Consider the following 40,383-nt stretch of genomic DNA (forward strand, 5'->3'; position numbering starts at 1 on the left):
CGGCCCCGCGGCGGGGCCCCGGCCCTTTGGTACCAGCCGCCGCGGGGGGGGGGCCGGGGGGCCGGGGGCCCCCCCCCCCCCGCCGCCGGCCCCCCCCCCCCCCCCGGGGGCGGCGGCGGGACGTATCGCCATGGTGTGGACACTCTCACCTCGGGTAAGGCGAGTGTGATCTAGGCCGGTATGAGGGGACACGGATGGCGATCGACTCGTTGGGCATGTGGATCGCGGTCATCGGCCTGGTGGTGGTGCTGCTCGCGATCGACTTCGTGGTGGCGGCGCGCCGACCGCACGCCGTGGGCCTGCGCGAGGCCACCGCGTGGACGGTCTTCTACATCGGCGTGGCCATCGCCTTCGGCCTGGTCCTGTGGTGGCTGGCCGGGGCCACGCTCGCCACCGAGTACTTCGCCGGCTGGATGGTGGAGAAGAGCCTCTCCGTCGACAACCTCTTCGTCTTCGTGATCATCATGGCGCGGTTCTCCGTGCCGCCGGAGCACCAGCAGAAGGTGCTGCTGTTCGGCATCGCCACCGCCCTGGTGCTGCGCGCCATCCTCATCGCGGTCGGCGCCGCCGCCATCACCCTCTTCTCCCCCACGTTCCTGATCTTCGGCCTGCTGCTGATCTGGACGGCGATCCAGCTCGTCCGGCACCGCAACGAGGACCCCGACGTCGAGAACAACCCGCTGATCAACGGCGCGAACAAGGTGCTCCCGGTCACCGAGGGGCTGCACGGCGGCAAGCTCGTCACCCACGAGAACGGCAGGCGGATGGTCACGCCGCTGTTCGTGGTCTTCATCGCCATCGGCAGCACCGACCTGTTGTTCGCGCTCGACTCCATCCCGGCGGTCTTCGGCGTCACCAGCCACCCGCTCATCGTCTTCTCCGCGAACGCCTTCGCGCTGCTGGGGCTGCGCGCCCTGTACTTCCTGATCGAGGGCCTGCTGGAGCGGCTGGTCTACCTGTCGATCGGCCTGGCCGTCATCCTCGGCTTCATCGGGCTCAAGCTCATCCTGTCGTTCCTGCACGAGGACGTCTCGAAGTCCTTCCCCGAGGTCTCCACCCCGCTCTCGCTGGGGGTGATCTTCCTGGTGCTGCTGGTCACCGTCGTCGCCAGCATGCGCCGGGTGCGCGCCCACCCCGAGGAACGCGCGCACGCGGGCACCCTGCACCGGCTGCGCCGCAGGGACGGAAGCCGGGACGACGCCCCGGCACGGGAACGCGACCGGGACGACGACGAGGCCCCGGAGGGCAAGGAGGGGTCCGGCGGGGACGGCGGCGCCCGCCGGGATGACGGCAGGTGAACGGCGTACGTCCTCGTGCATGCCGATCGGCGGCTTGAACCGGCGCGCTCGGTGCCGCGAAGAGTACGGGATGCCAGGTCAGTGACTCGTGACGGGGTCGCGCGGGAAGGACGTGCGGGGCCAGGCAGCGGGGGCGGCGCTCTCAGTGGATCACAGGGGTGAGCCTTCGCCCAGCTGGAACCAGACGACGCGTCCGGTGAGGATCTCGTACCAGCCCCAGGCCGATGACAACTCCCGCACCAGCCAGAGCCCGCGTCCTCCGCCGCTGTCGGTGGTCACGTCCGCGCGGACCAGAGGGTGGTGCCCAGCGGTTGAACCGGCGTCGATCACGTCGATGTGGAGCGTTCCATCGTAATGGGCAACGGCGATGGTGATCCGTCCGCCGGGGCAGCGGCCGGAGTCGGAGTGGCGTACGGAGTTGGTGACGAGCTCGGTGAGCAGGAGCAGGGCGTCGTCGGTGTGCGGGTGATCGAGTCCTTTGAGCAGGTCGCGGACATAGCGGCGGGCGCGGGGGACGGCGGCGATCTGCGCGGGCACCTCGATCTGGCCCAGCAGCCCGAGGGCTTTCACCGCGTCACCTCGACCAGCCGCTCGGCCGCCTCCCGCATCCTGCCGCGCGCCCGCCGTTCCCCGCTCTTTTGGTTACGGTCGCGCAGGTCTCGTCGCCGCTCCCAGGCGAACACCGATGTGCGGCCCCATTGGGCCGTGGTAACCCTCGGCCGGTCCGGCGGTACGAAGATCTCCATGCTCGGCCGCCGGTCCGGGGGGAGCCTGACCACGGAGTCGAACCCGAGATCGTTCAACTCCCAGGCCAGCTCCAGCAACTCACCACCCCACCCTTGAAGATCATGAACCCTCATTCCTCGCCCGCCCTTCCTGTTGTGTCCTGTGGATCACGTGGCGCCATGTGTCGCGGGCTTCGCTGACACCTCGCCTTGCAACACAGTCAGATAGTCCAGCGTGCACTCTGAGTTATCAATCGGTTCTGCAAAGTTACCGATTTTTCGACTGCTCGATTCTGCTGTCACGGATCGCAGATGAGTGCACACTGTCGGTAGCTGATTTGGGAGGTTGCTATGGCAGCAGGGCGAGGCCCCACCGTTCGACGGCGCAGGCTGGCCGGTGAACTACGCAGATTGCGTGAACGCGCGGCGTTGACCATCGAAGAGGCCGCTCAGCGCGTTGGCTGGTCGACCGCGAAGCTCTCGCGGATCGAGACCGCCCGCGTCGGGATCACGTCTCCGGATCTCACTCGCCTGCTCGACCTGTACGAACTCGATGCGAGCAAGCGGTCCGCTCTGCATGCCCTGGCGAGAACGGCCCGCATGAAGGGGTGGTGGGACGCTTACACCGACTCTCTGCCCAGCGACTACGCGACATACATCCAGCTCGAAGCGGACGCCGCGTTCATCCGAAGCTTCGACTGCATCCTCGTTCACGGGCTGCTCCAGACCGAGAACTATGCCAGGGAGGTCATCCGCTCAGCCCTCATGGGGTTGTCTCCGCCCGCAGAGGTCGAGCGCCGCGTCGAAGTGCGCATGACTCGCCAAAATCTCTTGCTACGGGACGACGGTCCGGTGCGGTTCTGGACTGTGATCGACGAAGCTGCTCTCACCCGCCGTGTCGGTTCAACGGCGATCATGCGTGAGCAGTACGCCAGGCTTCTGGAGTTCGCCACCTGCGACAACATCACAATTCAGGTGCTTCCTTCTGTTACAGGCGCTCACCCTGCGACTGCCGGAACTTTCGCCATTTTAGAGTTCCGGGAACCACATGACCCTGATGTCACGTATGTCGAGAGCATGACGAGTATCTTGTATGTGGAGAGCGATGTTGAAATGTACAGGTACACGCTTGCGTTTGATCATCTACGAGCTGCAGCGCTCAGTCCTGACCAGTCGAGGGCGCTGATCTCACAGATGGCTGACCGACCTTCTTGAAGGGTTATGTTTCCGACCAGAAAGTGCAGGGATCTACGTTGGACACGTCCCGCGTTTCGTGGCGCAAGAGCAGCCGCAGTGGCGACGGGCCTAATTGTGTCGAAATCGGCGTCTGGCGCAAGAGCTCGTTAAGTGGTAATGGACAGAATTGTACTGAGATTGCCCTCGCCCATAACCCTCAAGTCGAGTTCAGCACGGCCGTTGACCTGCTCGTTCTGATGCGAGACTCCAAAGATCCTGATGGCCCCGTGCTGACCTTCACCTCCGCCGAGTGGGGTGCCTTCATCGACAGCATCAAGAGTGACGGCTTCGACATCCTGGATGAGCGTCACGAGACGTGACACGAGCCGGTTACGTCGGCTCCTGGGTTGATGCACCGGGCCTGACATTTCACTGCCGCGCGGCAGCAGGCGGAACCTTCGCGGGGGCCGGCAGAATTTCCACTTCCTCTGAACCGGTCCACCTCCGGGGATTCAATCTTGGTGGAGAGGTAAACCAGGTGCTGTCTCCGTGCGTGAGGAAGACGTGAAGCTGTCGACCGTCCTCCTGCTAGGTGGGCTCCTCGCCGCCTGCTCTCCACCTCAGGCTCCGCCGGCCGGAATCCATACGATCGTCAAGAACACCCCGATACCGTCCGGCACCGGACTGCGGATGAGATTGATCCGCGCCCACCAGAGTGGTTCCAAAGTGGTCGTCAGTGCCGACGTTCACGGCGGGAGAACCGGTGTTTGCGATGTGACGTTCACCCGCACCGCCTACCCGACCGTAAGCGCCTCCGGGCCCTTCGGCGAAGAAGAGCCCTTCGACAGTCCTTACACGCTGATCTCATGTCACGTGATGAAGGACACGGCTGATTTTTTCAACTCGGGGAAGTGGGACGTCGAGATCGTCGCCCGAGCCGGCGGGGTCACCTCGGAACCGATCAGGACGACCGTCGAGGTACAGCGCTAGGTCGGCGTCACGATCGCAGACGGGCGTCCCCAGGCCACCTGAAAGCGCTCGGAACACTCACGCGACTACCGGCGACCGAGGCGGCTTCCAGGTGAATGATCGCCTTGCCTTTGCTCGGAACGTCGAACTCGACCGGACGGGTGCGTTCACTGCGTCTCTTCGGGGCGAGCGGCCGATCCACCACCGGTACTGAGCGTGAGTCCACCACCGCTCGCGGGCCGGAACCCTGGCTCGTGGAGCTCGGGATCGTCGATCGCGGTGATCACGCACAGGGCACCGGCCTCGGCCGCCTCGCGGACCGCGAGGCGTACCAGCGCGTCGCGCACCCCCTTCGGGACACCGGGCCGGATGTGCACCAGGTCGAGACGGGCCGTGGTGTGCCGCTCGTCCTCCCAGGACGCGACCGCGTGGCCGACGAAAGGTCTCCCGCGGGCGTTGTCGACGTAGGCCTGAAGCCAGCAGACCAGCCGTGCCTCCACGATCAGACGTCGGGGAACGGTGACGTCCATCCCCGCCTTGGCCAACCAGGAGCCGGCCTTGGACGCGGGCAGGGGAGCCGATACCGGCGGCGATCCCGGACCGAAAGTGAAGTAGGCCCTTCTCCAGAAGCCCCTCGGCCGCACGGGGACGGGCATACTCTCGGCGAGCGGGACCGAACTGATGAAAAACCCGGCGGGGCAGACGTCCGGGGCACCACGGGGATCCAGCACGACGTACCCGCCCCGGCTCACCCGGCGGGCTCGACGAACCAGCCCGGTCGCGAGTTCCTCCGCGAGCCGGGATACGGCGTCCGCGGCCCACTCGTACGCCGAGGTCACCGGCAGGCCGGTCCATGAGCTCTCCGGCGCCGTCGGGAACGCCACCTCGACGGCGTACACGTTCGGATCACGCCTCCAGCGGAAGATCACCAACATGCCGTCGGGCTCCGCCACGACATCGACGAGGGAGAATCCGTCCGTCACGGGGTCCGCGCGTATCAGGCAAGCCCTGACCGCTTCGAGGATCTCCGGCCGGGACCAGTTGATCGCCACAGGCACAGACTCCCGCATCCCGCCGCCCCGAAGCTCACCCCCGCCAGGCCCGTTAGCCGGAGGGCGATGCACGGGTGACGAGCCGGGTGACGACCGCCCCGGAAGGTGCCGTGCGGCACTGGGGGGCGCTGGACGTTGGTGCACCCGGCCCGCGCCGGTTCAGGCCAGGCAGCGCAGGGCGTCCCTGAGCCTGGGGTCCATCGGGTGGTCGCCGGGCAGCCGGCCGACCGTCGCCTCCACGAACACCGGCAGGGGAAGCTCCTCGGTCGTCCCGTACGCGCGCACCACCACCCTTTCCCCGGCGAGTTCGGCGTGGACCTCGGAGTCCTCCTTCTCCGCCAGCGCGAAGAGCCCCACCCTGGCCCGCCAGTGAAAGCGCCGGTCGGCCTCGTCCGGTGTGACGGGCGCGCCCACGTCGTCGGCGTGGGTGGCGTACTCCGAGTCGTAGTGAAAGGTCTGCGACCCCACCGGGTACGGGCCCGCGAGGGTCCGCAGCGAGGCGTCGCGGCCGAGCGCGCGCATCCGCGCGCGGGTGTCGCCGTTCTCGCGCCGCCACTCCTGGAGCACCTCGTGCACCGGCAGGTCCCTGCGCCGCGCCACGCACCACTCGTTGAAACCGTCGAAACCCTCGCCCACGCCCTCGCGCCGGAGCGTCGCGGTGAACCCGTCGAGGTCGCCGTCCAGGCAGGCGTGGTTGTACAGCTCCTCCCCCGCCAGGTGCGCGAGCACGTCGCGGACGGACCAGCCCTCCGCCCGCGAGGGACGCCGCCAGCCCTCCTCGTCCAGTCCGGAGAAGTAACGGTCGAGGCGGGCCGCCTCGGCGTCGAAGATGTCGAACGGATCGAGATCCGCCAGGGAGTCCTCGGGTCGTGTCGTCATGTCCCGGCAGTACCCCGGGAACGCACGGTATCCCCCCGGCGCGGCCCCGGAACGCGCCATCCCCCGTACGCGGACCCGGGAGCACGGCGGTCCGCCCCTCCGCCCAATCCCGTCGAGGATGGATTATGGCCGACGGCGCCCCTGGCAGACTGTCGGACATGAGCGAGAGCGAGGAAGCAGGAGAGGCCCCCGCGCCCCGGACACGCCGCCGGGGACGGCCGCCCAGGGACGACGCGGCGCCGTCCACCCGCGACCGCGTCCTGGCCGAGGCCACCGCGCTCTTCGCCCGGCACGGCGCCGACGGCGTCTCCATGCGCGACATCGCCGCCCGGGTCGGGATCGACGTCTCCAGCGTGCACCACCACTTCCCCTCCAAGGCGTCGCTGTACGACGCCTGCTTCGCCCGCGTCTTCGAACGGGAGCAGGCGACGCTCACGCCGCCGGTGCGCGCCCTCCTGGCCGCGGTGCGCTCCGAGCCGCCGGGCGACGTGGTCGGGGCCGCGCACGATCTGGTGGACGCGTTCGTCGACTTCCTCGACGAGTACCCGCAGACCACGTTCCTGTGGCTGCGGCGCTGGCTGGACCCCACCCTGCATCTGTCCCTGGACGAGGCGTACTCGCTGCCGATCTACGGCGAGATCGAGCGGGCCCTGCTGGAGGCGGCCACCCGGGGCCTCGTCGTCGAGCCGACCCCGCACATCACCGTGCGCAGCCTGGTCTGGGCCGCCCACGGCCACGTGACCGCCCTGAGCGCCCGGGGGGGCGACGCGGTCACGGCGGACCGCGAGCGGCGGGAGTTCCGCGCCTACGCCCACCGTTTCGTCGACCGGCTCTACGCGTCCCCTGGCGCGGGCGCCTCCGGCGGCTAATATTCCATCAAGCGATGGAATATGGGAGGCAGCGGATGGGCTCGACGGAACAGGACGCGGGCATGACCGCCGAAGGCGCGCCGCCCGACCGGGAGACGACGCCCACGGGGGTGACGGCCGCGGAGGTGCCGACCGTGGGGGTGACAGGCAAGCGGGTGACCCCCGAGGAGACGGCGGCCGCAGGGGTGACGGCCGAACGGACGACGACCGCGGGGACGACGGCCGTGGTTGGGGGCGGGGCGGCGGGCATCGCCGCCGTCAAGGCCCTCGTCGAGGCGGGCGTGCCCGTCTTCGGCATCGAGCGCGCCGATTCCCTCGGCGGCCTGTGGCGGCTGGAGCCCGGCACCGCCTCCTACGAGAGCCTCCGCCTCAACACCAGCAGGCCGCGTACCGAGTTCTCCGACTTCCCCATGCCGCCGGACTGGCCCGACTACCCCGACCGCGCCCAGATGCTTGAGTACCTGCGCTCGTACGCCGACCACTTCGGCGTCGGCGAGCGGTTCCGGTTCGGCACCGTCCTGGAGTCGGCCAGGCGCGCGGGCGACGGCTGGGAACTGAAGCTGACCGGCCCCGGCGGGCCGTACCGCGAGACGGTGGAGCACCTGGTGGTGGCCAACGGGCACAACCACGAGCCCCGCCTGCCCGACCCCCCGTACCCGGGGACGTTCACCGGCACCGAGTCGCACGCGCACGACTACGTCGGCCCCGCCGGGCTGGCCGGCAGGCGGGTGCTCGTCGTGGGCACCGGCAACTCCGCGGTGGACATCGCCGCCGATCTGGCCGGGCACGCCTCCGCCGTGCTGCTGTCGGCCCGGCGGGGCGTCTGGGTGCTGCCGAAGCGGCTGCTCGGCCGTCCCTCCGACCAGCTCAACGGCGCCCTCGCCGCCCTGCTGCCCTGGCGGGTGCGGCAGGTGGTCTCCCAGGCGGTGCTCAGGGTGGCCGGTCCCCGGCATGCCGGGCCGCGCCTGCCCGCCCCCGTCCGGGGCGTGCTCCAGGACCACCCGACCCTGAGCGACGCGGTCCCCGCGCTGGTGGCGCGGGGTGAGATCCTCGCGCGTCCCGGCATCGCCCGCCTGGACGGCTCCCGGGTCCACTTCACCGACGGCCGGTCCGACGAGGTCGACCACATCGTCTGGTGCACCGGCTACCGGGCCGTGACGCCGTTCCTCGACCCGGCGCTGGTGCCCGACCCGTCGTCCCTCCTGCTGTACCGCCACGTCTTCCCCGTCGGCGACGCCTCGATCAGCTACGTCGGGCTGATGCAGTCGACCGGTTCGGCGCTGCCCGTCGTCGAGGTCCAGGGGCGTCTCGTGGCCGCCGTACGCGCCGGGACCCACCGCCTGCCAGATCCTCGGACCGCGCGGAGGATCGCCTCCGCCGAGCTCGCCGCCGCCCGCGCCCGCTGGGGGGAGCGCAGGCCCCACATGCGGATCGACGTCGACGGCTACCTCCGCGTCATGCGGCGCGAGCTGCGCCCCTCCCCGTCCCGCGCGCTCGCCGGCCGCCGGATCGTCGTCACCGGCGCCGCCGGGACCTTCGGAAGGACCATGAGCGCCCGGTTCACCGCCCGGGGAGCGCGCGTGGTCGGCCTGGACATCGCCGCCCCCGCCGTTCCCGTCACGCCTGCCGCCCCCGCCACGCCCGCCGGCTCCGGCGACCCGGCCGGCTCCGGTGTTCCCGCCGGCTCCGGCGGCTCCGGCGGTGACCCCGGCGTCCCGATCATCGCGTGCGACATCACCTCCGCCGCGTCCGTCGACGCGGCCGTGGCCGAGGCGGTGGCGCTGCTGGGCGGAATCGACCTGCTGGTGAACAACGCGGGCCGGGGCGGGCCCGCGCCCGCCGAGCTCGCCCCCGGCGAGGAGGCCGAGGCGCAGCTGCGGCTGAACCTGCTCGGCGCCTGGCGGGTGACGGCCGCCGCCATGCCCCATCTCGTACGCGCCCGCGGGCGGGTGGTCTTCATCGCCTCGCGGATGGCGGTCCTGCCGCTGCCGCTGGCGGCGGCGTACGGCGTCTCCAAGCGGGCACTGGCGGCCTACGCCGACGCGCTCCGCCTGGAGGTCGGCACGCACGTCGGCGTGACGACGGTCTACCCGAGCATGGTCCGCAGCCCGATCCACGACAGCACCAGGCGGGCCGGGCTGTCCCTGGACGCGGTCTCCAGGCCGGAGCCCGTCGAGGGCGTGGTCGACGCGATCGTCCGCGCCGTCACCGCCCGCCGCGCTCCCCGGGACGTGGCGACCACCACCCGTGGACGCGTCGAGATGATGGTCGGCAGGCACGTGCCGTCCCTGGCCGACCGGCTCGTGCGCCGCACCGTCGCGGCCCGGATCGCGGCCGGGGACTTCGCGGACGCGCCCCTGGCCGCGGGCATGGTCCGCAGGCACCGGTCGTAGAAGGGCCCGCGAAGCCGCAGGAGGCTTGACGACGCACCGCGACGCACCGCGACGCACCGCGACGCCCGGCGCGTGCCCCGGGTCACCCCGTCGCGGGTCCCTCCTCCAGCCGGTTCCCCGCACGCCGCCAGCGGGTGATCCCGCCCTCCAGCGGGCGCGCCCGCAGGCCGTGGTCGCGCAACAGCCGCACGGCCCGCGGGGAGACCACGCAGTAGGGCCCGCCGCAGTAGGCCACGATCTCGGCGTCCCGGGGCAGCTCGCCGAGCCGGTCCCGCAGCTCGGCCACCGGGACCGAGACCGCCCCCGGCACGTGACCGCGGGCATGGGCGGCGGCGGAGCGCACGTCGACGACCACGACGCCGGGGCCGGCCAGGCGCAGGGCCAGTTCCTCGGCGGTCACCGGCTCCAGCGTCGCGGGATCGCCGAGGTGCGTGGAGACGGCCTCCCGCAGGTCCGCGAGCCTGTCCCCGGCGAAGTCCTGCAGCTCGCCCAGGAACCGGGAGACCCGTTCGTCGGCCAGCCGGTAGTAGACGCGCGTACCGTCCCTGCGGCTCGTCACCAGGTGGGCGGCGCGGAGCTGCTGCAGCTGGGCCGAGGTGTTCTTCAGCGGGACGTCCGCCTCGTCGGAGAGCTGCTCGACGGTGCGCTCGCCCTGGTCGAGCACGTCGAGGAGCCTCAGCCGCACGGGACTGGCCAGCGTCCTGCCGATGCGCGCGAGCTGCCGGTAGATCGGTTCCTCGGGGAACTCCGCCACGACGTCAGACCATGTACTGGTCGTGGCGGAGGTAGAGCTCCGTCCACTCGTCGTCGGTCAGGGTCCGCCCGCCGGCGGAGATCTCGGCGAGCTCCTCGAAGTACGCCTCGCGGGGCGCCCCGGGGGTGAAGAGGATGAGCATGGAGGCCGGTTCGCCGGAGGTGTTGGCGAAGCTGTGGATGCCGCCCTGCGGGACGTGGAGGAAGTCCCCCGCCGTCGCGTCGACCGTGCGCTCCCCGTCGAACAGGCGGACCGTCCCGGACAGGACGAAGAAGGACTCGGAGATCGTCCTGTGGAAGTGGGGTGCCGGACCGGTCGGCTTCCCTCCCATGTCCCAGCGGTAGAGGCCGAACTGCCCGTCCGTCGACGCGCCGGTGCCCAGGTAGTGCACCCGCGTCCCGCTCCCGCCCATCGTCAGGTCGGGCTCGGTGCCCGCGGGCCGGAAGACCCCGCTGCTCTCGCCCGCCTCGCCCACGTAACGCGCCTCCGGGTATGACATCGCACCCTCGCTCTCTTCTCAGCCTTTATTCCAAAGAACTATAGAATAAACGAAGAGCAGGAAGAAGACCCGGAGAGGATGGATTCGCCGGGCCTGTTCCCCCCTTCTCCCGGGAGCGGTAACGTCGCATCCCAGAGAAGATCACCTCCCGGCCCGGGATCCGCCCGACGGGCCGTCGTACGACCACCCGATCGTCCCCGGCCGGCCGCGGAGAGCGTCCCGGCCGCGGAGAGCGTCACCGACCCACCGTGCGGGCGTTCCCGGCCTGCCGCGAAGAGCGTTCCCGGCCCACCGTGAAGAGGGAGAGCCACATGTCCGAGACGGTCACCCTGCCCGCCTTCCCCGCGCCACTGCGCTGGCTGAACCGGCCCGCCGGATGGAGTGTCGACGGCGACGGCGCCCTGACCGTCGAGGCGGGCCCCGGCACCGACCTGTTCACCGACCCCGGCGGCCCCGACCGCTTCGCCAACGCCCCCGCGCTGGTCGGGCGACTGGAGGGGGATTTCACCCTGAGCGCCCGCGTCGGGGTCGATCTGCTGTCCACCTACGACGCCGGGGTCCTCCTGCTGCACGCCGACGAGCACACCTGGGCGAAGTTCTGCCTGGAGATGTCCCCGCAGGGCAGGCCCACGATCGTCTCCGTGGTGACCCGGGGGGTGTCCGACGACTGCAACTCCCTGACCCTGGAGGGAGACGACATCAGGCTGCGGATCTCGCGGATCGGCTCCGCCTTCGCCTTCCACGTCTCCACGGGCACGGGCTTCTGGCACCTGATCAGGTACTTCACGCTCGACGGCGACCCCGAGGTCGGCTTCCTGGCGCAGTCGCCCACGGGCCAGGGCTGCGCCGTCCGCTTCGAGGACGTCCGCCATTCGCCGGAACGCCTCGCGGACCTGCGCAACGGCGTCTGACACGCTCACGGGCGGCGGGAGCTCCCGGGACCGCCCGCGGGCGGGACCGGCCGGGAGTTCGCGTCGCGCCCGCCCGGCCCGCGTCTCGCCGTCCAGGGGGACGCGTCACCCGTCGCGTCCGCGGCGGCGAACGGTGACCCCAAGATCGATCGTGAGCACCGCTTCCTCCCTCTCCCACCTGCACATATGCCGACCTATCAGATCAATTTAAGGAATTAGCCCAAACAAACAAAGAAGTGTTAATCGTTTACATTTATTGCGATTCTGCTTTACGGTGCCGAATCAGCCGGTGTCCGGACGGACCCGAATCCCGTCCCCGACCCCTCACCACCGGGTTCCAGGCCCTTCCGAGCCTCTGACCTGGGAACACCGGCCTCGATTCCCGATCTCGATTTCCGAGGAGGCTCCGTGCAGAACGCCCGGCCGCGCTCGCACCGCCGGTCAGCCGCCGTCCTGTCCGCCGCTCTCACCGTCCTGCTCCTCACGCCCGCCCAGACCGCGAACGCCCAGGCGGGTTCCCAGGCGGCGGGTTCCCAGGCGGAGGGTTCCCGGACGGAGGGTTCCCGGACGGCCGGTCCCCTGGCGGACGCCTTCGCCCGTGCCGCCGCCGCGTACGACGTGCCGCGCGACCTGCTCGTGGCGCTCGCGTACGCCGAGACGCACCTCGACGGTCACGACGGCGAGCCGAGCGCGAGCGGCGGGTACGGGGTCATGCACCTGGTCAGCAACCCCACGACGCGCGCTCTGGAGCGCGCGGCCGAGCTGACCGGACGGCCGGCGGCGACGCTGCGCCACGACGACGCGGCCAACATCCTCGGGGGCGCCGCCGTGCTGCGTTCCCATGCCGACACCCTCGGCCTCGACGCCACCGCCAGGAAGGACCCCGGGCGGTGGTACCGGGCCGTGGCCGGGTACGGCAACACCTCCGGCCCGGAGACGGCCAGGCTGTACGCCGACACCGTCTACGACCTCCTCGGCGAGGGCGTGCGCGCCACCGTCGCGGGCGGGGAGGTCCTCACCGTCCCCGCCACCGAGGTGCGGGCCGACCGCGGCGTCCAGGAGGGCCTGCGGGAGACGGCCCCCGGGCCCGCGAGCCCGGACCATCCGGGCGCGCACTGGGTGGCCGCCAACGCCGGCAACCGGACCGTCGCCGGCAGGCCCGGGAGCCACAGGATCGACCGGGTCGTCGTCCACGTCACGCAGGGGGCCTACGCCGGCGCGATCTCCTGGTTCCAGAATCCCGCCGCCCGGGTCTCCGCGCACTACGTCGTCCGCTCCTCCGACGGCGACATCACCCAGACGGTCCGCGAGAAGGACGTCGCCTGGCACGCGGGGAACTGGTCGTACAACACCAGGTCCATCGGCATCGAGCACGAGGGGTTCGTCAGCGACGCCTCCTGGTTCACCGACGCGATGTACCGCGCCTCGGCGGCCCTGACCCGCGCCGTCTGCGACAGGTACGGCATTCCCAAGGACCGGGCGCACATCATCGGGCACCACCAGGTCCCCGGCGCCACCCACACCGACCCGGGTTCCCACTGGGACTGGGCCAGGTACATGCGCTACGTCACCGGGAGCACGGCCCCCTGGTCGGCCACCGTCGACAACTCCACCTCCGGCGCGTTCAGCGCGAGCGCGAAGTGGGCCGTCTCGGCCTCCTCCACCGGGCGCCACGGCCCCGACCACCGCCAGGCGAAGCCGGTCAGGAGCAGCGACGTCGCCTGGTACCGCTTCGCCGTCCCCGCCGCGGGCACCTACCAGGTCAGGGTCTGGTACCCGGCGGCCCCCGGCCACAACGGCTCCGCCCCGTACGTCGTGACCACCTCCTCCGGGCGCAGGACGATCTACGTCGACCAGCGCGCGGGGGGCGGCGCCTGGCGGAGCATCGGCACGTTCGCCCTCAGGGCCGGGAGGTACGACGCCGTCGGCGTCAGCCGGTGGACCTCGGGCAAGGGACTCGTCATCGCCGACGCCGTGCGTCTCACCCGGCTCTGAGCGGCGGCCCGTCGCCGATCACCCGGATCCGGCGCGGTCCTCCCGGCACGAATGATGCATGGCATCCGATTTGTCGAAATTGGTCTGTCCCTATTAGGCTTCCCTTAATTAGGAAAGCCTTACCTCTTTCAGGCGAGCTCTCCGCCCCCGCCCCTCCAGAGCAGCCACGAGAGAGTCCCCATGTCCCCCGCACGGCGTGTCCTCTGGCTCTGGGTCTGCCTGGTGCTGCTGATGGTCGCGTGCGTGCTGAGCCTCGCCCTGGGCACCCGGAACATCGGCCCGCACGTCGTCTGGGACGCACTGTTCCACTTCACCGACACCGACGAGCAGGCGCTCGTCCGCAACCTGCGCGTCCCCCGTACCGTCCTCGGCCTCCTGGTGGGCGTGGCGCTCGGGGTGTGCGGCGCCCTCATCCAGGCCGTGACGCGCAACCCGCTGGCCGACACGCAGATCCTCGGCGCCAACGCCGGTGCCGCGCTGTTCGTGGTGATCGCGGTCGGACTGCTGGGGCTGACCGACATCTGGGCCTACGTCTGGTTCGCCTTCGCCGGGGTGGCCGTCGCGCTGGTGGCGGTCTACGCGCTGGGCTCGATGGGCAGGGGCGGCGCGACCCCCGTACGGCTGACGCTGGCCGGGGTCGCGCTGGGCGCGGTGCTGGAGGGCCTGTCGGCGGGGATCAGGCTGGTACGCCCCCGGGCCTTCGACTACCTCCGGTTCTGGGACGTCGGCACCCTCGGCGGGCGCGGCCTCGACGTCGCCTGGGCCGTCACCCCGTTCATCGCCGCCGGCCTGCTGCTGGCGCTGCTGACGGCCAGGTCGCTCAACGCGGTCGCGATGGGCGACGACCTGGCCCGTTCCCTGGGCGCGAGCGTCGCGACCACGAGGACCCTGGCCCTGGTGGCGGTGATGCTGCTGGCCGGCGCGTCCACGGCCGCCGTGGGACCGATCGGGTTCGTCGGCCTGATGGTCCCGCACGCGGCCCGCTGGCTGATCGGCACCGACCAGCGCTGGATCCTGGCCTTCACCCTCGTCTGCGGCCCCGTCCTGCTGCTGGTCGCCGACGTCGTCGGCCGGCTGGTCATCAGGCCCGCCGAGTTGCAGGCGGGGATCGTCACCGCGTTCGTCGGAGCACCCCTGCTGATCTGGATGGTCCGCAGGTCCAGGGCCGGAGCTCTGTGATGGCGCGCAGGACCGTGGTGGTGCGCCCCTGGCCCGCCTTCTCGATGCGCCTGGCCGTACGGACGGCCGTGGTGTGCGCGGCCCTTGTCGCGGTGGCGGCCGTGGTGGCGGTGCTCGCGCTGGGCACCGGTGAGTTCGCCCTCTCCCCCGGCGAGGTCGTGCGGGTGCTGACCGGCCAGGAGACCGGGTTCGCCCGGCTGATCGTCCTGGACTGGCGGATGCCGCGCGTGCTGCTGGCCCTGCTGGTGGGGGCCGCGCTCGGCCTGAGCGGCGCGGTCTTCCAGTCGCTGCTGCGCAACCCGCTGGGCAGCCCGGACGTGATCGGCTTCGACACCGGCGCCTACACCGGCGTACTGATCATGATGGCCTTCGTGGGCCGCGACCACTGGCTGACCGCCACGGGCGCGCTGGTGGGCGGGCTGATCACGGCCGCCGCGGTCTACCTGCTGGCCTTCCGGCGCGGGGTGCTCGGCCTGCGGCTGATCATCGTGGGGATCGGGGTCAGCGCGATCCTCGCCTCGCTGAACCAGTGGCTCATCATCAAGGTGGACCTGCGCACGGCCTACGCGGCGGCACTGTGGGGCCGGGGCAGCCTGAACGACCTGCGCTGGCAGCAGGTGCCGCCCGTACTGTGCGCCGTCGGCGTGCTCTGCCTGCTGCTGCTGGCCCTGGGCGCTCGCCTGCGCGTCATGGAGCTCGGCGAGGAGGCCGCCACCTCGCTGGGCGTGCGGAGCGAACCGACCAGGCTGGCCTACCTGGCGGTGGGGGTGGCGCTGACCGCCGTCGCGACCGCCACGGCCGGCCCCGTCTCCTTCGTCGCGCTCGCGGCTCCGCAGATCGCGGCACGCCTGACCCGCGCCCCCGGGATCGCCCTGGCCCCCGCCGCCCTCGCCGGCGCGGTGTTGCTGCTGGTCGGCGACTTCCTGGCGGTGCGGCTGTTCTCTCCGACACAACTACCGGTGGGGGTGGTGACCGTGAGCCTGGGCGGAGCCTACTTCGCCTGGCTGCTGGCCAGGCAGGCACGCGCGTGACCGGGACGGACGCGCCGGACACGACCGGGGCGGGCGTACCGGGCACGCCGGACACGACCGGGACGGACACGCCGGGCATGACCGGGGCGGGCGTGCTGCGCAGGACCCTGGGGCGCAACCGCGGGCGCCTGGGCGCGGGCACCCTGCTGCTGAGCCTGCACCAGGTGTGCGAGGCGAGTGTGCCGATCCTCATCGGCGTGATCGTCGACCGCGCGATCGGGCCGGGCGACGGCGGATCGCTGCTGTGGTGGTCGGCCGCGCTGGCCGCACTCTTCACCGCCCTGACCATGGCCTACCGGTACGGCGCCAGGACCCTCATGCGCGCCATCGCCGACGAGGCCCACCTGCTGCGCCTGGAACTCGCCACGAAGATCATCGGTCGGCGTGGGCTGAGCACCGACCTGCGCGCGGGCGAGCTGCTGACGATCTCCTCCGGTGACGCCGACGCCACCGCGGAACTCCTGGACCACCTGCCGCGCGCGGTCGGGGCGCTTGTCGCGGCCGCGGTGTGCGCCGTGACGTTGCTGCTCGTCGACCTGCCGCTCGGCGTGGCCGTCCTGGTCGCCACCCCCCTGACGCTGCTGGCGCTGCACGCCGGTACGCCGTACATCACCCGGCACGTCGCCGACCAGCAGGAACTGGCCGGCCGGGCCGCGTCGCTGGCGACCGACCTGGTCAGCGGCGTGCGACCGCTGCGCGGCCTCGGCGCCGAGGCCGCGGCCTCCCGGCGGTACGCGCGGGTCAGCCGGCTCTCGCTGGCGGCCGCGCTGCGCGCCGCTCGTACCCAGGGGATCTACGCGGCCGTCTCCAGCGCGGGCGGTGCGCTGCTGGCGTGCGGGATCGCGGTTCTCGCGGGGTGGTTCGCGCTGCGCGGCCGGATCTCGGCCGGCGAGTTCCTGACGGTGATCGGGCTGGCGCAGTTCCTGATGGAACCCGTGAGCACGCTGACGATGGTGCCCGGCTGGGTGGCTGAGGCGCGCGCCTCGGCCGACCGGGTGGCACGCGTGGCCGGCGCTCCCCCGCTGCTGCCCGCGGAGGCGTCGCCGGCGGCGGGCGGGCCGGTCGGGCTGGAGGTGTCCGGGCTGCGCTACGGCACCCTGGCGGGGCTGGACCTGGTGGCCGGGCCGGGAGAGTTCCTCGGTGTCATGGCCCATCGTCCCGCCGACGCCGACGCGCTGGTGCGGGTGCTGTCCGGGCGGGTGAGCCCCGCCGAGTACGGCGGAAGCGTCCGGGTCGGCGGCCGGATACTCGTCGAACCCCACCACACCGACCTGTTCGAAGGCACCCTCGCCACCAACCTGACCGCGGGCGGCCGTCCCCGGAGCCCGGAGGAGTTCGCGGAGATCCTGGCGGCTTCGGCCGCCGACGACGTGGTCGCCGCCCATCCCGACGGCCTGGAACACCGGGTGGTGGAGCGGGGCGCGAGCCTGTCGGGCGGCCAGCGCCAGCGGGTGGCCCTGGCCAGGGCACTGCTGGCCCGCCCGGCCGTCCTGGTGCTGCACGACCCGACCACGGCCGTGGACGCCGTCACCGAGCAGGACATCGCCCGGGGGCTGCGCTCCCTGCGCCACCCCGAAACCGGCGCCCCGGAGAACAGCACCACGGAGGACGACGCCCCGGAGAACGGCACCCCGGAAGAGGGCACCCCGGAGGACGGCGGTGCCGAGGACCCCGGCGTCCTCACCACCGTGGTCGTGACCGCCAGTCCCGCCCTCCTCGCCGCCGCCGACCGGGTTGTCGTGCTGGACGGCGGCAGGGTGGTCGCCGAGGGGTCGCACGCCGACCTGGGGGCCATCGACGACGACTACCGCCGGACGGTGCGACGATGAGCACGCCACGGGAACAGGACCTGCTGCCGATCGCGACCGGCGGCGAGACCTGGCGCTGGATCCGCCCTCGCCTGCGCGAACGGCGTGGCGCGGTGGTCGTGACGCTGCTCGTGGGCCTGCTCGGCGCGACGGCCTCGGTCGTCCCCGCGTACGTGATGGGCATCCTCGTCGATCGCGTGCGCGAGCAGTCGGGCACCTCGGTGATCGTCGGCATCGCCGTGACCATCACGCTGTCGGCGCTCGTCGGCGGCGTGGCCACCGGGGTGACGTCCTACCTGGTGGCCAGGCTGGGAGGCCAGATCCTGGCCGACCTGCGCGAGCGCACGGTCGCGAGCGCGCTGGCGCTCCCGCTCACCCGGCTGGAACGCGCTGGCAGGGGCGACCTGCTCTCGCGCGTCAGCGCGGACGCCGCCGAGGTCACCCGGGCCGTCTCCGACGTGGTCCCCGGCGTGATCGCCTCGATCCTGCTCGGCGCGCTGAGCCTGGCCGCGATGATCGGCCTCGACTGGCGGCTCGGCCTGGCGGGAGCCGTCTCGGTGCCGCTGTACGTGCTGGCGCTGCGCTGGTACCTCCCGCGCGCCGCCCCCCACTACGCGAGACAGCGCGCCTCGGTCGCGCGCTCGTCGCAGCGGCTGGTGGAGAGCATGCAGGGCGTGCGCACGGTCCACGCCTACCGCGTGGAGGACGAGCACCTGCGCGCCGTCGGGACCGCCTCGCGTGATTCGAGCGAGGTCTCGGTCGGGGTGCTGGACCTGTTCACCCGTTTCGTGGGACGGGTGAACAGGGCCGAGTTCTGCGGCCTGACCGCCATCCTGGCCGCCGGTTTCCTGCTGGTCCGCGCGGACGCCGTCACCGTCGGCGAGGCCGCCGCCGCGGCCGTGCTGTTCCACCGCCTGTTCAACCCGATCGGCATGCTGCTGTTCGTCTTCGACGAGGTGCAGGCGGCCGGGGCGAGCCTGGCCAGGCTGGTCGGCGTCGTACGGCTGGAGACCGCCCCGGAACCCGAGGGGGGACCGGCGCCGGCCGACGCCTCGCTCGACCTCGTCGACGTGCGCTTCAGCTACGACGGCGCGGCCGAGGTCCTGCACGGCGTCACCCTGCGGGTCCCCGCCGGGACCCGGGTCGCCCTGGTCGGCTCGACCGGTGCGGGCAAGTCGACCCTCGCCGCCATCGCGGCCGGTTCGCTGCGCCCCGGCGGCGGCAGCGTGCTGATCGGCGGGGTCTCCCCCTCCTCGCTCGGCACGGCGAGGCTCCGCCGGCACGTGGCGATCATCACGCAGGAGACCCACGTCTTCGCCGGACCCCTCATCGAGGACCTGCGCCTGGCCCGCCCCGGCGCGACGGCCGAGCAGGTCTCCTCGGCGCTGGAGACGGTCGGGGCACTGCCGTGGGTGCTGGCACTGCCCGACGGGCTCGACACCGTGGTCGGGGAGGGCGGCCACGAGGTGACGGCCGCCCAGGCGCAGCAGCTCGCCCTGGCCCGCCTGGTCCTGGCGGACCCGGCCGTCGCCGTGCTGGACGAGGCCACCGCGGAGGCCGGCAGCATGGGCGCGCGCGTGCTGGAGGACTCGGCCGCCGCGGCCACGCGCGGCAGGACCACCCTGGTCGTGGCACACCGGCTGACCCAGGCCGTCACCGCCGACCGCGTGGTCGTCCTGGAGCACGGCCGGATCGTCGAGGAGGGGCCCCACGACCATCTGGTCGCCGCCGGAGGACGTTACGCCCGCCTCTGGGAGGCGTGGGAGACACGCTGAGGGCCCGCTCCCGGCGAGCCGTGCCGGGCGCGCCGGGGCGGTGTTCCTACGACAGGTCGCCGACCACGGTGGCGGGGTCGCCGTCCACGGCGTTGGCGAGCTGCGGGACGAGCGCGTCCAGCGCGTACAGCAGGGCGTCGGGGCCGCTGTAGGACAACGCGCCGCCCAGTGGGGTGTCGAAGCTGGAGTAGAGGGTGCGGTCGGTCTTGACCACGTCCAGCCGGGCGAAGGCGGGCGAGGCCAGCATCGCCTTCTTGGTCGCGCCGTTGACGAACAGCACGTCCTTGTCGATGAGGTCGAGCCGTTCCTCGCTGAGCTCGTTCGCGACCTCCTGGGTGCCGAACCCGAGCGCGTCGAACAGCGCGCGGCGCGGGTCCTTGGCCGGGAGGATCCAGTGCTGGCCCTTGTCCGGGCCGAAGTCGACCGCCATGACCTTGCCCGCGAACTCGGGGTGCGCCTTCTTGGCCTCCTCGATCCTCGCCTTGACCTTGTCGACCAGTGCCCGGGCCTCGGCGTTCTTGCCGAGGGCCTTGCCGGTGGTCAGCGTCTGCACGTCCCAGGGCGTCTGCTCGTCGGGATGGTCGGCCGACTGCACGACCGTCGGGGCGATCGACGACAGCTTCTCGTACGTCTCCTTGGTGATCACCTCGTAGAAGGCGAGGATCAGGTCGGGGCGCTCCTTGGCGATGGCCTCGAAGTTCAGCTCGGCGGAGAAGGCGGGCAGGGGCTTGCCGTTCAGCTTCGGCTTGACCCAGGGGTAGGTCGCGTACTCGTCGAACCACGCCCGCGTGCTGACCGGGACCACGCCGAGGGACAGCGCGAAGTCCTGGTCGTTCCAGCCGACGGTGACGACCCGCTGCGGCTGGGCCGGGACGGTCGTGGAACCGAACTTGTGCTCGATCGAGACGGGGAAGGCCGCGTTGCCCGGCGAGGAGGCCGCCGGCTTCCGCTCGGGCGCCGGGGAGCCGCACGCCGCCAGCGCGAAGGCTCCCGCCACCATTGCCGCGACGAACCGTGAACGGAGGAAGGGGACGCCGGCTTTCATCGTGCTCCTCGGAAGTTCTTGAACTTTCTATTAGGTTAGCATTACCTAATTATTTTGGGACGAGCCGTCTTGCCGAATCTGGACGACCACATCGCCGCCCGAGATCTCCAGGTGATCCGCAAGCGGCTTCAAGGGTGCCCGTGGACCCTCCGAAGGGGCATCACGTGTCCCGGGCGCGATCACGAGGCCGGGCCGGAGCACGGTTACGGACGGCTCTTACGGTGCTTTTAGGTGCGTTGATGGATGGTTGTCGCATTACGTACCTATCGGGAGGAAGAACGATGGCACCTGAGCCGGATCGATTCAGCTCCGCGGAGACACTGGCGAACGAACCGCTCAGGCGCCGCCTTCCCCGCTCCCTGCTGCTCGCCGCCACCACCGCGCTCGTCGTGATCACGGGCGCCGGCGTCGCGGGCGCGGCGGCGTTCTCGCCCTCACCGGCCCCGACACCCACGGCCGCCCCCACGCCCCCGACGGCGAGCCCGCCCGGGGCGCCCTCCGAGAAGATGCCCGGACAGCATCGGGGCCGGGGCCACCGGATGGGTCCGGGCGGTCCCGCCCTCCACGGCGAGTTCGTCGTACCCGACGGCAAGGGCGTCTACGTGACCGTCGCCACCCAGTACGGCGACGTCACCGCCGTCGACCAGGACTCGATCACGGTCAGGAGCGAGGACGGCCACACCAGGGAGTACGTGATCGACGGCGACACCCGGATCGGCCGGGGCGGCCCCGGTACCGGACCTGACACCGGGACCGGGACCGGGACTGACACGATCAAGACCGGCCAGAAGGTCCGGGTCACGGCGACGGTGAACGCCGGGACGGCCACCGCCGTGATGATCCGCGACGCGGCCGGGCGCGACCGGCACGGCATGCGCGGGGAGCGGGACGGCCGGCACCACGGCCACCGGCCCGGCGGGCCCCCGGCCGCACCTCCGGCCCCCCCGCCCGCGCCCGCGGTCCCGTCCGCTCCAGGGGCCCCGACCGCACCGGCCTCTCCGCCCGTACCCGCCACCCCGCCGGCACCCGTCACCCCGCCCGCCCCGGAATCCTGACGCATCCCGGCATCCTGTACGCGCCCCGGCCGACCCGCCCGGCTTCCTGAACCGCCGGGCACGGGCACCGCGACGGAGCCGCCCGGGGGCGTCCTCAGGCGACCCAGTTCGGGCGCCGGTCGGCCGACGGGATCGGCAGGCCGGCGGCGAGCGTGGCGGCCATGCGGTGCACGGCCTCGCGCAGGGTGTCCGGGGGCATCGCGTACGGGATGCGCAGACGCTGCTCGAAGACGCCCGGCTCGCCGGCGAAGTAGGCGCCGCCCTCGATCCGCACCCCGTGGTCCATGGCCCGCTCGGCCAGCGCCGAGGCGACGGGCTCGCCCAGGTCGACCCAGAGGGACAGGCCGCCGGGCGGGGTCCGCCAGGTCCACCGCGGGACGCGCTCGGACAGGGCTGCGACCAGGGCCGCACGCTGCTCGTGCACGCGCTCCAGACGTTCCGGAAGCAGCTCCGCCTCCCGGCCCAGCAGGTCCAGGGCCAGGAGCTGGTCCAGGACCGAGCCGCCCAGGTCGGTCGCGATGCGCTGGCCGGCCAGTTCGGTGACGAGACGCGACGGGGCGCGCAGCCATCCGACGCGCAGGCCGCCCCAGTGGGTCTTGCTCATCGAGCCGACGGTGATGACCTGCCCGGCCCCGCCGGGTTCGGCGTACGAGGCGAAGGACCGCGGCGCGGGGACGTCGAGGGCCAGGTCTGCCAGCGTCTCGTCGACGACCAGCCAGGTGCCGGAACGCTGGGCGGCGCGCAGGACGCGGGTGCGCTCGTGACCGGGCATGAGCAGGCCGGTCGGGTTGTGGAAGTCGGGGATCAGGTAGGCCAGCCGGGGAACCACCTGCCGCAGGGTGGACTCGACGATCTCGACGTCCCAGCCGTCGTCGGTCATCGGGACCGGCACGACGCGCAGCCGGGCACGGCGCAGGGCCTCCAGGGCGTTCGGATAGGACGGGTTCTCGGTCATGACCCGGTCGCCGGGGCTGCACAGCAGCCCCAGGACGAGCGTGAGGGCGTGCTGCGCGCCGGAGGTGACCAGGACCTGTTCGGGCACGGTGGGCAGGCCCCGCCGGATGAAACGCTCGGCGACGGCGGCGCGCAGCTCCGGAAGCCCGTAGGGGTGGTAGCCGGGGGTGTGCGCGTGCTCGGCCAGCCGGGGCGTGACCCGGTGCAGGGCGTCGGCGAGCACCCGCTCCGGCAGCCCGGGAGCCGCCCTGGCCAGGTCGATCGTCGTGTCCGGGGGCGCGAGGCGCCGGGTGACGTCCCTGGGGGCGGCACCCTCGGGCAGGGCCGTCCAGGTGCCCGAACCCTGGCGGCTACGCGCGTGACCGCTCTCGCGCAGCAGGTCGTACGCGGCGGTGACGGTGGCCCTGCTGATGTTCAGGGCGGCGGCCAGCTCCCGCTCGGCCGGGAGCCTGACGTGCAGCGCGATCCGCCCGTCCAGGATCAGCGCGCTGATCGCCTGGGCCAGGTGGCGGTAGGCCGGTCGCGATCCCGCCGCGTCGGGCAGCAGGGCGGCGAGCTGCAGGCTCCCCAGGACGCGGCCGGTGCGGCCCGTCCCCTCCGGGGGCCGGGGCGGGTTCGAGCCGGCCATGCCACTCCTCGGAAATTGGCCATGTTCTCCAGGCCGGTCACCGTACCAGGATCGCCTCCATCGGCCCGAGACACGTCCGCCTGGAGGCGACCGGCATGAAGCAGGAGATCACCGACCGTCACGAGCGCGCCTTTCCGCGCCGTCACGAGAGACGTCCCACGGCCGGGCCGGCACCGTCCGCGCGCCCGCCCGTCCCGCCCCTCACCTACGTCCCCCTCGGCGAGCGCCCGCTGGGACGCCTCTGCCGGCTGTTCACCGGCCTGGCCCTGTACGGGTTCAGCCTCTCGCTGTTGCTCCGGGCCTCGCTGGGCGTCAACCCCTGGAGCGTGCTGTACGAGGGCCTGGGGCATCACGTTCCCCTGAGTTTCGGCACGATCAGCGCCGCCGTCGGGGCCCTGGTGCTCCTGCTGTGGATCCCCCTGCGGCAGAGGCCGACGTTCGGCACCTTCGCCAACATCGCCGTCCTGGCGACGTCCTCGGACCTGGGTCTCTGGCTCGTCCCGGCGCACCTCGGCCTGCCGGGACGGATCGGCCTGCTGGCCGGGGGCGTCCTGCTCAACGGGTTCGCCATGGCCCTCTACGTCGGCGCGCGCTTCGGGCCCGGACCCCGCGACGGGCTGATGACCGGCACGGCCGCCGTGACCGGGCGCTCCATCCGGCTCGTCCGCACGCTGATCGAGCTCACCGTGCTCACCGCGGGCTGGCTCCTCGGGGGGAAGGCGGGCGCCGGCACCGTCCTGTACGCGCTCGCGGTCGGCCCGGTCGCCCAGTTCTTCCTGCCCTGGTTCGCCTACCACGCCGACGACCGGCCCGCGCGTCCCCCGGCCGCGCGGGAGAACGGCGAGGGCGAGGGCGGGGGCGGCGAGGCCGGCCGGCGACGGACCGGTGCCCTCACCGGGTGACGCCGGCACCGGCGCGGCGAAGCCCCGCTCCGGCCCGCCGACGCCGTCTCGCCGAGGCGCCCCACGAGCGGGGCACCTCGACGGCCGTCACCGGACACCGTTCACCGGCGCCCGGTGCCGTCAGGAGCGGCGGCCGAACCAGCGGCGGGTCCTCGCGGGCACGGCGGCCCCCTTGGACGCGGTCCCGGACGTGCTCGCGGACGTGGCGAATCCCTCCTGGGGCGGGACGGTCGGGGAGCACGCGTCCAGGGCGGCCATGCCGGGGAACGGGTCGGCGTGGCCGAGGACGTACGGGAAGGTTCCCGCTCGCGACCGGACGGGCAGGGGTCGTCACACGACCGGGCCCGGGCACGCGTCCCGCCGGAGGTTCCGGCCCCCTCACACCGGGACCGTCTCGCAGCGGGAACGCCGGCGTCCGGCCGATCGGGTACAGCGGCCGTCACGCCGGGAACGAGGACGGCCGTCACGCGGGCCCCGCCACGGACGCCCCGGAACGCCTCGCGGACGTGACGGGTCAACCGCGCAGGCGGGTCAACGACCGAGGGGTCAGGTTCCGGGCGAGTTCCTCCAGGAGCGCGACGATCTCGGCGACCCGTCGCGGGTCGTCGGTGTCCAGGGCCGCCGCCAGTGCGGCGTCGACGGACGCCGACCTCACCGCCTCCACCCGGCCCGAGGGTTCGGGTGCGGGCCGGATGAGGAGCCGGCGCCGGTCACGGGGATCGGGCGCGGTGACGACGGCCCCGACCTCGCGGAGCCGGGCCACCGCACCCGACACCGCGCTCTGCGGCAGGCCGGTCCGCGTGGCGATCTCGCCGATCGCGCTTCCCGGATGCGCACGCACGTCACCGACCACGATCAGGACCGTCCGGACACCGGCGGGCTGGCCGCCGGCCCCGTCCAGGGGCAGCGCCTCCTCGCCGATCTTCATCAGGGTCCGGCCCAGCAGGAACAGCTCGACTCCGTCCACACGACCAAAAATACATCAGATCGAATGCATCAAAATTGATATATCTAATTTGATGATTTACCGTGGGTCCCGTCGGTCGGCAGATCCCGTCGGCGAGAGGACATGGGATGACCACTGTGATCACGGACACGCTGCGCGTACCCGGAGCCACGCTCCACTACGAGGTCCGCGGGACCGGACCGCTGCTTCTGATCTCCCAGAGCGGTGAGGGCGACGCCGGACGCAGCACCGACCTGGTCGACCGGCTCGCGGACGACCACACGGTGGTCACCTACGACCGCCGCGGGCTCTCCCGCAGCACGCCGGACGACCCTGCACGAGGGGTCACGATCGCCGAGCACGCCGAGGATGTGCGCCACCTGCTGGCCACGCTCACCGACGAACCGGTCCTGATGCTCGGCTGCAGTCTCGGCGCCCTCATCGGCCTGCACGTGGCCGTCCGCCACCCTGGGCGGATCGGCACGCTGGTGGCCCACGAGCCGGTCGCGCCCTTCCTGCTGCCCGCGGCCGAGCGTGCGCGGCACGAGCGCGAGCTCGCCGACGTCCAGCGGATCTACCGCCGCGACGGGCTGGAGGCCGCCCTGAGGGCCGTCGCCGAAGTCCTGGGCATCGACCCCGCCGACCCCGCCGCGGAACCCGGCCTGACCCCGCAGCCGATGACACCGCGGCGGATCGCCGACTTCGCCTTCTTCATCGAGCACGACGTCGCCGCCGTCATCGGCGACACGCTGCCGGTGTCCGCGCTGAGGGACACGACCACCCGTGTCGTGCCCGCCGTGGGCCGCACCACCCCGCCAGGGGTGTTCGACCGCCACTGCGCCGAGGAACTGGCCGCTCTCCTCGGCACCGGGATCGCCGAGTTCCCCGGTGGCCACAACGGCAACACCTCCCACCCCCGGGCGTACGCCTCGCGCCTGCGTGAGATCCTGCGCGCTCCGGCGAGCGTGCCCGGCGGCGGGTCGAACGGGGGCTCAGGCGATACGGCGCCGTCGCCGGCCGGTCGACGGGGAGCGGCGCAGCACCGGCGACCGTGACGGCCGGAGCGGCGGACCGTCGCCGGTGGCCGCGACGACCGGAGGGCGTGAGGTCCTATGCTGTGCGACCATGCGTCTTCTCCCCTCCGGCGCGGCCTCCCCGCGGCCCCGCCGGCGCCCGCCGGCGGGGCCGGTGCGACAGGCCGTGCCGGTGGCCGCGTGCATCGCTCTTCTGACGGCCGGAACCACCCTGCCCGCCGAGGCCGCACCGGCCGCGCCGCCCGGGAGCGCGCTGCTGAGGTCGGGCAGGCTGGTGACCGCCCCCTGCCAGGAGCCGCCGATCGTCGACCGGGGCATCCCCAGGACCCGCGAGTACCTGACGACGGTCCTGGGATGCCTGGGCAGGTCGTGGTCGGCGCACTTCGCCCGCGCCGGACTGCGCTTCCGCACGCCCGTGGTCCGCTTCTACGAGGAGCCCGCGCGGCGCGTCTGCGGGCTGCCGTGGCCGTCCGGCGCGGCGGCCTTCTACTGCACCGAACGGGCCACGCTGGTGTTCCCGCTCACCGGCGCCTGGATCGAGGACCGGACCGACCTGTACCCCCTGAAGGTGGCGGCCCACGAGTACGGCCACCACCTGCAGAGCCTGACCGGCGTCAGGGCCGCCTACGAGGCCCGCGCCCGGTCCGACCGCGCCCACCGTGCCGAGCTGGGCCGCCGTTACGAACTGCAGGCGGACTGCCTGTCCGGGGTGTTCCTGGGCAGCGTACGGCGCTCCCTGCCGCGCACCGGAGAAGAGTGGGAGGCACTGCACGACGCCCTCCGCGCCACCGGCGACGAGGGCGGACGCCACACGCACGGCGTCGGCGCCAACCGGCTCCGCTGGTTCAAGCGCGGCCACGCCGCGGTCTCCCCCGCCGCCTGCGACACCTGGACCGCCGCACCGTCCCTGGTGTCCTGACCCGGACGACCACCACCGCGACCACGCCGGCCGCACCGACCACACCCGATCGCCCGGACAACGGAACCGACGACAGGAGCGATGCCAGGACAGGCTGCCACGCGAAGAGCGTGAGAGGCCGGATCAGTCCCCGCGGCGCGCGAGGAGGTGCGCCTGCGGGAAGCCCCGTACCGGGTCCTCGCCCGGGGCGACGACCAGCCGGGCCACCTCGGTGAACCCGGCCCCGGACAGCAGCCCGGCCACCCGGTCGGGCGAGTACCGGTAGGCGAGGCACACCCTGTGGTCGAACGCCTCCGCCGTCCCGGTGGGGTGGTCGTACCCCTGGAAGGCGAGCAGCAGGAGCCCTCCGGGGGCGAGCGCGCGGCGGAACTCGGCGAACGTGCCGGGGAGCCGCTCGGGCGGGGTGTGGATGATCGAGTAGTTGGCGAGGATCCCGGCGAGGGAGGCGTCCTCCACCTCAAGGGCCTGCATCCGCCCCACCTCGAAGCGGAGCCCCGGATGGGCGGCGCGGGCGAGCGCGATCATCTCCGGCGACAGGTCGACGCCGAAGGCGGTGACGTCCAGGGAACGCAGGTACGCGGTGACATGCCCGGGACCGCACCCCACGTCCGCCACCCGGCCGCCGCCGGCGGCCCGCACCATCCGGGCGAAGACGGGGATCATCGCGTTGTCCAGCGGGTTCTCGGGGAAACGCGCGCCGACGAGCTCGGCATAGGGGACGGCGGCGTCGTCGTAGCCGGCTCGGGTGGCGGTGAGGAAGTCCGGTTCGGTCATGGGCGGCCATCGTAGGGGTCGTGGAGCGGGGCCGCACGGGCACCCGGTCACCGGTACGGCTGCCACCTGACCGTCCGGTCGCGGGCCTTGAAGCTGCGCATCCGGTGCTCCCACTGCGCCCGGACACCCGGGTTGCTGCGCAGCACGGGCAGGACGCTGGTCACCAGCTTCAGCTCGCGCAGCCGGCGCAGGACCGGGAAGCCCGGCCAGCGGGTGACGTCGAAGCCGTAGCCCTCGGCGAGCGGGGTGTGCTCGTCCCAGGGATAGTCCATCCGCAGCCGGCCGACCGCCACCGGGACGAGGTCCCACTCGCGCGGGCCGATCGCCGTACCGTCGAAGTCGCAGAGCACCGGCCCGGCGGGGCCCGCGATGACGTTGCCGGTGAACGCGTCGCCGTGGACGAGTCCCGCGGGCAGCGCGCACTGCAGTCCGGCGAGCCGCTCCTCGATCTCGTCGCACTCGTCGAGCAGGAAGCCCCGGTCGTGCGGGGAGAGCTCCTCGGGTTCGGCGAGCCTCTGGCGGACCTCGGCCATCGGGGCCCACGGCGGCACGTCGGGCGGCGGGTCGGGCAGCGCGTGCAGCCGCCCGAGCAGGACGGCCAGCTCCGCGCCGCCGGGGCGCGGGCCCACGTGCGGGACCCGCTCCCAGAGGGTCACCAGGTGGCCGTCCACCCGGAGCGGCTGCTCGCACCCCTCCAGCAGCCGTACGGCGGGGAAGTCGTGGCCGGCCAGCCAGCGGGCGACGCTCACCACGGTCGGCACCCGGGAGCGGGCGGCCGAGGAGCCGGCGATGCGCACCACGACGGGCTCGCGTTCGAGGCGGAAGACCGCGTTGTTGGTGAACTTGATCAGTTCCGCGTCGCCGGGGACGAGCCCCGCCCGCTCGCAGGCCGAGGCGAGCAGGGAGCCGAGCCGTTCACGGGTGAGGCCGCCGGCGGGGCCGGTGGTCGTCGTCATGCCGCGCGCACCGCCGAGATGCGCCGGGCCAGGTCCTGGGCGTCGCCGTGCGGCCGCATCATGGCGACCGCCTGCAGCGGCGCGAGGCGGTCGGCGATCCGCGCCGAGCGGATCCGGGTCGCCAGCGCCACGGCCTCGTGGCCGTTGGCGACCCCGGCGGTCATGTCGCCCGCCCTGAGCCGCACGGTCGCCAGCGCGGTCAGCTCGAAGGCCCTGCTCCTGGCCATGTCCGGGTCACGCCCGCCGAGTGCCCGGGTGAGGAACCCCTCGGCGACGCCGAGATGGCCGTCGCGGTGGCCCTCGGGGTGGGTCTGGGCGAGGTCGGCGTGGACCATGCCGGTGGTGGCGTCGAGGTCGGCGGAGCCGAAGAAGCTCACCCAGGCCGGGGAGTCCCGGTCGTGGGCGCGCGCCAGCTCGTCCCCGGCCCGGCTGATCGACTTGAGGGCGAGCTCGGCGTCGCCCAGCAGGGCGTAGGCCCACGCCTCGTTGGCGAAGAGCATGGCCACGGTCCGCTCGCAGCCGGCGTCCTGCGCGCAGATCTGCCCGAGCTGGAAGAACCGCAGCGCGTCCAGGATCCGGGCGCGGTGCAGGTGGACGCGGCCCATCCGGTACAGGACGTTGGCAGCCAGCGAGGAGCTGCGGGCGTACTTGGCCTGTTCGAGGGCGCGGGCCAGGTGGCCGGTGGCCGAGCCGTACAGGCCGGCGTCGAAGGAGGTCCAGCCGGCCAGGTTGTGCTGGTCGGCCAGCGCCCGGTGGAGCCTCAGGGTGACCGACTCCGGGCAGGAGGCGCCCAGCAGCCGCTGCGACCAGGCGAGCTGCGCCACCACGGCGTCGCGGCAGACCCCGCCGCCGTACCGGTAGTCCAGGGCGCGCAGCGCGCGGGTCACGCTCTCGACCTGCTCGACGTCGGCCATGCCGATGCGGTGCGGGACGGGGGTCTCGGTGCGGGGCAGCGGTTCGCCCCACCCGCCGGCGTCCCCGGCCGCCGCGCCGATCGTCACCTGGGCGGCGTGCGCGAGCAGGCGGCGCACCTGCTCGTCCAGTGCCGCGGGATCGTCGCCCCGGCCGGTCCCGTCACCCGCCTCACGGCCGTCTCCCCCACCGGCTCCGCCCGCGCCTTCCCCGCCTCCGCCCGCGTCCCCACCGGTTCCACCGCCGTCTCCTCCGCCGGTCCGCGTGGTCGCGCCGGAGTCGTCGTAGGCCAGGCCCATGTAACCGCGCGGGATGCCCAAGCCGTCGGCGATGCGCGCCAGCACCTCGTACGCCATCACCTGACGGCCCTTGAGGATCTCGGAGATCTCCGACTGGGACTGCGCCGTGAGCGCGGCGATACGGCGCTGGGACACGCCGATCCGCTGCAGCGAGCGGTAGACGGTGGCCATGTCGCGGACCGCCAGCGCCTCGCGCATCCGCGGTCGTTCCCAGAGCGCGCCGTCGATCTCCTGCACGTTCGCACCGCCGACGTTCATGCCCACCTCTCCGTGCCTCTGCGCCTCCGCGCCTCCGCGCGCCTCCCGTGCCTGCGCGTGCCTGCGCGCGGCCGGGATCACCTGACGCAAAGGTAACCGGCGTCCCGGCGGCGCCGAGGCGTATCGGGGCGAACGATCACCCAAGCCGATCGGTCCCGCCCGTCACCCCGGCGATTGGCGGAGGGTATAGGTTCCGCGACTCTCCGTGCGCCCGCGCCCTCCTCCATGATGGGTGCCCCAGACCGGCGCCCGGCCGGATCGGCGCGGACCCGGTGCCCTACTCGATGGGAGCCACGATGCCCGCCGAGCCCGCTCCAGCACTGGACACCGGCGCGTGCACCGGAGCCGGTGGCCGCTTCCGGACGACCGTCTGGTGCCTGCCCCCGGGCAACGCCGCCCGCCGGGCCCGCGAGCTGCTCCGGGGCCTGCTGTCCCGGCCGCCCTTCGCCGCGGACGAGGTCGCGGACCTGGAGGTCGTCGTCACCGAGCTCGCCACCAACGCCGCCGGCCACGCCCCCGGCCCGTACGAGCTGCGCGTCCTGTACGACCGCGGTCCCGGCCACCACGCGCACGGACCGGACGCGCACGGACCCGGCGGCCACGGACCGGACGCACGAGGCCCCGGCGGCCACGCGCACGGCCCCGGCGGGCACGCGCACGAACCCGGCGGCCACGGACACGGGCTGCCGGTCAGGGTGGAGGTGGTCGACGCCGGCGGCGGGGCGCCGCTGATCGAGCGTCTCCTGCGCCGCCCGTTCTCCGCCCCGGAGGAGGTGGAGGAGCTGGAGCTCGGCGGGCGGGGCCTTCGGATCGTCGGCGAGTTCACCGCCGGCCGGTGCGGGGCGCGCCGGACCCGATTGTGCGGCACCGGCCGGCTCGGGACCGGCGTCTGGTTCGACCTGCCGGCACACCCCCCTCACCTCTGAGACGCCCTCCGCGGACACACCGCCCCGACCCGTGGGACGTCCCCGCGTGCGCGCCGCCCGCACGGCGGGCCCCTGCCGCAGGCCCGCTTCGACGCCCCCGCCCGCCTCGTGGTATCAATTGAATGACCGGATAAGAACATACGGTCAAACTTTTGAGAACGGTGGGGGTCGTGAAGCCGGAGAACAGGAGGGCGGGGCGCCCTCCGCAGGACGCCGCGCACCGGCTCGCCCGCGCGCACCGCATCCTGGACGCCACCGCCGAGCTCGTCCTGCGCTGGGGATACGACAAGACCACCGTCGAGGACATCGCCCGGCGGGCCGAGGTCGCCAAGGGCACGATCTACCTGCACTGGAAGACGCGCGAGGAGCTGTTCTCCGCGCTGCTGCGCCGCGAGCGGGTCGAGATGATCACCGAGGTGCGCCGGCGGATCGAGGACGGTCCCGGCACGCTCCACGGCCTGCTCGCGCTGCTCGCCGCCGAGCTGCTGAGCAGGCCCCTGACGCGGGCGAGCCTCCTGGGCGACTCGGAGGTGCTGGGCGCGCTCACCCGCCGCAAGCGGGAGAGCACGGCGGCCGCCGAACTGGGCGGCGACTTCCAGACCTACCTCGGCACGTTGCGCGAGCACGGCGCGCTGCGGAGCGACCTGTCGCCCGCCGAGCAGGTGACCACGCTCGTCTCCGTGCTGTACGGATTCCTGATCGTCGCCCAGATGATGCCGCCCGAGTACCGCCCGTCCGACGAGCGGCTGGCGGAGCTGCTCGCCGACGCCGGCAGCCGGGCGCTGGCACCGGCCGGGCCGGTCCCGGCCGGTGCCGCCCGCACGGCGGCGCGGGCCACCCTGGCCTACGTCGACGCCGCCGTGGAGACCGCGCAGCGGAAACTGCGCGTCTCCCTCGGAACCGAGGAGAGCACGCAGTGAGGATCCTCCCCCTTGACGACGAGACGGCCGACCTCGCCCTGACCGGGGGCAAGGGGGCCTCGCTGGCGCGGATGGCCCGCGCGGGCCTGCCGGTCCCCGGCGGGTTCCACGTCACCACCGAGGCCTACCGCGACTTCGTCGCGCGCGACGGCCTGAACGAGCAGATCATGGAGGCCGTCTCCGGCATGTCCCCGGAGCGGGCGTCACGGCGCGTCGCGGAGCTGTTCGCCGGGCGGGAGCTGCCCCCCGGGCTCGTCGCCGAGATCCGCGCGGCCCACGCCGCGCTCGGTGACGACGTGCCGGTCGCCGTACGGTCGTCGGCCACCGCCGAGGACCTGCCCGAGATGTCGTTCGCCGGGCAGCAGGACTCCTACCTCAACATCCGCGGCGACGCCCTGCCGGACGCGGTCAGGCGTTGCTGGGCCTCGCTCTGGACCGCCCGCGCCATCGCCTACCGGGTCTCGAACGGCGTCCCGCACGACGACGTCGCCCTGGCCGTGGTGGTCCAGGAGCTCGTGGACGCCGACGCGTCGGGCATCCTGTTCACCGCGGACCCGATGACGGGGGCCCGCGACCAGGTGGTGATCAACGCCTCCTGGGGGTTGGGCGAGGCCGTCGTGGGCGGGCAGGTCACACCCGACGCCGTCGTCGCGACCATGCCGCGGGGCGAGGTCGTCGAGGAGCGGATCGGCGACAAGACCGTCATGACGGTCCGCGCGCCCGGCGGCACCCGCGAGGAGCCGGTCCCCGAGGGACTGCGGCGCCGCCCCGTGCTCGACCGGGCCCAGATCGCGCGCCTGGCGGAGATCGCGGCGCGGATCGAGGAGCTCTACGGGACGGCCATGGACGTGGAGTGGGCCAGGCGCGCGGAGACGTTCCTCGTCCTGCAGGCGCGCCCGATCACGCGGCTCGGCCGGCAGGTCGAGGAGTGGAACGACAGCCTGGCCGGCGACTGTCTGTGGACCTCCGCCAACCTCGGCGAGGCCATCCCCGACGTGATGACGCCGTGCACGTGGTCGCTGGTGCAGATCTTCATCGGGGAGGCCATGTCGTCGTCCCGGCTGCCGGGTTTCAAGGTGGTGGGCAACATCGGCGGCCGGTTCTACATGAACCTGAGCGTCGCGTTCTCGGTGGCCCGCGCGATGGGCATGAGCCGCAGGCTCGGCGCGATCGAGCAGGTCTTCGGCAGGCTGCCGGCCGGCCTGGAGGTGCCGCTGCTGCCCGTCTCGCGCCTGCGGATCATCCGGAGCGTGCTGCCGCTCGCCGTCACCGTGCGCAGGCGGGTCGCGGCCGGCACCCGCAGGATGCCGGGTTTCCTGGCCACGGCACGGCGGCGCTGCGAGGCGCTGCGCGAGCGGGCGTCCACCGCCGCGACCACCGGCGAGCTGGTCGCGCTCTGGGAGTCGGAGCTGCTGCCGTTCTTCGTCGAGGCCTGCCGGGTGATGGAGGCCGCCGGGCGCCAGGGAGGGACCGCCCTGGTCATGACCCGCCAGAGGCTGTACAGGCTGGCCGGGAAGAGGGACGCCGAGGCCATGCTCACCGGGTCGGGCGACGACGGGGAGCTGGCCAGCCTCGGCACGATCGTCGGCCTGGAGCGGCTCGCCGCCGGGGAGATCGACCGGGAGACCTTCGCCCGCCTGTACGGGCACCGCGGCACGCACGAGTTCGAGGTCTCCCTCCCCCGGCCCGGGGAGGACCCGGACTGGATCGACGCGCAGCTCGCGGCCCTCTCCGCCGACGGCGGGCGTACCGCCCTGCTGTTCGAGCGCAGGCGCGAGGCGCGTGACGCGGCCTGGAAGCGCTTCGCGGAGCGCCACCCCCGCAAGGCGGCCCGGACCCGCGAGCGCCTGGCGCGGTGGAACACGATCGTCCGTGACCGGGAGACGTCCCGCTCGGAGGTGATCCGCGCCTTCTGGGCACTGCGCGCCTTCGTGCTGCGCGCCGGCGAGCTCACCGGCCACGGCGAGGATCTGTTCTTCCTGTCGATCCAGGAGATCCTCGCCGTGCTGCGCGGCGACGGCTCGCCCCTGGCGAAGGTCGGCGTGCGCCGGGCGACCTACGAGCGGTATGCGGCGCTGCCCGCCTACCCCACGGTCATCGTCGGCGGGTTCGACCCGGTCCGCTGGGCCGCCGACCCCGACCGGCGCCGCGACCTCTTCGACGCCCGGGGTCGCGTCACCCCGGTGAGCGAGACGGTGACCGGTTTTCCCGGCTCCCCCGGCGTCGTCGAGGGTGTGGCCCGCGTCATCGCCGGCCCCGAGGACGGCCACCGGCTCGCGCCCGGCGAGATCCTGGTGACGACGCTGACCAACATCGGCTGGACGCCGATGTTCCCCCGCGCCGCCGCCGTGGTGACCGACATGGGCGCCCCGCTGTCGCACGCCTCGATCGTCGCCCGCGAGCTGGGCATCCCGGCGGTGGTCGGCACCGGGAACGCGACCGCGCGCCTGCGCGACGGCGACCGGATCAGGGTCGACGGCGAGCGCGGCACGGTCGAGGTGCTGGCGCCGTAGACCGGGCCGCCCTGAGAGGACCGGGCCGCCCTGAGAAGCCGGTACGGGACCGGGCCGCCACGCGGGGGCCGGCGGCCCGCTCCCGTACCGGTGGCGTCCGTGGCCCGGCCGGGCGGGGGTGACGGCGTCCCGGGCACGAACGCTCCCGCGCACGGTCCGAATAATCGGAGGCGCGGGAGCAACTTCGTTTGTTACCTTCAGAGCGTCCCGCCGGACGAGGTCCGGTGACGAGCATGGAGGAAGCCATGGCAGCCCGGGATTCGACACCGGGCCATCACGTCGCACCGGCCGCTTCGGCCCGGTGACGATCGCGGCCGACGCCTGAACGGCGGTCGGCCCGCCCCGTGGTGCCCGGTGATGTCGCGATCGTTTTCGATGCACACCGTAGGAGCCTCACGTTGTCACACGACAGCTCGTCCGCGTGGTACGCGGACTTCTTCACCGAACTTCCCAACGAGTTCTGGCGGCGCGCCGTGCCGCCGGAGGCCACCGAGGCCGAGGCCGACTTCGTCGAACGCCACCTCGGCCTGAGGCCCGCCTCCCGCGTCCTGGACTCGCCCTGCGGCAGCGGGCGGCACACGCTGGCGCTCGCCGCGCGCGGCCACCGGCTGACCGGCGTGGACATCTCGGCCGAGGCCATCGGGTACGCCCGGAGGGCCGCGGCCGAGGCCGGGCTCGACGTCGCGCTCCACCTCGCCGACATGCGGGACGTCCCGCGCGACGGCTCGTTCGACGCCGCCCTCTGCATGGGCAACAGCTTCGGCTACCTGGACCTCGCGGGCACCCGCGAGTTCGTCGCCGCCCTGGCCGCGGCGGTGCGGCCCGGCGGCGGCCTGGTGGTGGACTTCAACGCCACCGCCGAGTCCGTCCTGCCGGGGTACCGGAGTGAACCACGCCGCATGGAGACGGGCGACATCGTCATGACGGGCACGGTCCGGTACGACACGGCCCGCAGCGTCCTGCTCAGCGAGTACCGCTTCAGCCGGGGCGCGGAGGTGTTCGAGTCCACCGCCCTGCACCACGTGTACACCAGCGCCCATCTGGGTCACCTGCTCACCGAGGGCGGGTTCACCGACGTCGAACGGTTCGGCGGGCCGGACGACGCGCCCTTCGAGGTCGGTTCGGGCCGGTTGATGCTGACCGCGCGCCGGGCCTGAGGCCCCGCCTCGGCCGGAGGGGCCGGGGCGGGGCACCGGACGCGGCGGGAGGCACCGGGGGCATCCCGGGCCCGCCGCGTCCGGGTCACCGCCGGGCGCGGCGGAAGTGAGAGGCGGAGGGTTCGGGGAAGGCCGTACCCCATGAGAGTCACACTGGTCCGCGGGGACATCACCGAGCAGGACGCCGACGCCGTCGTCAACGCCGCCAACTCCTCGCTGCTGGGCGGCGGCGGGGTCGACGGGGCCATCCACCGGCGCGGCGGTCCGGCGATCCTGAAGGAGTGCCGCGAGCTGCGCGCCTCCCGCTACGGCGGCGGGCTGCCCACGGGCCAGGCGGTGGCGACCACCGCGGGCGACCTGCCGGCCCGCTGGGTCATCCACACCGTCGGGCCGGTGTACTCCTCCACCGAGGACCGGTCGGACCTGCTCGCCTCCTGCTACCGGGAGTCCCTGCGCGTCGCCGACGAGCTCGGCGCCGCCGTCGTCGCCTTCCCCGCCGTGTCCGCCGGGATCTACGGCTGGCCCGTCGGCGACGCCGCCCGCATCGCGGTCGAGACCGTGCGCGCCACCGCGACGAAGGTGACCGACGTCCGGTTCGTCCTGTTCAACGCGGAAGCGTACGCCGCCTTCGAGCAGGCCCTCGGCGGTGGGGGGTCCGGGGAGTCCGAGGCCTCCTGAGATCCCCGGGTACGGGCATTCCCGGGCCCCGGGGAATGCCCGGCGCATCGGGGCGGGCTGGCGCCCCGGCGTCGGGGCCATTCACTCTCCGGTCACCGTCCGATCACCATTCGGCGTGTATACCCGGCGACCCGGAGAACCAGGAACCGCCATTGCCATGATGAATGGCCGTAGCCAGGGATTTGCTACGGACCGATTTCGTCCCCGGGGAATACCGGCCTCCCCGCCCGAGTCCGCCCGGCGCCTTCCGCCCCTGGTCGGCGCGGCCCTGACGGTCAGGCGGGCACGACGCCCCGGCACCCGCAGCACAAAACACCCGAACCGGATATTTCCATTAATTTCATCCCAGAGGTCTCCGTCAATCCCGGCAAAATTATCATGATCGGTCATGCCGCTATCTGTCCGTAGACTCCTCCCGTATCGTTGTGGCGTGACGGCAGAGAAGAGACGCCAGCACGACCAGGAGTTCCACAGCCGAAAGGGCCGGATCGCGAGGGAGACCCGGCGGCTCATCGCCCAGGTGGCGCGTGAGGCGGGGATCAGCGAGGACGCGCTGAGGGAATCGGTCCTCGACGAACTCGATGACCGGCGCCTCGCGACCGGACAGAGGGCCGGGCAGGAGACCGGGCCGGAGATCGAACAGGGGACCGGGCAGGAGACCGGGCCCGGATCCGGGACGGCGCCCCGCTCGCATCACGGCCCCGCCGAGCATCCGGGGCATCCGTCCCGTGAGCGGCCACCGGCCCCGCGCCCGATGGGGGGATGCGTCATCTGACAGGCCGCCGCGACCTCGGCGGAATCTCCGGAGCCCCCGGCGCCTCCCTGCCCGCGGCGGGAGACCACGATCCGGGAACGCCGGCGCGTCACGTTCGGCGCGCCCACCTACGAAGAAGGTTTCATGATCAGCATTCATGCCCTCGTCGGCATCGCGACGGTGGCCTTCGGGATGGTCATCTCACCCGGACCCAACATGATCTACCTGGTCTCCAGGACCCTCACGCAGGGACGCCGGGCCGGATTCATCTCGCTGCTCGGCGTCGCGGCCGGGTTCTTCGTCTACATGGCCGCGACGGCGGCGGGGATCTCCACGATCTTCGCCCTGGTCCCCCAGCTGTTCACCGCGATCAAGATCGCCGGAGCCGCGTACCTGCTCTGGCTGGCCTGGCAGGCCGTGCGCCCCGGCGGGCAGTCGGTCTTCACCCCCAGGGACCTGCCCGCGGACCCGCCGCGCAAGCTCTTCACGATGGGGCTGGTCACCAACCTCCTCAATCCCAAGATCGCCATTCTCTACATCTCGCTGCTCCCGCAGTTCGTGGACCCCGAGCGCGGCAACGTCGCGGCGCAGAGCCTCATCCTGGGGCTCACCCAGATCTGCGTGGCCCTGACCATCAACGGCGTCATCGTGCTCACCGCCGGGTCCGTGGCCACCTTCCTGACCGGACGGCCGCTCTGGCTCCGCGTCCAGCGTTACCTGATGGGCACGATCCTGGCCGGGCTCGCCCTCAGCATCGCCGCCGACCGCTGACCCGCCGCCGTCCCCGCCGGCACCACTGACCCCACTGGCCCTGGTCCCACTGGCCCCACCGTCCTCGCCGGCCCGCGCCGGGCGCCCCGTCCGGGTGCCCGGCGCTACGACATCTAGCGGCCTGGCCGCTTTAGGACTTCCTGAGGCAGTTGTCCCATCTTGCCGCAGTCAGCATCGTCTAGTCATGGATCTGGCGATCGCCGAAGCACGTCTCGCCTGACCGACTCGGGCACCGCTGACTGATGGGACCCCTTCGATGACATCCTCAATTCGGCTCACCCACCACCGCCTGGAGGACGGGACTCGTGATCTGCTCGGCAAGGAGATCACCGAACGCGTCACCGCGGCCGAGCTGGAACCGGACGCGGACGAGGCCATCCTCGCCCGTATCGGCGCGCAGGCGCTGAGCCGTTACCTGGCCGGGGAGATCCTGCACGGCATCCACATGTTCTCGGCGACGGCCTGCCACGCGCTGGTCCTGAACAACCTGCCCACCCAGAGGTTCCCGGCCACCCCGGTGAGCGGGTTCGGCACCGAGACCGAACTGGCCGTGACCAACGCCCTCCACCTCGGCCTGGTCCAGCTTCTCGGGATCACGCCGTTCGCGGTGAGCTACGAGAACGACGGGCGGCTGATCCGCAACGTGATCCCCAACCCGGCCGCGTCCGGCACCGCCAGCTCGTGGGGGTCGGACTCGGAGTTCTTCTGGCACACCGACAACCCCCACCTGCACTTCGGCGACGCGGGCGTGAACCCGCGCCTGTACGTGCCGCGTTACCTGACCTTCTACGCGGTACGCAACGAGGAGCGGGTGCCGACCGAGCTCGCGGCCATGGAGGACGCCGTCGGCCGGCTCGACGAGCTCACGCAGCGCCGGCTCCAGTCCCCCTCGTACGAGGTGAGTCCCCCCGCGTCGAACGACACGGGCGCGCCGGGAGCGCGCGCGCTGAACGACACCGCGCTGCTGGAGCAGAGCTCGGAGGGCCTGCGGGTCCGCTACGACCGCGGCACGACCAGGGGACGGACCGACGAGGCGGCCGCCGCGCTCGACGTCTGGTCCGCCACGCTGGCGAACACGCCGTCGAGGGAGCTCTGCCTGGAACCCGGAGATTTCATGATCTTCGACAACTACCGGGTCCTGCACCGCCGGCGGGCGTTCCGGCCGATGCCGCCCGAGAAGGCGCGCTGGCTGCGCCGCTGCTACGCGAGCTGACGACACAACCGAGGACATGGAGGATGCGAATGTTTCGAGTGGCGATGATCGGTGGCAGGCCCGCCCCGGTGACGGGTGCGAAGGAACTCGGGATCGACGTGGTGCTCGTCCACCAGGAGGGGCTGTACGACCCGGCGATCGCGGCGCACTGCGAGCGGATCGTGCACGCGCCCATCGACGACGGCCCGGCGATCCTCGAGATCCTGAGGCCGCTTCACGAGGAACGCCCCTTCGACCGGGTGCTCACCACCACCGAACCCGCGGGCGAGTCGACCGGGTACGTGGTGGACGCGCTGGGCCTGCCCGGGGTCACCGAGGCGACGGCCCGCGCCCTGAGGGACAAGACGCTGACCCGCGAGCTGCTCGCCGAGCACGACCTCAGCCCGGTGCGCTACCGGACGCTGCGCAGCGCCGAGGACGCCGTGGAGTTCCTGGAGTCGATCGGCGGCCCGATCGTCGTCAAGCCGATCGACGGCGCCGCCAGCCTGCACATCCACGTGGCCACGGGTGCCGACGAGGCGATCCTGGCGTGGAAGCACCTCCAGGAGGCGGGGATCTCGTCGGCGATCGGCGAGGAGTTCCTGGAGGGACCGGTCGTCAGCGTCGACTCCTTCTCGCACGCCGGGCGGCACCTGCCCATCGGGTACTCGGAGTACCGGATGAACGACCGTTTCGTCGAGTGGGAGGTCAGCACGCCCAGCCGGGTCGCCGTCCCCTACCTCGACCAGCTCCGCGAGCTGACCCCCAAGCTGCTCGACGCCGTCGGGCTCACCGAAGGCCCCTCCCACAGCGAGTTCGTCCTCACCCCGGACGGCCCGCGCGTCCTGGAGTCCCACGCCCGGCTGGCCGGGAGCGGTGCCCCCGAGCTGGTCAGGCGCGCCTTCGGCCTGGACCTCGCCAGGATGATGCTGACCGTCCCGCTGGGGATCGACGAGCTGCCCCTCACCTCCCCCGAACCGATCAGGGGCGCGGCCGTGAGGTTCTTCACCCCCGACCCCGGCAGGATCGCGTCGATCACCGTCGACGAGGACATCCCCGCCGTGGTCAGGCGCATGCCCCCGGGTGAGGTGCCGAACGTCTTCCTGCCCTACCTGGAGACGCTGCTGGACGTCGAGGTGGGGGCGGTCGTCATCAAGAACGAGGGCGACGAGGTGCCCCCGCTGCTGACGGTCGCCGACTGCACCTCCGGGTACGTCATCGCCTCCGGACGCGACGCCGCCGACGCGGTGGCCAGGTGCGACGAGGTCAACGACATGATCCGGTTCGAGATCACCTGACCGGGACGACCGGGGCCCGCGGCCCCGGAGGGTTCCGGCCGACCCCGTACGGCCGGGCGCCGTTCTCCTCCTTCCACGCGCCCGGCCGACCAGTCCTGAGAGGAAATCGATGACGGCCCTGCTCGTGCTGGAGGACGGACGTGTCTTCCACGGGACCTCCTACGGAGCCGAGGGGGAGA

At 72.8% G+C, this 40,383-nt stretch carries 37 protein-coding genes and 2 pseudogenes; 25 read left to right on the forward strand and 14 right to left on the reverse strand.

Annotation, left to right across the window (positions count from 1 at the left end):
- Positions 1 to 194: 194 nt before the first annotated feature.
- Complete coding sequence (locus AB0G16_RS32425; protein WP_362813751.1) at positions 195 to 1,298, forward strand: TerC family protein; 1,104 nt, start codon at positions 195 to 197, stop codon at positions 1,296 to 1,298.
- Positions 1,299 to 1,448: 150 nt separating this feature from the next.
- On the opposite strand, the gene AB0G16_RS32430 is transcribed toward AB0G16_RS32425, so the two are convergent.
- Together AB0G16_RS32430 and AB0G16_RS32435 are read right to left on the reverse strand one after the other, a co-directional pair.
- The gene (locus tag AB0G16_RS32430; protein ID WP_362813753.1) at positions 1,449 to 1,868 is read right to left on the reverse strand and encodes an ATP-binding protein; all 420 of its coding nucleotides are present in this window, start codon (positions 1,866 to 1,868) and stop codon (positions 1,449 to 1,451) included.
- Positions 1,865 to 2,158 carry a hypothetical protein gene (locus tag AB0G16_RS32435; RefSeq protein ID WP_362813756.1) on the reverse strand — a complete coding sequence of 98 codons (294 nt, stop codon included), beginning with the start codon at positions 2,156 to 2,158 and terminating at the stop codon, positions 1,865 to 1,867. The genes AB0G16_RS32430 and AB0G16_RS32435 overlap by 4 nt, the downstream gene beginning before the upstream one ends.
- Positions 2,159 to 2,374: 216 nt before the next feature.
- On the opposite strand from AB0G16_RS32435, the gene AB0G16_RS32440 reads away from it, so the two are divergent.
- The 3 genes from AB0G16_RS32440 (at position 2,375) to AB0G16_RS32450 (ending at position 4,189) form a co-directional block, all read left to right on the forward strand.
- Positions 2,375 to 3,238 (forward strand): helix-turn-helix transcriptional regulator, encoded by an 864-nt coding sequence (locus AB0G16_RS32440; protein ID WP_362813759.1) that lies wholly within the window; start codon positions 2,375 to 2,377, stop codon positions 3,236 to 3,238.
- Positions 3,239 to 3,276: 38 nt separating this feature from the next.
- Entirely contained in the window at positions 3,277 to 3,579 is a 303-nt protein-coding gene (locus tag AB0G16_RS32445; RefSeq protein WP_362813762.1) for a DUF397 domain-containing protein, read from the forward strand.
- Between the two features lie 169 nt (positions 3,580 to 3,748).
- Positions 3,749 to 4,189: a hypothetical protein gene (locus AB0G16_RS32450; protein ID WP_362813765.1), complete on the forward strand. Its 441-nt coding sequence runs from the start codon at positions 3,749 to 3,751 to the stop codon at positions 4,187 to 4,189.
- 146 nt (positions 4,190 to 4,335) lie between these two features.
- On the opposite strand, the gene AB0G16_RS32455 is transcribed toward AB0G16_RS32450, so the two are convergent.
- Both AB0G16_RS32455 and AB0G16_RS32460 read right to left on the reverse strand, forming a co-directional pair.
- Positions 4,336 to 5,220 (reverse strand): hypothetical protein, encoded by an 885-nt coding sequence (locus AB0G16_RS32455; protein ID WP_362813767.1) that lies wholly within the window; start codon positions 5,218 to 5,220, stop codon positions 4,336 to 4,338.
- A 159-nt stretch (positions 5,221 to 5,379) separates the two neighbouring features.
- Entirely contained in the window at positions 5,380 to 6,099 is a 720-nt protein-coding gene (locus AB0G16_RS32460) for a maleylpyruvate isomerase family mycothiol-dependent enzyme (RefSeq protein ID WP_362813770.1), read from the reverse strand.
- A 158-nt stretch (positions 6,100 to 6,257) separates the two neighbouring features.
- Between AB0G16_RS32460 and AB0G16_RS32465 the strand changes: the two genes are divergently transcribed.
- Together AB0G16_RS32465 and AB0G16_RS32470 are read left to right on the forward strand one after the other, a co-directional pair.
- The gene (locus tag AB0G16_RS32465) at positions 6,258 to 6,968 is read left to right on the forward strand and encodes a TetR/AcrR family transcriptional regulator (protein WP_362813772.1); all 711 of its coding nucleotides are present in this window, start codon (positions 6,258 to 6,260) and stop codon (positions 6,966 to 6,968) included.
- A 14-nt stretch (positions 6,969 to 6,982) separates the two neighbouring features.
- Positions 6,983 to 9,361: an SDR family NAD(P)-dependent oxidoreductase gene (locus AB0G16_RS32470; RefSeq protein ID WP_362813774.1), complete on the forward strand. Its 2,379-nt coding sequence runs from the start codon at positions 6,983 to 6,985 to the stop codon at positions 9,359 to 9,361.
- Between the two features lie 82 nt (positions 9,362 to 9,443).
- On the opposite strand, the gene AB0G16_RS32475 is transcribed toward AB0G16_RS32470, so the two are convergent.
- On the reverse strand, positions 9,444 to 10,115 hold the full coding sequence (locus tag AB0G16_RS32475; protein WP_362813776.1) for a metalloregulator ArsR/SmtB family transcription factor: 672 nt from the start codon (positions 10,113 to 10,115) through the stop codon (positions 9,444 to 9,446).
- 4 nt (positions 10,116 to 10,119) lie between these two features.
- Complete coding sequence (locus AB0G16_RS32480; RefSeq protein WP_362813778.1) at positions 10,120 to 10,614, reverse strand: cupin domain-containing protein; 495 nt, start codon at positions 10,612 to 10,614, stop codon at positions 10,120 to 10,122.
- A gap of 311 nt (positions 10,615 to 10,925) precedes the next feature.
- Here AB0G16_RS32480 and AB0G16_RS32485 point away from each other — a divergent pair, with 311 nt between their 5' ends.
- The 5 genes and pseudogenes from AB0G16_RS32485 to AB0G16_RS32505 form a co-directional block, all read left to right on the forward strand.
- Positions 10,926 to 11,525, forward strand: a complete 600-nt coding sequence (locus AB0G16_RS32485) for a DUF1349 domain-containing protein (RefSeq protein WP_362813780.1) — start codon at positions 10,926 to 10,928, stop codon at positions 11,523 to 11,525.
- 408 nt (positions 11,526 to 11,933) lie between these two features.
- Complete coding sequence (locus AB0G16_RS32490) at positions 11,934 to 13,520, forward strand: N-acetylmuramoyl-L-alanine amidase (protein ID WP_362813782.1); 1,587 nt, start codon at positions 11,934 to 11,936, stop codon at positions 13,518 to 13,520.
- Positions 13,521 to 13,700: 180 nt separating this feature from the next.
- On the forward strand, positions 13,701 to 14,699 hold the full coding sequence (locus AB0G16_RS32495; RefSeq protein ID WP_362813784.1) for an iron chelate uptake ABC transporter family permease subunit: 999 nt from the start codon (positions 13,701 to 13,703) through the stop codon (positions 14,697 to 14,699).
- Positions 14,699 to 15,730 (forward strand): iron chelate uptake ABC transporter family permease subunit, encoded by a 1,032-nt coding sequence (locus AB0G16_RS32500; protein ID WP_362813786.1) that lies wholly within the window; start codon positions 14,699 to 14,701, stop codon positions 15,728 to 15,730. The genes AB0G16_RS32495 and AB0G16_RS32500 overlap by 1 nt, the downstream gene beginning before the upstream one ends.
- A gap of 77 nt (positions 15,731 to 15,807) precedes the next feature.
- Positions 15,808 to 17,232: pseudogene (locus AB0G16_RS32505) on the forward strand (ABC transporter ATP-binding protein); the annotation flags it as partial.
- A 111-nt stretch (positions 17,233 to 17,343) separates the two neighbouring features.
- Here AB0G16_RS32505 and AB0G16_RS32510 read toward each other — a convergent pair.
- Positions 17,344 to 17,568, reverse strand: a pseudogene (locus AB0G16_RS32510) (hypothetical protein); the annotation flags it as partial.
- Here AB0G16_RS32510 and AB0G16_RS32515 point away from each other — a divergent pair.
- Positions 17,556 to 19,313: an ABC transporter ATP-binding protein gene (locus AB0G16_RS32515; protein WP_362813788.1), complete on the forward strand. Its 1,758-nt coding sequence runs from the start codon at positions 17,556 to 17,558 to the stop codon at positions 19,311 to 19,313. The pseudogene AB0G16_RS32510 and the gene AB0G16_RS32515 sit on opposite strands and share 13 nt — an antisense overlap.
- A 46-nt stretch (positions 19,314 to 19,359) precedes the next feature.
- Here the strand turns inward: AB0G16_RS32515 and AB0G16_RS32520 are convergent, their stop codons facing one another.
- Positions 19,360 to 20,358: an ABC transporter substrate-binding protein gene (locus AB0G16_RS32520; protein ID WP_362813790.1), complete on the reverse strand. Its 999-nt coding sequence runs from the start codon at positions 20,356 to 20,358 to the stop codon at positions 19,360 to 19,362.
- A gap of 281 nt (positions 20,359 to 20,639) precedes the next feature.
- Here AB0G16_RS32520 and AB0G16_RS32525 point away from each other — a divergent pair, with 281 nt between their 5' ends.
- Positions 20,640 to 21,413, forward strand: a complete 774-nt coding sequence (locus AB0G16_RS32525; RefSeq protein WP_362813792.1) for a hypothetical protein — start codon at positions 20,640 to 20,642, stop codon at positions 21,411 to 21,413.
- 94 nt (positions 21,414 to 21,507) lie between these two features.
- Here AB0G16_RS32525 and AB0G16_RS32530 read toward each other — a convergent pair whose 3' ends face one another.
- Positions 21,508 to 22,995: a PLP-dependent aminotransferase family protein gene (locus AB0G16_RS32530; protein WP_362813794.1), complete on the reverse strand. Its 1,488-nt coding sequence runs from the start codon at positions 22,993 to 22,995 to the stop codon at positions 21,508 to 21,510.
- Positions 22,996 to 23,090: 95 nt separating this feature from the next.
- Between AB0G16_RS32530 and AB0G16_RS32535 the strand changes: the two genes are divergently transcribed.
- Positions 23,091 to 23,897, forward strand: a complete 807-nt coding sequence (locus AB0G16_RS32535; protein WP_362813796.1) for a hypothetical protein — start codon at positions 23,091 to 23,093, stop codon at positions 23,895 to 23,897.
- Between the two features lie 120 nt (positions 23,898 to 24,017).
- On the opposite strand, the gene AB0G16_RS32540 is transcribed toward AB0G16_RS32535, so the two are convergent.
- Together AB0G16_RS32540 and AB0G16_RS32545 are read right to left on the reverse strand one after the other, a co-directional pair.
- Complete coding sequence (locus AB0G16_RS32540; protein ID WP_362813798.1) at positions 24,018 to 24,155, reverse strand: hypothetical protein; 138 nt, start codon at positions 24,153 to 24,155, stop codon at positions 24,018 to 24,020.
- A gap of 256 nt (positions 24,156 to 24,411) precedes the next feature.
- The gene (locus tag AB0G16_RS32545) at positions 24,412 to 24,864 is read right to left on the reverse strand and encodes a helix-turn-helix domain-containing protein (protein WP_362813800.1); all 453 of its coding nucleotides are present in this window, start codon (positions 24,862 to 24,864) and stop codon (positions 24,412 to 24,414) included.
- A 107-nt stretch (positions 24,865 to 24,971) separates the two neighbouring features.
- Here AB0G16_RS32545 and AB0G16_RS32550 point away from each other — a divergent pair, with 107 nt between their 5' ends.
- Both AB0G16_RS32550 and AB0G16_RS32555 read left to right on the forward strand, forming a co-directional pair.
- Complete coding sequence (locus tag AB0G16_RS32550; protein ID WP_362813802.1) at positions 24,972 to 25,898, forward strand: alpha/beta hydrolase; 927 nt, start codon at positions 24,972 to 24,974, stop codon at positions 25,896 to 25,898.
- A 70-nt stretch (positions 25,899 to 25,968) separates the two neighbouring features.
- Positions 25,969 to 26,796, forward strand: coding sequence for a neutral zinc metallopeptidase (locus AB0G16_RS32555; protein ID WP_362813804.1), 828 nt, complete (start codon positions 25,969 to 25,971; stop codon positions 26,794 to 26,796).
- Positions 26,797 to 26,919: 123 nt separating this feature from the next.
- Here the strand turns inward: AB0G16_RS32555 and AB0G16_RS32560 are convergent, their stop codons facing one another.
- Genes AB0G16_RS32560 through AB0G16_RS32570 form a run of 3 tightly spaced genes read right to left on the reverse strand, consistent with a single transcriptional unit; the run spans position 26,920 to position 30,076 of the window.
- A complete protein-coding gene (locus tag AB0G16_RS32560) occupies positions 26,920 to 27,570 on the reverse strand; it encodes a class I SAM-dependent methyltransferase (RefSeq protein ID WP_362813806.1) in 651 nt (216 codons plus the stop codon).
- A gap of 47 nt (positions 27,571 to 27,617) precedes the next feature.
- Positions 27,618 to 28,526, reverse strand: coding sequence for an aminoglycoside phosphotransferase family protein (locus AB0G16_RS32565; protein WP_362813808.1), 909 nt, complete (start codon positions 28,524 to 28,526; stop codon positions 27,618 to 27,620).
- Positions 28,523 to 30,076: a helix-turn-helix transcriptional regulator gene (locus AB0G16_RS32570; RefSeq protein ID WP_362813810.1), complete on the reverse strand. Its 1,554-nt coding sequence runs from the start codon at positions 30,074 to 30,076 to the stop codon at positions 28,523 to 28,525. Before AB0G16_RS32570 ends, AB0G16_RS32565 begins: the two co-directional genes overlap by 4 nt.
- A gap of 215 nt (positions 30,077 to 30,291) precedes the next feature.
- On the opposite strand from AB0G16_RS32570, the gene AB0G16_RS32575 reads away from it, so the two are divergent.
- The 9 genes from AB0G16_RS32575 (at position 30,292) to AB0G16_RS32615 (ending at position 40,204) form a co-directional block, all read left to right on the forward strand.
- The gene (locus AB0G16_RS32575) at positions 30,292 to 30,921 is read left to right on the forward strand and encodes a hypothetical protein (RefSeq protein WP_362813812.1); all 630 of its coding nucleotides are present in this window, start codon (positions 30,292 to 30,294) and stop codon (positions 30,919 to 30,921) included.
- A 170-nt stretch (positions 30,922 to 31,091) separates the two neighbouring features.
- Complete coding sequence (locus AB0G16_RS32580) at positions 31,092 to 31,841, forward strand: helix-turn-helix domain-containing protein (RefSeq protein WP_362813814.1); 750 nt, start codon at positions 31,092 to 31,094, stop codon at positions 31,839 to 31,841.
- The gene (locus tag AB0G16_RS32585) at positions 31,838 to 34,354 is read left to right on the forward strand and encodes a PEP/pyruvate-binding domain-containing protein (protein ID WP_362813816.1); all 2,517 of its coding nucleotides are present in this window, start codon (positions 31,838 to 31,840) and stop codon (positions 34,352 to 34,354) included. The genes AB0G16_RS32580 and AB0G16_RS32585 overlap by 4 nt, the downstream gene beginning before the upstream one ends.
- 398 nt (positions 34,355 to 34,752) lie before the next feature.
- Positions 34,753 to 35,511: a class I SAM-dependent methyltransferase gene (locus AB0G16_RS32590; protein ID WP_362813818.1), complete on the forward strand. Its 759-nt coding sequence runs from the start codon at positions 34,753 to 34,755 to the stop codon at positions 35,509 to 35,511.
- A 141-nt stretch (positions 35,512 to 35,652) separates the two neighbouring features.
- Complete coding sequence (locus AB0G16_RS32595) at positions 35,653 to 36,189, forward strand: O-acetyl-ADP-ribose deacetylase (protein WP_362813820.1); 537 nt, start codon at positions 35,653 to 35,655, stop codon at positions 36,187 to 36,189.
- 430 nt (positions 36,190 to 36,619) lie between these two features.
- Entirely contained in the window at positions 36,620 to 36,964 is a 345-nt protein-coding gene (locus tag AB0G16_RS32600) for a hypothetical protein (RefSeq protein ID WP_362813823.1), read from the forward strand.
- 123 nt (positions 36,965 to 37,087) lie between these two features.
- Positions 37,088 to 37,714, forward strand: a complete 627-nt coding sequence (locus AB0G16_RS32605) for a LysE family translocator (protein WP_362813825.1) — start codon at positions 37,088 to 37,090, stop codon at positions 37,712 to 37,714.
- Positions 37,715 to 37,970: 256 nt separating this feature from the next.
- Positions 37,971 to 38,927, forward strand: a complete 957-nt coding sequence (locus AB0G16_RS32610; protein ID WP_362813827.1) for a TauD/TfdA family dioxygenase — start codon at positions 37,971 to 37,973, stop codon at positions 38,925 to 38,927.
- 23 nt (positions 38,928 to 38,950) lie between these two features.
- Positions 38,951 to 40,204 (forward strand): ATP-grasp domain-containing protein, encoded by a 1,254-nt coding sequence (locus AB0G16_RS32615; RefSeq protein WP_362813829.1) that lies wholly within the window; start codon positions 38,951 to 38,953, stop codon positions 40,202 to 40,204.
- The last annotated feature ends 179 nt before the right edge of the window (positions 40,205 to 40,383 follow it).

It is taken from the genome of Streptosporangium sp. NPDC023615 (genome assembly GCF_040640155.1).
In the GTDB taxonomy this organism is placed as follows: domain Bacteria; phylum Actinomycetota; class Actinomycetes; order Streptosporangiales; family Streptosporangiaceae; genus Streptosporangium.

Excerpts from the sequence above, each read along its gene's own strand:
- AB0G16_RS32525 (WP_362813792.1), top strand. The coding sequence starts at position 20,640 with ATGGCACCTGAGCCGGATCGATTCAGCTCCGCGGAGACACTGGCGAAC.
- AB0G16_RS32610 (WP_362813827.1), top strand. The coding sequence starts at position 37,971 with ATGACATCCTCAATTCGGCTCACCCACCACCGCCTGGAGGACGGGACT.
- AB0G16_RS32425 (WP_362813751.1), top strand. The coding sequence starts at position 195 with ATGGCGATCGACTCGTTGGGCATGTGGATCGCGGTCATCGGCCTGGTG.
- AB0G16_RS32515 (WP_362813788.1), top strand. The coding sequence starts at position 17,556 with ATGAGCACGCCACGGGAACAGGACCTGCTGCCGATCGCGACCGGCGGC.
- AB0G16_RS32565 (WP_362813808.1), bottom strand. The coding sequence starts at position 28,526 with ATGACGACGACCACCGGCCCCGCCGGCGGCCTCACCCGTGAACGGCTC.
- AB0G16_RS32615 (WP_362813829.1), top strand. The coding sequence starts at position 38,951 with ATGCGAATGTTTCGAGTGGCGATGATCGGTGGCAGGCCCGCCCCGGTG.
- AB0G16_RS32495 (WP_362813784.1), top strand. The coding sequence starts at position 13,701 with ATGTCCCCCGCACGGCGTGTCCTCTGGCTCTGGGTCTGCCTGGTGCTG.
- AB0G16_RS32550 (WP_362813802.1), top strand. The coding sequence starts at position 24,972 with ATGACCACTGTGATCACGGACACGCTGCGCGTACCCGGAGCCACGCTC.
- AB0G16_RS32575 (WP_362813812.1), top strand. The coding sequence starts at position 30,292 with ATGCCCGCCGAGCCCGCTCCAGCACTGGACACCGGCGCGTGCACCGGA.
- AB0G16_RS32605 (WP_362813825.1), top strand. The coding sequence starts at position 37,088 with ATGATCAGCATTCATGCCCTCGTCGGCATCGCGACGGTGGCCTTCGGG.
- AB0G16_RS32595 (WP_362813820.1), top strand. The coding sequence starts at position 35,653 with ATGAGAGTCACACTGGTCCGCGGGGACATCACCGAGCAGGACGCCGAC.
- AB0G16_RS32435 (WP_362813756.1), bottom strand. The coding sequence starts at position 2,158 with ATGAGGGTTCATGATCTTCAAGGGTGGGGTGGTGAGTTGCTGGAGCTG.
- AB0G16_RS32555 (WP_362813804.1), top strand. The coding sequence starts at position 25,969 with ATGCGTCTTCTCCCCTCCGGCGCGGCCTCCCCGCGGCCCCGCCGGCGC.
- AB0G16_RS32465 (WP_362813772.1), top strand. The coding sequence starts at position 6,258 with ATGAGCGAGAGCGAGGAAGCAGGAGAGGCCCCCGCGCCCCGGACACGC.
- AB0G16_RS32460 (WP_362813770.1), bottom strand. The coding sequence starts at position 6,099 with ATGACGACACGACCCGAGGACTCCCTGGCGGATCTCGATCCGTTCGAC.
- AB0G16_RS32470 (WP_362813774.1), top strand. The coding sequence starts at position 6,983 with ATGGAATATGGGAGGCAGCGGATGGGCTCGACGGAACAGGACGCGGGC.
- AB0G16_RS32530 (WP_362813794.1), bottom strand. The coding sequence starts at position 22,995 with ATGGCCGGCTCGAACCCGCCCCGGCCCCCGGAGGGGACGGGCCGCACC.
- AB0G16_RS32520 (WP_362813790.1), bottom strand. The coding sequence starts at position 20,358 with ATGAAAGCCGGCGTCCCCTTCCTCCGTTCACGGTTCGTCGCGGCAATG.
- AB0G16_RS32560 (WP_362813806.1), bottom strand. The coding sequence starts at position 27,570 with ATGACCGAACCGGACTTCCTCACCGCCACCCGAGCCGGCTACGACGAC.
- AB0G16_RS32480 (WP_362813778.1), bottom strand. The coding sequence starts at position 10,614 with ATGTCATACCCGGAGGCGCGTTACGTGGGCGAGGCGGGCGAGAGCAGC.
- AB0G16_RS32540 (WP_362813798.1), bottom strand. The coding sequence starts at position 24,155 with ATGGCCGCCCTGGACGCGTGCTCCCCGACCGTCCCGCCCCAGGAGGGA.
- AB0G16_RS32535 (WP_362813796.1), top strand. The coding sequence starts at position 23,091 with ATGAAGCAGGAGATCACCGACCGTCACGAGCGCGCCTTTCCGCGCCGT.
- AB0G16_RS32485 (WP_362813780.1), top strand. The coding sequence starts at position 10,926 with ATGTCCGAGACGGTCACCCTGCCCGCCTTCCCCGCGCCACTGCGCTGG.
- AB0G16_RS32440 (WP_362813759.1), top strand. The coding sequence starts at position 2,375 with ATGGCAGCAGGGCGAGGCCCCACCGTTCGACGGCGCAGGCTGGCCGGT.
- AB0G16_RS32500 (WP_362813786.1), top strand. The coding sequence starts at position 14,699 with ATGGCGCGCAGGACCGTGGTGGTGCGCCCCTGGCCCGCCTTCTCGATG.